The following is a 57671-nucleotide window of genomic DNA, read 5'->3' as shown; positions in this document are numbered from 1 at the left end:
TTCCCAAATGATCGATCACTTGCTCACGGTTCATTCCAATCCCGTTATCGCTGATGGTAAGCGTACCAAGAGTTTCATCGACGGAAATCCGCACACGCAATTCACCATCGCCTTCATATAAATCAGGCTGAGAAAGGGCTTTAAAACGTAATTTTTCCGCTGCATCGGAGGCATTGGAAATCAGTTCACGCAGGAAAATCTCTTTATTTGAGTAAAGAGAGTGGATCATTAACTGTAATAATTGTTTGACTTCGGACTGAAAGCCACGGGTTTCTTGATTGGTACTCATACTGTTCCTCTTAATATTACAAAAATAAGCGGGATCTCACCGCTTGTAAGCCAAGCTGATGTGGGGGAACTATTTGCATTTTCAATGCGTGCGACATTTCTTTGTCCATTTTATAACCAAATAACTAATCCTTATGTAAGTTTTGTCGTGTTCATTCGTCAAATAGACGGTTTTATATTATCAACAATAGGAAAAATGTATGAAACACTCGAAAACCCTAAAAACTGCTTTAACTATATTGATTTCACTTGGCGTGGTCGCTTGTTCATCTGGTTCATCGCAATCTGAGAATAAGACACTTAACCCAAAAGATAGCCAATCTCATAAAAAAGAGATGAAACCTTCTGAGCCGAAAACTGAGATGATGCCTTCTCAGCCAGAAATGAAACCTTCCCAGCCAAAAACTGAGATGATGCCTTCTCAGCCAGAAATGAAACCTTTCCAGCCGAAAACTGAGATGATGCCTTCTCAGCCAGAAATGAAACCTTCCCAGCCAAAAACTGAGATGATGCCTTCTCAGCCAGAAATGAAACCTTTCCAGCCGAAAACTGAGATGATGCCTTCTCAGCCAGAAATGAAACCGTCTGAACCCAAAACTGAGATGATGCCTTCTCAGCCAGAAATGAAACCTTCCCAGCCAAAAACTGAGATGATGCCTTCTCAGCCAGAAATGAAACCTTCCCAGCCGAAAACTGAGATGATGCCTTCTCAGCCAGAAATGAAACCGTCTGAGCCCAAAACTGAGATGATGCCTTCTCAGCCAGAAATGAAACCGTCTGAACCCAAAACTGAGATGATGCCTTCTCAGCCAGAAATGAAACCGTCTGAACCCAAAACTGAGATGATGCCTTCTCAGCCAGAAATGAAACCGTCTGAACCCAAAACTGAGATGATGCCTTCTCAGCCAGAAATGAAACCGTCTGAACCCAAAACTGAGATGATGCCTTCTCAGCCAGAAATGAAACCTTCCCAGCCAAAAACTGAGATGATGCCTTCTCATCCGGAGATAAAACCCTCTGAGCCTAAAAAAGAAGTTACCTTAGTTGATCACCGTAGATTTAGTGATAAAGATAAATTTGATTTCAAGGAGCTAAAAAAATTTGTTCAATTTAACGATAAAGGGCTGTTTACTATTAATCCTAAACATTCTGGAACTTATTTAACGGAAGACAAAATTGATGTCGTGCTTATTTTCGATGGTAGTAATGAAAAAATATTTGAGCTATATTCATCTCAAGCAGATAATCCATTCAATTACCAACGCTATGGGGCCTATCTTGGCAATTATAACGCAAGAACTCCATTCAGCTTTGGTGTCGTGACCGATCAAAAATCTATACCAACATCAGGTCAATACGTTTATAAAGGTTCTGCTATAACATATAGCCACAATGATACTGCACTATTCACATCAAAGTTAGACGCACTTGCCGATTTTGATACGAAAAAATTAAATATTAGTTCTTATGAAACGAAGGGATACATACTAGATGCAGATCCATCTCCAAGATCTGATTGGGATTTCATAAGTAATATTAAGCTAGAAGCTGGAAAAAGTGTTTTTGAAGGTGAAACACAGACTACTGGTAAATCCCCAGCACACGGAAAACTAAAAGGGGCATTCTATGGACCAAATGCCGAAGAAATTGGCGGTACATTTGAATTATCTCGCGGCTTATTGAACGGTGCATTTGGAGCTAAAAAAGCAAACTAAAATCCCCTATTTTGATTTAATCACACAAGGAATTAGGATTTAAACACCTAATTCCTTTTTTATAGAAAGAAAAGCAGCTCATAACAAGCCCATTTAAAATTAAATGCAAAAAATTATGCAGGGTGTCTTTCCGCAACTTCTTTTAATAAGGCTTGTAATTCCCCCTTTTGTGCCATTTCTAGCACGATGTCGCAGCCGCCGATTAACTCGCCCTCTACCCATAATTGCGGGAAAGTCGGCCAGTTGGCATATTTCGGCAACTCGGCACGAATATCCGGATTAGTCAAAATATCCACATAGCCGAAAGGCACTTGGCAGTTGATCACCGCTTCAACCGCACGGGCGGAAAAACCGCAAGACGGGAATTTCGGCGAGCCTTTCATATAAAGTAGAATCGGGTTTTCGCTGATCTGTTTTTTGATTTTCTCAATCGTTTCCATTTTTTACCTCGTTGTTAATCAAAAGGGTTAAACAAGCGGTCGGTTTTCCGTATTTTTATGCAATGCACCAACATAAATATTCAGTGGACGTTCAAGCCTGTATCTGTCATAAATGATCGCCCGCATAGCGTCTTTACCATATTTTGATAATGTCAATCTATGTAACATCACGATGCTGTTGCATATTTTGTGCCTATTCCGACCGCTTGCTACTATTTAGCGATACGTTTATATTTCATTCGGTGCGGTTGCAAGGCTTCTGCACCAAAGGTTTTCTTTTTCCACTCTTCGTAATCGGAGAAGTTGCCTTCGTAGAAAGTAACTTTGCCTTCATCGCCGTAATCTAAAATATGGGTGGCGATACGATCTAAGAACCAGCGGTCGTGGGAAATTACCAATGCACAGCCCGGAAACTCTAAAATCGCATTTTCTAATGCCCGCAGTGTTTCAACGTCTAAATCGTTAGTCGGCTCGTCCAATAACAACACGTTGCCGCCGACTTGGAGTAGCTTGGCCAGGTGTAAACGTCCCCGTTCACCGCCGGATAATTCGCCGACCCGTTTTTGTTGATCAACGCCTTTAAAGTTAAAACGCCCTACATAAGCACGGCTTGGGATTTCAAAGTTGCCGATGCGCATAATATCTAATCCGCCCGACACTTCTTCCCACACAGTTTTACTGTTATCCATTGCATCACGGAACTGATCAACCGATGCCATCACCACCGTTTCGCCCAGTGTGATCGAACCGGAATCCGGTTTTTCCTGCCCTGACAGCATACGGAACAACGTGGATTTACCCGCTCCGTTCGCCCCGATAATGCCCACAATCGCCCCTTTCGGAATCGAGAATGAGAGATCGTCAATTAAGGTGCGATCGCCATAAGATTTGGTCAGATTCTGCACTTCAATCACTTTATCGCCTAAGCGAGGGCCCGGCGGAATAAAGAGTTCGTTAGTTTCGTTACGTTTTTGATATTCGCCGGAATTAAGTTCTTCAAAGCGAGCCATACGCGCTTTGCTTTTTGCTTGGCGGCCTTTCGGATTTTGGCGTACCCATTCCAACTCTTTCTCAATGGATTTTTGGCGGGCCGATTCCGCCGCTTGCTCTTGGGCAAGGCGTTTTTCTTTCTGCTCCAACCAAGACGAGTAGTTACCTTCCCACGGAATCCCTTCGCCACGGTCAAGCTCTAAAATCCAGCCGGCAACATTATCCAAGAAATAGCGGTCGTGGGTAATGGCTACTACCGTGCCTTCGTAATCGTGGAGGAAACGCTCTAGCCACGCCACCGATTCGGCATCTAAGTGGTTGGTCGGTTCGTCCAACAACAGCATATCCGGTTTTTCCAGCAATAGGCGACAAAGTGCTACACGGCGGCGTTCCCCGCCCGATAAATGCTCGATTTTTGCCTCCCAATCCGGCAAGCGTAACGCATCAGCGGCACGTTCCAACTGATTATCTAAATTATGCCCGTCTTGCGCTTGAATAATTGCTTCCAGTTCTGCCTGCTCAGCGGCTAATTTATCGAAATCCGCATCGGGATCGGCATACAACGCATAGACTTCATCTAAACGGGTTAAGGCATTTTTCACCTCTGCCACCGCTTCTTCCACCACCTCACGCACAGTTTGTTGCGGTTCGAGCTTCGGTTCTTGCGGTAAATAGCCGATTTTAATCCCCGGCTGCGGACGGGCTTCCCCTTCGATCTCTTTATCAATCCCCGCCATAATGCGTAGCAAAGTCGATTTTCCCGCGCCGTTTAAGCCGAGAACCCCTATTTTCGCTCCCGGAAAAAAACTCAGGGAAATATCTTTCAAAATATGCCGTTTCGGCGGCACAACCTTGCCGACACGGTGCATTGTATAAACAAATTGAGTAGACATTTGGATATTCCTTCTAACAAAAATTGGAGGCTATTCTACTTGAAATTATGGGGGAAATATAGAAACAAAATCGGTACTATCACCAAAGAAATGCAAGCGGTCGGTTTGCACACTTTTTCTGCAAACCGACCGCTTGTTTAAATCTTGAGATTATAACCAAAAGAAGTACGCAAAGGTTGTAATCACAAAGATACACAATATGTTGAGCCAAAAACCCGCTTTGACCATTTCATTCTGTTTAACCTGCCCTGTGCCAAATACGATTGCATTCGGCGGGGTTGCGACCGGTAGCATAAAGGCACAAGATGCCCCTAAGCCGATGATCATTGCTAAGCCGACCGTCGGCATTCCTAACGCTTCGGCAATTGAGATGAAAATCGGCACTAACAGTGCGGCGCTGGCGGTATTTGAGGTAAACTCGGTGAGGAAGATGATGAAAGCGGCAACGATTAAACCGATTAGGTAGAAATGTCCGCCCTCAATCAGAAAGACGATACCGTCCGCCATCACTTTGCTTGCACCGGTTTTGCCGAGTACGGCACTGAGGGTTAAGCCGCCGCCAAACAGCATCAATACGCCCCATTCGGTATTTTTTTGAATTTCGTCCCAAGTTACCACTCTGGAGGCACAGAGTAAGATCGCTGCTAAAATCGCAATGATACTATCAAAACTGCCAATTTTTTTGACACCGATTAGCCCGGACAACAGCGGGTTAATATGGTTACTTGATACCCAAAGTAGCGCAATCAGTGCAAAAATGATAAGCGTAATGACACGGCTTTTGTTAAATTCGATTTTTTCAAAGTTAAATTCAAAGCGTTGACTTAAATTCGGCTTAAACACAATGTACAGCACACCGAACACTAACGGCATCAGCAGTATCATAATCGGTAAGCCGTAAGCAAACCATTCTACAAAGCTCATTCCCAAATTCGACATTACAATGCCGTTTGGCGGGCTACCGACCGGCGTTCCCATACCGCCGATACTGGCACTATAAGCGATACCTAGCAGCACAAAAACATAGGTATTATGCTCTTTTTGTTGATCTAAATTACTCAACACCCCCATTGCCAGCGGCAACATCATTGCGGCGGTTGCCGTATTGCTGATCCACATTGAGAGAGCGGCGGTTACTGCCATCAAATAAACCACCGCCAAAGACAGACGCCCGCCCGCCATTCTTAAAATGGTATTGGCAATCATTTTATCCAATTTCTGAATATGCAGGGCGGTCGCTAAGGCAAAGCCGCCGAAAAAGAGGAAAATAATCGGGTCGGAGAAAGTGGCTAACGCCTGTTTCGATTCAATCAGCCCTAAACCTACGGCTAAAATCGGCACAAGCAGTGCTGTGATCGTTACGTGAATGGCTTCCGTTAGCCATAAAACCGCCACAAATGCCAATAAAGCAAGCCCTTTATTTGCCAGCGGCTCAAACGGTAAGGTATTCAATAAGACAAAAAATAAAACCACATCAAACAGCAAAATTAAACTGCTTTTTAGGGTTTGATTATCTTTTACGGTGGATAATTGACTCGGTGTTGTCATAATCTGCTCCCACAATTTTATATCAAGAGTTGCACACTATCACAAAACCCTATTTTGCATAATAAGCAAAACCTAAAACTGTGAGAAGTATCACAGTTTTTTAACCTGAATTTGCACTTGCACGATTAATTGGCTCGTAGCCGTGCCAATTCCTGTTTGATTTGCTGCACATTGTCTGCACTAAAGAGCCGCTCAATATTTTTCCAAATCGAATGAAAGCCATAATCGCCTTCAAGCATTTCCCGCTTGGCTTCCTCAATAGACCAATTTTGGTAAATCACCCGATACATTGCGGAAATTAAGCCGGTTCTGTCCGCCCCGTGATAACAGTGAACCAACACGCCGCCCCTTTGCTGCGCTTGTTCAATCTGCCATAGTACGCCTGCTACCTCGATCGGCGTAATGTGCCACGTCAAAAGCGGCGTATTGATTAAGGTGAGATCTTGATTGCCGAAGGCGTGTTTATCATCATTGCGATCAAAAAAACGGAGGTTTATCAGGGTGCGAATCCCCTGTTGTTTGAGTAGCGGATAATCCGTTGCCTGTAATTGCTCGCTGCGAAACAAACGCTCATCAAGGCGGTATAGATTACTCGCTTTGTTGATGACCGTTGCCCAATGGGATGGGCGTTCAACGGGGTTGGATATTGGCGTCTGACAAGCTGCCAACGGCAGAAGTAACGCTAAAACAGTCAAGCTATGCCGCATTTCTACTCCTTTTAACCGCCACAAGCGGTCGATTTGTGCCGATTTTTTGCGATTGAGAGATCGCCGACGATTTTTCATCTAAAATATCGGACGCTAAATTTAGCGTCCGTCATAAAACAATATCAATCAGTCATTGAGCCTATATCGCTGACCGTAATGCCGTTTTGGCAAAAAATAGCCTTCAACCGAGCGCTTGTCTATTTTATTGTGATGTTTTGTTAAGCTGCGCTTCCCGCATTTGGGCTTTTTTGGCTTGGCGGAGCGTTTGGCGTATTTCCCGTTTGCTTTGCCAAATCAGCAAGCCTACGGCTGCAAAGCTGATGGCGTAAGATAACCAAACGTAGAAACCGTAGCCGCCCATTGCGAAAAAATCGGCGATTGAATCAAATTGGAACGTCATTATTACTCCTTAAAATGTGTGGCTAAGGCTTGTACCCACGGGCGTTTACGCTCATCGTGCAGTAAGGCGCTACGGTAACGTAAAATGCTAAACCAAATCATAAACACCATTGAGCCGAAGATGGCAAGCAGTAGCGGAATTAACATTTCCACCGCCATTGAGGGTTTATCAAATTTGGTAATCGTTGCCCCTTGGTGCAGAGTGTTCCACCACTCTACCGAAAAATGAATAATCGGCAGGTTAATCACGCCCACAATAGATAAAATACCCGCGGCTTTCGCACCAATGCTGCGGTCTTGAAACGCAGAATAAAGTGCCATTACGCCAAGATATAAAAAGAACAGCACTAACGCTGAAGTTAAGCGGGCGTCCCATACCCACCAAGTGCCCCACATCGGTTTACCCCACACCGCACCGGTAACTAACGAAATAAACGCAAACACTGCCCCAATCGGTGCCATTGAGATCATCGCCAGACTAGCTTGGCGGATCTGCCACACTAATGCCACCAACGCGGCGACAGCCATTGAGCCGTAAACGCCCATTGACCAAATCGCAGCCGGCACGTGAATAAAAATAATCCGGTAGCTATCGCCCTGTTGGTAATCCTTCGGCGCAAACGCCAAGCCCCACACAAATGCGGTTGCCAATATCAACAGGCTCAATCCGCCTAGCCAAGGTTGGATTTTGCCTAATAATCGGTATTGGGTTTCCGATTTTGCATAGGGGTGTAACCACTTCCACATAAAAAATCCTCATTATTGGTAAAATTTTGCCGATAACTCACCGCGTGTTACTGCAAGCTAATGCGTAATGCCCCCGCAATCGCAAAGGGCGAAAAAGTCAAAGCCAGCGCTAACATTGCGCCTAAAATCGCTAATTGTCCATGATAGCCTAAATTCAAGGTAGCGGCTTCCAATACGGCGGCGGCGAAAATCAATACCGGCAGGAAAAGCGGCAAAATTAACAGGCTCAATAACGTGCCGCCTTTGCGTAACCCGACCGTTAATGCCACGCCAATCGCCCCTAAGCAACTTAAAATCGGCGTACCGAGTAATAGGGTCAGCACCAATGCAAACCAGACTTTAACGTCCAACGATAATAAGATCGCGGCAATCGGCGAGAGCAAAATCAGCGGTAAGCCGGTTAAAAGCCAATGGGCGATCACCTTCGCTAATGCCACTTGGGCTAAGCCGGTCGGCAGCAACATCAGTTGTTCGAGCGAGCCGTCCGCATAATCATCTCGGAACAGCCGTTCAAACGAGAGCAAAGCGGACAGCACCGCCGCCACCCACGCTGTCCCTGCGGCAATTTTAGCTAATAATTCGGGGTTCGGACCCATTAAGAGTGGAAACATTGTGATAACGATCAAAAAAAACCACAGAGGGTTCAAAATCTCGGCAGGTTTACGGAAAGCAATGGTCAGCTCACGCTGAATAATGGTGATAAGTGTCATTGTTATACTTTAAATTGATCTAGAGATAGCGTCTGCAATTTGGCACTGTCGGCTTTTTGGTGGCTGGTGAAAATGGCTATGCCGCCCCGCTCGCAGTGCTGTTCGATATGCTCGATTAACTCGCTCACGCCCTTTTTATCAATGGCAGTGAAAGGCTCGTCCAAAATCCAAAGGGTTGCTTCGGTCAGCCATAATTTCGCCAACGCCACCCGCCGTTGCTGACCAGCGGATAAATGGGAGCAAGGCAAATCTTCCCGCCCGATGAGCGAGACTTTATTCAACGCGTGCCAAAGGTGATCATCGTTTAACGGCAAACCTTGCATTTTTTGGTAGAAACGAAGATTTTCCCAAGCGGTCAGTTCCGGCTTAATACCTGCAAAATGCCCGAGATAAAAGAGCGAGGCATAATACTGTTCCCGCTGCTTTTGGATCGGCACATCGTTCCAACGTACCTCCCCCTCTGCCGCCACCGCCAAGCCTGCCAAAATACGCAATAAACTGGTTTTGCCGATGCCGTTATGCCCTTCGATTTGCCACCATTGTCCGCTTGAAACAGTCAGATGACAGCCTTCAAATAATCGGGTTTCGCCCCGTTCACACGCAAGATTGACTAAGCAGAGTTGATTCATTTTATCGCCCTAAAATCGCTTTGACGAAAGGTAAGGTTAATTTCCGCTGCGCCTGTAACGAGGCGCGATCCAATAAGTCCAGTTGGGTGGTAAGCCGGTGTAAATCCCGCCCAATGTGCTTTAACAGGTAATTTGCCACCTCGTCAGACAGCTCCAACCCCTTATTATGCGCATTGCGTTGCAAAATCGTGCGTTTTTGCTCATCGTTCAAATCGCCCAAACGATAGACTTCGCCCCACGTCAGCCGAGAACGTAAATCCGGTAATTTGATATTCAATCGGTTAGGCGGCTGATCGGCACTGATCAACAATAGCGTTTTGCGCCCTTGATTGAATAAACTCTGCTGCTCTCGGATTTGGTTAAACAGATCGAAAATCGCCAATTCCCACGCCTCATCGCCCGCCACCAGTTGCAGATCGTCCAAACAGACCACATCAAGCTGATCAGCATTGTCCAATACCCCCGGTGAAAAATAGTGGGATTTTTCCAGCGGAATATAGCTGGCAGAGAGGGAATTGAGCAGATAGTGATTATTGACCGCCTTGAGCAAATGGCTTTTTCCGCTACTTTTGCCCCCCCAAATATAGAAAAACGGCTGATGTACATCGTTAAAATTTTGACGTAACGAATCCAACAGCAGCAAGCTATTTTCGGCATAGAAGTTATCAAAAGTGTCATCATCAATTTGATGAATCGGCAGCGGTAGTTGCAAAACGGAATAATAGGTTGAAAAAATTGTGTCAAGGATAACGGAAAACACAAAGGTTGAGAACCCTCAACCTTTGATTTATCGGTGAAAAAGCTATTTTTGCAACTTCGTCCAGTTGTAATAGCCGTAGATCGCATTGAGCAAATAGGCACTATACATCACATACATTGACGGATTTTCCGCCCATAATGCGATAGACAGAATATTCAATACAATCCACAAAATCCACTGTTCACGATAACGCAGCAACATCAAAACTTGGGCAGAAACCACAATAATGGTGGTTAAACCGTCTAAGCCGGTTGAACTGCCCCCCGCCGCATTCAGTGCCTGCACAAACAGTAGCGTGCCGATGGCGATAAATGCCACTAAGCCTAGCCAGCCTTTCACACTCAAGGATTTGGTGATGACCGCTTCACTGCTCTTATCCTGCTGCATATTTTGCTTCCACAAAAAATAGCCGATAAATTGTGCCGGAATATAGACATAAAGCGTGGTGTTCATTTCACCCAGATAATTCGCCCCAAGGGAAACGTAAAAATAGCTATACGCAAAAATCAGCCCGAAGACATAATTACTGATCTTGCCTTTACTAATAAATACGTTACAGATGATCCCCGAAATACCGGCAATCATCGCCAATAGGGAATCGGGATAGAAATAATAGACGACAATTTGTGCAGCGATAAACAGTAATAACCACACAACTTCAAAAGGTTGCCAACCGCCGAAGAGTTCTTGTCTAATCTGATGACTGACTGACGAGACTTTATGGTTAAGTGAATGGGATTGCAACTGGCTCAACACGCACCTCCGATTTATGTAGCGTATAAATATTCGATTGATGGGTATTTATACGCCACTTTATTGGAATGTCAAGAAGAGAAAGCGTTAGGCTCTCGCTTAATCTTCCCGTCCTAAAATTTGGTTAATTTCGCTTTTGTACAAGACCGCTTTTGCCCCAAAAATCGCCTGAATACCGCCGCCGACTTCTAAGACATCAATCGCGCCTAACGCTTTCAAAGCGGCTTTATCCACCGGTTTGACCGATTTCACCGCCACCCGCAAGCGGGTGATACAGGCATCAACATTTTCAATGTTCTCCGCATTGCCTAATGCCACAATGATCGCTTTTGCATTTTCGGTCAAAGATGTTACCGCTTGCGTTTGTGCGTCTTCCTGCTCCGCCGCTCTGCCCGGTGTCATCACATTGAATTTTTGGATTAGGAAACGGAAGCTGAAATAGTAGAGCAATGCCCACGGCAAGCCGATAATAATGACCCGCACCCAGTTGGTGTTATCATTGCCTTGCAAAATACCGAACAGTAAGAAATCAATAAAACCGCCCGAAAACGTATTGCCGATAGTGATGTTAAACAGATCGGCAAGGTAGAACGATACACCGTCTAACACCGCGTGGAACACATAAAGCCACGGGGCGACAAACAGGAACATAAATTCGATCGGCTCGGTAATACCGGTGATAAACGAGGTCAATGCTGCCCCTAAAAATAAGCCGCCGACCTTCGCCCGTTGTGATTTCAACGCACAGTGATACATCGCCAAACAGGCTGCCGGTAAGCCGAACATCATTGTGTCAAAACGTCCGGCAAAAAAGCGTGTCCCCTCGGTAAACAGACCTTGATGCTGCGGGTCAGCCAGTTGGGCAAAAAAGATTTTTTGTGCGCCGATAACCGTTTCACCGTTCACCACTTCCGTACCGCCTAATTCCGTAAACCAGAACAGCGGGTAGATCATATGATGTAAGCCGACTGCACCGCTTAACCGCATTAAAAAGCCGTAAAAGAATGTCCCGATTTCGCCCATTGAGGCAATCGCCTGCCCCGCAGAAAGCAGCCACTGTTGGAAGGTCGGCCAAATTAAGAAGAAAATGCCGCCAACCAAAATCGCCGCAAATGCGGTAACAATCGGCACAAAGCGTGAACCGCCAAAGAAACCTAAAATTTGTGGCAGTTGGATATTATGATAGCGGTTGTGTAATTTCACCGTGATCAGCCCCATCACCAGCGCACCGATCACGCCCGTGTCAATACCTTTGGTTTGAGGTGAAAAAATCGGAATGAGTGCGGCAATCGTACCGGTCATAATTAAGTAGCCGACTACCGCCGCCAACGCTGCTACGCCTTTATCCCGCTTTGCCAGCCCGATGCCCAAGCCGATACACAATAGCAGTGCTAAATTCGCAAATACGACACTGCCCGCCGCCGACATAATTTGAAAAATGCCTTGTATGGTCGGGTGATTGAGCAGCGGATAGGCTTGCACGGTCGCTTGGTTGGATAATGCACCGCCAATGCCCAATAATAAGCCGGCGGCAGGTAAGATAGCAATCGGCAGCATAAATGCTTTACCGACTTGTTGCAGTTGTTTGAACACAAGTTCCTCCTAAGATTTTGATAAAAAATTCTGTTTTGCACGCGGTCGTTTCCCGACTCTTTTTTGCAAATAACAAAGCCACCCACAAAGGTGGTGTGGCTTTATTTTAAATACGTTTAGTGGCGGAAATGACGCATTCCGGTCAGCACCATTGCCATACCGTGTTCGTTCGCCGCATCAATCACTTCTTGATCACGCATTGAACCGCCCGGATGAATCACGCAAGTAATCCCCACTTTTGCCGCCGCATCAATACCGTCTCGGAATGGGAAGAACGCATCGGACGCCATTACGCAACCGGCAACTTGTAATCCTTCATCTTCCGCTTTGATGCCCGCAATTTTCGCCGAATAGACACGGCTCATCTGCCCTGCGCCAATGCCGATGGTCTGTTTATTTTTCGCATACACAATCGCATTGGATTTCACATATTTCGCCACTTTCCAGCAGAACAGTAAATCCTCCATTTCCGCTTGGCTCGGTTTACGTTCTGAAACACATTGCAAACCGTCAATATCCACACTGCCTTGATCGGCATCTTGCACCAATAAACCGCCGTTTACCCGTTTAAAATCAAGGCGTGGCTGCGCCGGGCTAAATTCACCGCATTCCAGTACCCGCACATTTTTCTTCTTCGCAAGCACCGTTTTTGCGTCATCGGACACGGTTGGGGCAATAATCACTTCCACAAATTGACGATCGGCGATGGTTTGGGCGGTTGTGCCGTCTAGTTCCCGGTTAAACGCAATAATACCGCCGAATGCCGAGGTTGGGTCAGTTTGGTAGGCACGATCATACGCCTCTAAAATATCCTTACCAAGTGCCACACCGCACGGATTTGCGTGTTTTACAATCACACACGCCGGCTCGTCAAATTCTTTCACACATTCTAATGCCGCATCGGTATCTGCAATGTTGTTGTAAGACAAGGCTTTACCCTGTAATTGCACTGCAGTCGCAACCGAGGCTTCATTCAGATCATTTTCCACATAGAACGCGGCATTTTGGTGGCTGTTTTCGCCGTAACGCATTGTCTGTTTACGGGTGAAATTCAAATTGAGGGTGCGAGGGAATTGCCCGCACGGTTGGGAAAGATCCTCTTCCTCCGCCCCTTGATACGGCGGCACTTTTTGCCCGAAATAGTTGGCGATCATTGAATCGTACTGCGCCGTATGTTCAAAGGCTTTGATCGCTAAATTAAAACGGGTTGCCAATGTCAGTGAATTTTGATGCTGATCCATTTCACGCAAAATCGCATCAAAATCGCCGTTATTGACGACAATCGCCACATCTTTATGATTTTTCGCTGCCGAACGCACCATTGTCGGCCCGCCAATATCAATGTTTTCTACCGCATCTTCAAGGGTACAATTCGGTTTCGCCACAGTTTGTGCAAAAGGATAGAGATTAACCACCACCATATCAATACGCTCAATGCCGTGTTGCTGCATAATCGCATCGTCTGTGCCACGGCGACCTAAAATCCCGCCGTGTACTTTCGGGTGTAGTGTTTTCACCCGCCCGTCCATCATTTCAGGAAAACCGGTGTAATCGGACACTTCCGTTACGGCTAACCCGCTGTCTGCCAATAATTTCGCAGTACCGCCGGTGGAGAGTAATTTTACGCCTCGCTTTGCTAAGCCTTGTGCAAATTCGACAATGCCCGTTTTATCGGACACACTGAGTAACGCCTGTTGAATTGGACGGTCGGTCATTCTGTTTCCTTAGTAAGATAGATTGAAATAAACATTGCAAATTATACCGCAAACGTTTGCGTAAATTCAATGCGGGCAAGCGGGCGGTTTGACGCAAAAATCTGCAAAAAGAGGGCGGGTAATTTACAAAAATTTTACGCTTAGCACTTTGGTAAATAATCGGAAAATCAGTAAAATGAACGACCGTTCATTTAGGGGGATTTATGCAAAAACAACCTGTTTTAAATGAAGTGGCACGCCACATTCTTTCCAGTACCGAATTGCTAATGGCAAGAGACGGCTTGCAAAATTTATCGATGCACAAAATTGCTAAAGAGGCGGGCTTAGCCTCCGGCACGCTCTATCTTTATTTCAAAAATAAAGATGATCTGCTCAACCGGCTTGCCTACGATCTATACGAGCGTTTTTGTTCAACCGCTTATACCTGCTTGGATTTGACGCTACCGCTACAAGAGCAGTACGCTCAACTTTGGCAGTGTAAGTGGGCATTTTTGCAGGATAATCCCACGGTGGCGGTCAATTTGTACCAATATCGTGCGTTATCCGGTTTGCAACAAATTATCGGCGAATGTTTTAACGATCCTCAGGAAACGTGGAACTTATTCGTTAAACGTGGGCAAGATGCGGGCGTGATCGCCCAATTACCGAGCGAAGTGCTGTTTTCACTTAGTCTAGGGGTCGCTTTGGATCTCGCTCACTTACAAGCGGTCGGATTGGCGCAGTTTTCTGCCAAAACGTTGGAAGACGTGATGCACCGTACTTGGAAAGCAATGACATTTTAAACTAATTTTAGGGAGAAAATATGACAACGAAAAGCCAAAAACCCGGTGTCGGGCGGAAGATTTTCATTGTGCTTATGTTAATTATCGTCCTTGTCGTATTTGGCGGGGTGGTTTTTATGCAACAATTTATTGCAAAGAAAAAGGCAGAATTTGCCCAAAATATGCCGGAGTCCGTCAGTCAAGTAACGGCGATGAAGGTACAACCGCAGGAATGGACACCAATGCTCTCCGCCGTGGGTTCTATCCGCCCAAATCAAGGGGCAATGCTTAGCTCGCAAATCGGCGGCACAGTCAGCCGTGTGCTGGTGAAATCGGGTGAGCGTGTCGAAAAAGGGCAGCTATTAGTGGAATTAGACAGCTCGGTCGAACGCGCCAGCTTGCGGGCCACCGAAGCCCAATTACCTTCGGTGCGTGCCACTTTGCAACGCTATCGTAATTTGATTGCCAGCAAAAGTGCTTCGCAAATGGAGTTGGATAATGCACAAGCCGCCTACGATCAGTTAGTCGCCAATATTGAGTCTTTAAAAGAGTCGATTAAACGCCGTCAAATCTATGCGCCCTTTAGTGGTGTGGCGGGGATCGTCAATGTAAATGTCGGGCAATATATCAATGTCGGCACGGACATTGTGCGGGTGGAAGATCAAAGCATAATGAAAATCCGCTTTACCTTGCCGCAAACGGATTTAGAGCATATTTTTGTCGGCCAAAAAGTAACGGCGCAAGTCGATGCACTGGCAGGGCAAACCTTTCCGGCAAAAATCAGTGCGATTGAACCGGCGGTGGATCGTGCTACCGGCTTAATCAATCTAGAAGCAACTGTCGAAGAAGGGCAACAAAAGCTGCTCTCCGGTATGTTCGCCCGTTTAAATGTGGCATTAACGACCGAGAAAAATCAAATTATTGTGCCGCAAATTGCGGTTACCTACACAATGTACGGCGAAACGGTGTACGTTTTACAACCGCTATCCGATGAAGACAAAGCAATGGTAACCAAAATGGCGGAACAAGACCCAAGCCTTGATGTGAATAAAATGTTCCGAGCCAAGCAAGTAGAAGTAAAAACCCTCGATCGCAGCGGTATCTATGCGCAATTAGGCAAAGGGGTGAAAGTCGGCGATTTAATCGTTACCGGCGGTTTGCAGCGTTTAACCAATAATGCGTTAGTCAGCCTCTCCGATCAAGAGGCAGTCGGCGTTACCGCTCCGGCAAACGTGAATAAATTATAATGAGGTAAGCCGTGAAATTTACCGATATTTTTATTAAACGACCGGTGTTGGCGATTTGTATCAGCCTATTGATTACCATTTTAGGCTTACAATCGATCAACAAATTGCAGGTGCGTGAGTATCCGGAAATGACCGTATCCATTGTAACGGTCAGCGTCAATTATTCCGGTGCGGACGCCAGCCTGATGCAAGCCCTCGTTACCTCCCAACTGGAAGAAGCGGTCGCTCAAGCCAACAATATTGACTATATGACCTCTTCCAGCTCGCCGAGTACCACCACCGTTACGGCGAAGATGAAATTAAATACCGATCCGAATACAGCACTTGCCGATATTTCGGCAAAAGTGAATGCGGTACGTTCTAATTTGCCGAGCGGGATTGACGATCCGACCATCAGCGTTTCGACCGGTTCAAACGATGCGTTAATGTATATCCGCTTCGTTTCCGATGAGCTGAACGCCTCACAGGTAACCGATTATCTTAACCGTGTGGTGAAGCCGCAATTTTTCACCGTAAACGGCGTATCTAGCGTGGATATTTTCGGCGGCGCAACCTTCGGCTTACGCATTTGGCTTGACCCCGACAAAATGGCGGCGAATAACCTGTCCGGCGCCAGTGTGTTAGCAGCATTGAGTGCCAATAACTTACAAACGGCGGCGGGCAATGCCAACGGCTACTATACGGTTTACCGTAACAAAGTCCAATCGACCACGCCGTCTGTCTCCGAACTGGAAAATGTAACGCTTGCTACAACGGCAGAGGGCAATCAAATCAAGCTCAAAGACGTTGCAACAGTAGAACTGGATAAATCCAGCGATGCCGCCCGTGCGACCGCAGACGGCAAAGAAGCGGTGGTATTAGCCGTCTCTGCCGCTTCCACCGCCAACTCACTGACGGTTGCCAAAGACATTTACCCGATGTTTGCACAGGTCGTCAAAAACCTGCCCGAATCTATTGACGGGCAGATTATGTACGATAAAACCATTGCCATTAACAGCTCAATCAACGAAGTAGTCAAAACTATCGGCGAAGCGACGTTAATCGTGTTAGTGGTGATTATCCTGTTCTTAGGCTCACTACGGGCGATGATCGTACCGGTTATTACAATTCCGATTTCCTTAATCGGCGTCCTCTTTATTCTACAAATGATGGGCTTTTCGATTAACCTATTAACGTTATTAGCCCTGATTTTAGCGATCGGTTTGGTTGTGGACGATGCCATTGTGGTGCTAGAGAATGTCGAACGCCACGTTAAAGAGGGCAAAAGCCCGTTCGATGCCGCTATTATCGGCACACGGGAAATCGCCGTGCCGGTTATTTCGATGACAATCACCCTTGGGGCAGTTTACTCGCCAATGGCGTTGATGGAGGGCGTAACCGGCTCACTGTTCAAAGAATTTGCCTTAACCTTAGCCGGTGCGGTCTTTATTTCGGGGATTGCGGCTTTAACGCTCTCGCCGATGATGTCCAGCCGTGTTTTAAAAGCCCACAATGGCGATGAAGAAGGGCGTTTCGCTAAATGTATCAACGCAATGTTAGACAAAATGACAAGCTGCTACACCAATATGCTGGCAGCGGTGATGTCTGTGCGTTGGGTAATGCTCGGCTTTGCTGTGCTGATTTTTATCAGCCTACCGTTCTTATTCAAATCGCTCTCCAGCGAAGTTGCCCCAACGGAAGACCGTGGCTTCGTGGTCGGTATCGCCAATGGGCCGTCCAATACGAATTTGGATTACACCCAAGCGGCAATCAAACCATTTGAAGAAAGCGTGCAGAAAATCCCTGAAGTCGATGCAATGATGACAATCGCAGGCTTCAACGGCGGAAACAGTGCGTTATCCATTATTTCCTTAAAAGACTGGAACGAACGCAGCCGTGAACGTGCCGCTATTTCCAACGACGTTGCCGCAGCCGGTAAAAGCGTGGTCGGAATGGATATTAACGCCATTGCGTTCCCTGAAATTTCAACCGGTGAAAACGGCTTACCGTTCTCACTGGTGCTAACCAGCTCGGACAGCTACGAAAAATTAGCCGATGTCGCCAGCGACTTCCTCAAAAAAGCGCAAGCCTCCGGTCAATTTTTCTTCTCAAGCCTCGACCTCAAGTTCGATACGGCAACAATGAGTATGAAATTTGATCGTGAAAAAATGGGTAGCTACGGCATCACAATGCAGCAGGTCAGCAGCACATTAGGTGCATTCCTATCTGGTGCGATTATTACCCGTGTGGATATTGACTCCCGAGCTTATCCGATTGTCTCGCAAGCGGTGCGTAACGACCGGCTAAATCCGGAAGATTTGATGAAATATTATGTTACCACCGCCAGTGGTGCGTCCATTCCGCTCGGTTCATTCACAACGGTGGAACTGACTACCCAGCCGTCCAGCTTACCGAGAATGAACCAGCTCAACTCGGCAACGATTGCCGGAGTTGTGGCAGGCTCAATCGGCGATGCGGTAAACTGGGCAAAAGCCGAGCTTGATCGCACCCTACCGAAAGGCTATCAATACGATTTCCGTGCCGAAGCCCGCCAATATGTGCAGGAAGGTAACGCAATGGCGATGACCTTCGCACTGGCAGTTGTCATTATTTACCTAGTGTTAGCAATTCAGTTTGAATCTTGGCGTGATCCAATGGTGATTTTAGTCTCCGTACCACTTGCGGTAAGCGGTGCATTATTAGTAATGAACATTCTCGGCATCGCCAAAATCGCTGGCTCGACCTTAAATATCTACTCACAAGTCGGATTAGTTACCCTGGTCGGCTTAATCACCAAACACGGTATTTTAATGTGTGAAGTGGCGAAAGAGGAACAGCTCAATCACGGTAAATCCCGCTTTGAAGCGATTGTACACGCAGCAACCATTCGCCTACGCCCGATTATGATGACGACGGCAGCAATGATCGCAGGGCTTATCCCATTACTGTTCGCTTCAGGCGCAGGGGCAATCGCCCGTTTTAGCATCGGAATGGTGATTGTGGCAGGCTTGGGCATTGGCACGCTCTTTACCCTATTTGTATTACCGGTTATCTACACCTTCCTTGGCAGCCAACACAAACCGCTCCCGGAATTTGACGAAACCAAATACAGCCATTAACCCAACATAAAGGGTGAGTAACTCGCCCTATCCATTCAACAAGCGGTCAGTTCAGACCGCTTTTTTGCAACATTACAATATTATGTAGCAGTTGCACAAAGTTGTTTTTTGTTCGCTTGTCGGGACACACTGCGTGTGTCCGGATTTTAACCTATTGAAATAATTTGATTTTTATAAAGGACACACGCAGTGTGTCCCTACATTCTGTTAAAATCTCTATTTTTATGTATTTGCTACATAATACCGCAACATTATATCGCCGTTATGCAAAATAACTGATCGCTTATAGGTAAAGGCGTAATGTTCGCTTCCTTTTAGCAAAATCTAATAGTATGATTTTTACAGATACTAGCGTGGTATTCCTGCATTTGTACACAAATTCATTTGTAGATTTATTGCATTATCTTTGTAATGTAAGTATCAGCCATATTTTTGCAAAAATAAACTGCCAACCAAGTGCTTGCAATAAAAAAGCCACCTTTTTGCAGGTGGCTTTTTTCATTTCAAGAAATTAAATTAGGCTTTTGCTTGCGCTCGTTTCCCTAAAATCACACTGATAATAAAAGCGACCGAAGCCGAAATAATCATACCGACAATATACATTCCGAGGCTATCCGGTTTGATAGACGGGATACCCGGTAAGCCTGCCGCACCGAGTGCGATGGCTTTAACGTTGAAGAAAGCGATGAACGCACTCGCCACACCGGAGGCGATCATTGCCGCAATAAACGGGTAGCGGTAACGTAGGTTCACCCCGAACATTGCCGGCTCTGTAATGCCTAAAAGTGCCGAGATACCCGACGGTACGGCGATACCACGCACTTTCGCATCTTTCATTACAAATGCCGCACCTAAGCAGGCAGCACCTTGTGCAATATTTGACATTGCCGCAATTGGGAAGATAAATGTTCCGCCGGTGCGAGCCACTTCCGCCAATAATTGCGTTTCAACGGCAATAAAAGTTTGGTGCATACCGGTAATCACGATTGGGGCATAGAATGTCCCGAAAATTGCACCGCCGATAAAGCCTAAGCTGTCGTATAACCAAGTTAAGCCCGCACTGATTAACGAACCGGCTTCACGTCCCAATGGTCCGATAATAGTGAACGCTAAGAAACCGGCAATAAACAGTGAGAATAGCGGCGTGATGAGGTTATCTAAGAATGACGGTACGATTTTGCGGAACCCTTTTTCTAGGGTTGCCAACACCCACGCTGCGACTAAGGTCGGGATAACCGTGCCTTGATAGCCGACCCGCTCAATCTCTAAGCCAAATACAGACCAGTATTTGATATTGCCGTTTGCCAAGGTTACCGCATAATTCCAGCCGTCCGCTAAGGCAGGGTGAACCAATAACATTCCTAACGCTGCCCCTAAGAACGGGTTTCCGCCAAATTTACGGGTCGCCGAGAAGCCGAGTAGAACCGGTAGGAAAACGAAAGGTGCATTCGCAAAGGTGTTGATTAAATCAACCAAATCAGCGATGCCCGGATACATATCCACCACATTCACGCCCTCGGCAAAGAAGCCTTTTGCCGTAAGCATTGAGTGAATCCCCATTAACAAACCGCCTGCCACGATCGCCGGAATGATCGGGACGAAAATATCCGCCAATCCTTTCACTAAACGCTGGGCAATATTTTGTTTACTTGATCCGGCACTCGCTACTTCGGAGGTGGTCATATCACCAATGCCAAGCAGTTTGGTCATTTCTGCGTGCACTTTATTCACCGTGCCCGAACCAAAAATAATTTGGTATTGACCGGCAACGGAAAATTGACCTTTAACCCCTTCAATATTTTCAATGCCCTCTTTGTCGATCAAGTTTTCATCTTTTACGACCATACGCAAACGGGTTGCACAGTGGGCTGCCGCCGAAATGTTATCCTTGCCGCCAAGTTTATCAATCACTTGTTGGGCGATTTGAGGAAAATTCATAAATCCACCTTTGTTTATTGTTGAAAATTAGACCTAATTATTTTAACTAAAACGATTTAGCTTAAAAAGCACTATTTGCTAAAACGTTTTAGTTTTGTAACCTAGATCACATTTTTAGCAAATTTTAGCGGGGAATTTTAGGAAAAATACGGTTTAAAACTAAAATTTCACAGAATTTGATTTAGGTAAAAATCCCCTCTATTTTGACCGCTTGCAGATAGAGTAAAATGACCGCATTTCATTTTTATATTGAGGAACACACTATGCTCTATTTTGAATTTCTACTTTTGCTGGGGTTTCTGTATGCCGGTAGCCGTTACGGCGGTATCGGCTTAGGGGTCGTTTCGGGCATTGGGCTTGCAGTTGAAGTCTTTATTTTACGAATGCCGCTAGGCAAAGCCCCGATTGATGTGATGCTGATTATCTTGGCGGTTGTTACCTGTGCGTCAATATTGGAAGCTGCCGGTGGGTTAAAATTTATGTTGCAACTGGCTGAAAAGGTGCTGCGTAAAAACCCGAAATACATTACCTTGCTAGGCCCGTTGGTAACTTATCTGCTCACCTTTATGCTCGGCACTGGGCACGCGGTTTATTCTGTAATGCCGATTATCGCCGATATTTCGTTGAAAAATAATATCCGCCCGGAACGCCCAATGGCTGCAGCCTCCGTTGCCTCGCAATTAGCGATTACCTCAAGCCCGATTTCCGCAGCGGTTGTCTTTTATCTGAAAGAAATCACCGCTTTGCCGGGCTTTGAGCATATTACCTTGCTGCACATTGTGGCAGTAACCGTATCAGCCACCTTTGCCGGCACGGTTGCTCTGTCGCTGTATAGTTTACGCCGCAGTAAAGAGCTACAAGACGATCCGGAATATCAACGCCGTTTGCAAGATCCGATTTGGCGTGAACGTATTTTAAATACGACCAGTACCACATTAAACGAGACCCTGCCGCCAAATGCTAAGCAAGCCTTCTTTCTCTTTCTAGCCGCTCTTGCAGTAATTATTGTGATTGCCGTTTTACAGGATATTCGCACGGTCGGCACCGGTGAAAAGGTTAAACCGATTTCAATGGGATTGATTATCCAAATGATGATGCTCTGTTTTGGCGGGATTATCCTCTTGATGACGAAAACCAATCCGCAAAATGTGCCGAACGGCGTCGTTTTTAAATCAGGAATGGTGGCGACGATTGCCATTTTCGGGATTGCGTGGATGAGCGATACTTACTTCCAATATGCAATGCCACAATTTGAAGCAGGCATTACTGAAATGGTTAATCAATATCCTTGGACATTTGCTTTCGCCCTGTTTGCCGTTTCCGTAGTGATTAACAGCCAAGCGGCAACGGCGATAATGATGTTGCCGGTCGGTATCGGACTAGGTTTGCCTGCGCCGTTGCTGATCGGGCTAATGCCGGCGACTTATGCCTATTTCTTTATTCCGAATTACCCTTCCGATATTGCGACAGTCAATTTTGATGTGAGCGGCACGACCAAAATCGGCAAATACTACTTTAACCACAGCTTTATGGTACCGGGTTTAATCGGCGTAACCGTTGCTTGCTTTGTCGGCATTGCCGTTGCGAATTTGATTATTTAATGAGTAAAAAGAAAAGGGACACCGATGTGTCCCTTATTTTTTATAAATTAGTGAGTGCTGGTACTAGAGGTTGTACGACTTGCCCGCTTGCGCTCTACTTCGGTCAGCAGTTTTTTGCGGATACGCACGGAAGCCGGTGTAACTTCCACTAATTCATCGTCATCAATAAATTCCAACGCTTGCTCAAGGGTAAATTTCACAGGTGTGGTAAGAGTTAAAGCATCATCTTTACCGGATGCACGCATATTGGTCAGTTTTTTACCTTCAAGCGGGTTCACGGTTAAATCGTTTGAACGGCTATGGATACCGATAATCTGCCCTTCATAAATTTCAGCACCGTGTTCAATCATCAACTTACCTCGATCTTGCAACGCATAGAGTGAGTATGCTAATGCTTTACCCGTCCCGTTAGAAATCAGTACGCCATTAATACGCTGCCCGATCTCACCCGCTTTTACGTCATCGTAATGGCTGAAACTGGAGTAGAGCAAGCCTGTGCCTGATGTCATTGTCATAAATTCATTGCGGAAGCCAATTAAGCCGCGGCTCGGAATGATATATTCTAAACGGGTGCGACCTTTGCCGTCCGGCACCATATCACGCACTTCGCCTTTACGGATACCGAGTGCTTCCATTACCGCCCCTTGATGCTGTTCTTCAATATCAATGGTAACTTGCTCAAACGGCTCTTGTTTACGCCCGTCAATCTCTTTGAAAATGACTTTCGGACGAGAAACGGCAAGTTCATAGCCTTCACGGCGCATATTTTCGATTAAAACGGATAGGTGCAGTTCACCCCGTCCGGATACGCTGAAAATATCGGAATCGTCCGTTTCTTCCACCCGTAGTGCCACGTTATGCACGAGCTCTTTTTTCAAACGCTCTAAAATTTGGCGGGAAGTCACAAATTTCCCCTCTTGTCCGCAGAACGGCGAAGTATTAACGCAGAAGAACATTGTAACAGTCGGCTCATCAACGGTAAGTGGCGGCAGAGCCTCGACATTGTTAATATCGCAGAGTGTATCGGAAATATTCAGCTCGCCAAGACCGGTAATCGCAATAATATCTCCGGCATAGGCTTCAGTCGCTTCATAGCGTTGCAAACCTAAATGCCCAAGCACTTGCCCGACCCGACCGTTACGGGTTTTACCTTCCGCATCAATAACCGTAACCGGCTGATTTGGTTTTACCGTACCACGTTTAATCCGCCCGATACCGATAACGCCGAGATATTTGCTGTAATCCAATTGAGAAATCTGCATTTGGAACGGGGCATCCAGCTCGACATCCGGCGGGGAAACATGTTCAATAATCGCTTCAAACAGCGGATCCATATTCGGTGCGAGATCTTCGTGATCTAAACCGGCTACGCCGTTAAGAGCGGAAGCATAGATAATCGGAAAATCTAATTGTTCGTCCGTTGCACCAAGATTGACAAATAAATCAAAAACTTGGTCAACTACCCAATCGGGACGTGCGCCCGGACGATCGACTTTATTGATCACCACAATCGGTTTTAACCCGTGAGCAAAGGCTTTTTGGGTAACGAAGCGGGTTTGCGGCATTGGGCCGTCAAAAGCGTCCACCACTAATAAGACGGAATCCACCATTGATAAAACACGCTCGACTTCGCCACCAAAATCGGCGTGTCCCGGCGTATCCACAATGTTGATACGGTAGTCATTCCAGTTAATTGCCGTATTTTTTGCTAAAATGGTAATGCCACGCTCTTTTTCCAGATCGTTGGAGTCCATTACACGCTCGTCCGTATCGCCACGGGACGTATCTAATGTGCCGGATAACTTTAATAATTTATCCACGAGAGTGGTTTTGCCGTGGTCAACGTGGGCAATGATTGCGATATTTCGCATTTTATGGGTATCTAAATGTTGCATTGAAATATGTTGTTGCTCAAATGAAAGTAGGCGAACCTACGATGAAAATTAGCAGCGGGCGTGTGCCCGCCGAACGCATTCTTGGCAATGTGATTAGCTCGCCATTTGCAAAGGTGCGGGATTATACCGAGTTTTCGCTCGGTCGGCTAGAAAGCAAGCGGTCGGTTTGCCGTAAAAATTTGCAAATTTTCGGGAATGAGGCATTAAGCCACTTGTTCTAAAACCACGAAGCTGACTCGGCGGCGGTCGGCAATACGGCGTTTTAATTGGTGGAGATGTAACAGCCTGCGGGCTTTATTACTCTTTAAGCGTTTGACGTTTTGCTTTAGTTTTCGTCTTCTCACCATTTGTTGCTCCTATTTTTCTGCTGGGGAAACGGGCTGTTGGCTATTTTCGCCTAAGGTTAGTGTTTCGGCAAGCCAATCTTTTTGTTGCTGTTTTTCTTGTCGTTGGGATTCCTGCTCTTTGAGGCGTTGTTGGTTGATGATACTGTTGTAGTAACGGCGGATATTTTCCACATACTGAAAGGCTTCAAATCCCCGTGCATAGCCGTATTTGAGCTGGCTGTAATAGCGTTTTTCCGCCAGTAGCGGTAAATTCTTTTTCACGTCCAGCCAGTTATCCGGATTGCCGCCCAGTTGCTTGGTGAGGCGGCGGACATCGATCAAATGTCCCATTCCCATATTATAAGCAGCCAAACCGTACCAAATGCGATCTTCTTTGTCGATGGTTTGCGGCAGTTGGCTCATCAATAAATGCAGATATTCCGCCCCTGCCCGCACGCTCTGTTCCGGATTGAGTCTGTCGGTAACGTTCATTCGCTCCGCCGTATCTCGTGTGAGCATCATAATGCCCCGAACCCCCGTTGGAGAGGTGGCTGACGGATCCCAATGGGATTCTTGATAGGCAATCGCCGCCAGCATTTGCCAGTCTAATTCGCCACGGTATTTCTCAAATAAATGTTGATATTTCGGCAGTAGATTATCAATCGCTTTCAGGTAGCTTTGGCTGTCCACATAGTCGAAACGGGCGAGATAGTTGAAATATTTTTCTTCGATACGGGCAATCAGCCCTGTTTCGTTAGCGTGGTGCATAAATTCCAGAACCGAGGCTTGCAATTCACTGTACGGCTTATTCGGTAAGTACCATACCACCGGCTGTTCGTCCGTCAGATCAAAGCCGACCGCAATAGTCGGTTTGATATGCTGCAAGGCGGACACATCAATAGAGACGGCGACCGTATAAGGAATCGTCCCGTCTGCCACTTGGATCAACAATTCTTCTTGGGTGAATTTATCCGTGGTACGCCATTTGAGTTTAGGAAAACGGGCTTGTAGTTTTTGTAGCACCGGTAAAACGGCAGAGCCGGCCGGCACAATCAGCTCCGAACGAAGCTCATCAATGCTGTACGGGCGGGTTTCGCCTTTCTTATACACCACTTGCCAAGATGCCGAATAATAACTCGCACCAATTTGAAACTGCTCCGCTTGTTCGGCTTGCAACAATAGACCGGCGGCAGCAATGTCGATTTTATTCTGTTTTAGCGCATCAAACAGTTGCTCGCTGCTATCGAAAGGCTTTACTTCTAAATTTACCCCAATATAGTCGGCAAATTGGCGAGCTAAATCATATTCAATACCGGCAGTGCCTTCCGCTCCGAAAAAGTAGGACATCGGGTGGTTGATCATTCCCACTTTAACGATTTTTTTCTGTTGAATATGGGCGAAGCTGTTCTCTTCCGACTGCATTGCTTTTTGCCAAGGAAATACCATATCCCAAGCCCAAAGCATCAGAACCAAGCCTAGCACAAGACGAATAATTAGCCCTTTCAAATGCCTTTCTCTCTATTTCTTTCGTTTGAATAATCGCAGTTTAGCAAAGTTCTGCCGTAAAGCAAAACGGCGATTCTAACCTCTTACACTATCTTCAGTGGCGAAACTTTGTTAAAATTTTGTGTTCTTATTACTTTTTAGAGGATATTGTATGTTTGTTGAAATTTATGGTCGCTTAACTTGCCCTTACTGCCGTAATGCCAAAGCATTGGCAGAAAAAATGAAAGCGGAATTGACTGATTTTGATTTTAAATTTGTGGATATGATCGCTGAGGGGATCTCAAAAGAAGATTTAGAACCTCGTGTTGGTAAGCCGGTTGCGACTGTGCCGCAAATCTTTCTAGATAATGAACACGTTGGCGGCTATTCCGATTTTGCCCCGCTTGTCAAAGCAAAATTTGGTATTGCGCTTTAATAAAAAGACAGAAAGCGAGGGGAAATCCCCTCGTTTTTATTTTTCTTTCCAATAACCAATCCATTCTTTAAGCGCGTGTACATTACTGTGCAGTGCACCGGATGCCGGCAAAAAATGCATTATTGTTAGCCCGTAGGTTGAAGGCGTAATGCCGCCGCCTACGCTGGCGGGCAAGACCTCAAACCCTTCTCGCTCAAAAAGCAGCTTGGCACGTTGCATATGCCATTGATTTGTAACCAAAATAATCTTGCGAACCTGTGCTTTTTCTAAAATAGCACGGCTAAACTGCGCATTTTCTTTGGTTGTCTTTGCTTTTCCTTCGATCCACTCGGTTGGAATCTGAAAGAACATTTTCAGCTCGTTTGCCATTACCGCAGCTTCCGATGTACCGTTCGGGCTACTGCCGGTAATTAACAGCGGTAATTGGGTATGCTTTTGGAGGTAAGCCGCATAACGTACCCGTTCAAACGCAATTTCACTGATGGCGAGTTTTCCGAATAGCTCTTTACTGTCCCGCAAGCCTCCCCCAAGCAACACGATAGCTTGGGCAGAACGGTAATCGTCAAGGGTAAGGTTATCTTCCGTGACTAACGAATCGTGTAATTTTTGTGAGGTGTAAGGCAAGCTGAAAATATATAAAATGGCGATCCCCAAGAAAGAGGAAACGTATGCTAACTTTTTCCAGTTCAGCCGAAAGAACCAGAGCGACATCAGCCATAAAATCAATACGTTAAACGGTGGCAAAATGATCGCCGTGATAATTTTGGTAACAACAAACATTGGCAGTCAATTGTTAAGGGTAAATCAATATTGTCTATTGTCCCATTATCCGTTTGAAATTAAAATAGCAAATTTAAGATTACAAGCGGTCGGATCGAGCAAATATTTTGCAAAGATCCGGAAAAAGTATGAAAGTCATTAAAGACAGTGCCATTTATTTAATCGGTGAGCTTGCCTCTAGAGCAATGCCGTTTCTTTTACTTCCTTATCTTTCCCGAAAATTGGGGGTAGAAGGGTTCGGATTACTTGCCTACTACCAAACCTATCTAGCGCTTTTCCTGATTATTGTCGGTTTAAGCCAAGAGGGGGCGATTGCCCGCTATTTTTATCGCTACGGTAAGCGTTCGTTAGCACTCGTTATTCATTCGGGTTATGCCTACACTTTGTTTAGCGGGGCAATTATTTTGCTGGTCTGCTGGTATTTACAATCGGAAATTTTAGCCTATCTGGCATTATCCGCAATTTTCCAATCTTTCTTGAATGTACAACTCAGTGTGCGGCAGTGTCAAAAACAGCCTCTACCTTATAGCATTATTCAATTTACCTCTAGTCTCTCTTCTGTACTATTAACCGTTTTATTACTGGAACTTTATCAAACCGAATTAGTCGAAAAGCGGATTTTAGCCATTTTTGCCAGCAATATTTTTGTGTTCGGCTTGGCTTATCTACTGTATGCCAAAAAACAGAAGCATAAAAAATTTGTCTGGCGGGATTATCGCATTGCGATTTTCTATTTATTTGGTTTTGGACTTCCTTTAATTTTACACAACGCCAGTCTATTTTTAAAAGGGCAGTTGGACAGAATTTTTATTTATCACACTTTTAATGAAGTTGAATTAGGTTTATATGCAATGGGCGCTCAAATTTCCGCCATTTTAACAGTTATTTTACAAGCGATAAATAAAGCGGCTATTCCCTATTTTTTTGAGCGTTTAAAACAGCGGAAAATCGGGATTACTCAGGTGCATAAATGGGCATTATTTTCCTTATTTATTATTCCGATTCCGGCTATTGTAGTGAGTATTATACCTGAATCTGTAATTGTATGGTTATTGGGAAATCAGTTTTTAGGGACAAAATATTATATTGTGATATTCTTGTTTTCAACCGCATTGGTAATTCCTTATTTTATTTTAGTTAATTACTTATTCTTTTATGGAAAAAACAACTATATTTCATTGTGCTCAATTATCTCAACGATAATATATGTATTAGCATTAATTTTATTAGCCGGCTGGACGAATATAAAATATGTACCTTACGCAGGCATCATCGGTTCGGTAACAATTTTACCTATTCTTTATTTTATGACAAATAAGGTAAGTAAAACACAATGAATTTAATTTTATGTTATACCCCCCTGCAAGTGCTGATCGCAGAGAAAATTATTGAACGTTATCCAACGGAGAATTTTTATGGGGTAATGCTATGTTCTGTAAATAATGCTAAATTTGAGTATTATCGTGAGCGGTTAGCACAAAAATGCCAGTACTTTTTTTCTTTTATACAAAGAACAGATAGAATCGGGCTATTCAAACAAATTCTATGCCTTAAATATCAATTTCATCGGAAAAAATTTGATAAAGTATTTATTGCCAGTATCAATGATATTCAAATGCAGTTTATTTTAAGCAGTATTCGTTTTGATACGCTTTATACATTTGATGACGGCACTGCTAATATTGTACCTTCGAGCGTCTATTATCAACCTGAAGTAAATACCCCTATCCGTAGAACCATCAATAAATATCTAAGAAATAAATTTAATTCAGAAAAAATAAAAAAATACGCTCAATTACATTATACGATTTATCCCCAATTTAAAAATATTATTAAAAATACAGCTTATATTGATTTAAGTCATTCATCTTCTTTTGAAAGCAAAAAAAAAGACACGGCAATAAATATTTTATTAGGGCAGCCTGTTTATCTGGATAATGATAAAAATATTGAACTGGCAAATGGTGTAATTAAACGGTTTAATATTGACTATTATCTGCCTCACCCTAGGGAGCAGTATCAATTAGAAAATGTAACTTATATTAACACCCCGCTGATTTTTGAAGACTATATTAGTCAGCAAACAACAGATAAACAATTTCGTATTTATACTTATTTTAGCAGTGCTGTACTCAATGTGATGTCAAACCCGAATTTAGATATTTATGCACTTCGTATTAATGTGGATCAACAAGAATATTTAGAATGCTACGAGCTATTTGAGAAAGTCGGTATCAACATTATTGATATAACAGAAGATTCAAAATGAAAAAATATGTCATTTCTTTAGAAAAAGATAGCGATCGCAGAGCATTATTTTTTGCTCAAGCCGATACGCAAGATTTTACAGTATTTTCCGCTATCAATACGATGCAAGCAAGTGAAATTGAGCTAAATCGCCAATTTAATCTTACACAATTTAAACAGCATTACGGACGTTCAGTAACAAAAGGTGAAATTGGTTGTACATTAAGTCATTTAGCCGTCTATCAATTAATTGTGGAAGATCTTGATATTGCACAAGATGAATATTGCCTAATTTGTGAAGATGACGCCCTGTTTGATAAAAGTTTCCAAAAAAATATGGAACAGATTATTTGCCAACCTTATTTAGGCGATATGGTTTTATTAGGGCAATCAAAAATCCGACAATTTAATGATCTCGAATTGGAAATTAATTACCCGACAACCTTCCAATTTTTACAACGCAAGCTGCCTGATAGTAGCCTGACAATAAGTTATCCTTATAAAAATTATTTTGCAGGCACTGTCGCCTATTTAATAAAAAAATCGGCTGCTGAAAAATTTTTAAACATATTGCATACTCAAATACCTTACTGGCTTGCCGATGATTTTATCCTATTTGGTCATCAGTTCGGGCTGGATATAAAAATTGTACGCCCACTAATGGTGATTGAAAATCCAAATATCAATTCCAATTTGGAAACAAATCGTGGCTCTATCTCGCATCATTTTATCAAAAAAATAATAAAATACCCTTTAAAGAAAGTATTGGCTGTTATGAGAAATTTAGGAAAATAAAATGTCTGCGATTCTTAATTTATTTTATCTTTACGATCCTTGGCTATTCCATTTCTTGAGAATGGCATTTTTGGCAGGCGGAATCTCTCTTTTGATGCTGATTTATAAGGGTTATAAACAGCCGCTTAAACGGGAAATTTTCCTGCCGATAGACAGCTTAATCGCAATTATAGGGTTAATTATCGTAAGTGCACTCCCAATGTTACTACATCAAACCTATGATTTTTCTGTAACAATAATGTATGTTAAAACCTTATTACTCTTTTTATTAGGCATTGGTTTATTTCATTATCTATATTATCCGAATAATCAACAACTATTTTTAAGAGATCTTAAAATCGGTATCCTTATTCAGTTTTCCATTGGGCTATTAGCCTTATTTGGTGTCTCATTTATTATTGACTTCGCATTATCTACCAATGTGGTATTACCACGCTTTTACGGTTCGGAACAAGAATATCGTCTATATAATATTACTTCATCGGCATTCTTTCAGCTAAGTCTATTTTATATTTTCTTGTTTCACTTTATATTGGCATATAATGAAAAGCATAATAACATCCACTCTATTTTTATTTTTTTAATATTATGTATCGGTTTAATTTCCGGCAGAAGTTTTCTGATATTATCGCTTATAAGTATCATTCTCTATTTTAAATGGCGTTACGTTCCAATACTCTTATTATTTATAGCAATCTGTCTATTTTTAGCAACACAATTTACCGAGCATAAATATGTCGAACATGCGTTAGAACCGCTTATTAATTTAATCTACGGCAAAGGTAGTGTTAGCTCTTCTACGGATACCCTCGTACAGAAACACCTTTTTATCCCAACGATTAAACAAATATTAATTGGAGATGGCTACTATTTTGCAGTTCAAGGAGGCTATTATGGCGGTACAGATTCCGGTTTTTTACGGCAGCTATTATATGGCGGCATTGGCTATTTAATAGCTTGCGCTATGTTTACTTTTTACTTTATCTATCGCCTGGCTCAAAATTGGTTTGATGGAAGTTGGAAATTTATTCTATCCACATTTGCATTATTTACGATTTTAAATATAAAAGCCGATACTTATGCTTTCCCCGGTATTATGTTGGTATTGCTAATGTTTTTATCACTATTTGGGCGAAATGGTAAATATATCCTTCTATTTCAATCGCAAGGACATAAATAATGTTTAGTATTATTGTGCCATCTTATAATCGTAAGGAAGAAATTCCTTATTTATTAGAGAGTTTATTACATCAAACAGTCTATAATTTTGAAGTTATTATTATTGATGATTTTTCCGAAGTACCGGTAGACATTCATCATTTTTATCCTTTTCCCGTAAATATTATTCGGAATAGCGAAAATAAAGGGGCTGCAGAAAGCCGAAATATTGGTGTACGCTATGCCAAAAATGACTGGTTATTATTTTTAGATGACGATGATCGTTTTTTAGTGGACAAATGTGAATTATTAGAAAAGACTATTCAAAGCTACCCAGAGATCAATTTTATTTATCATCCCGCAGAATGTATGATGATTAATGAGCATTTTTCTTATTTCACCCGTCCATTTAAAAATGAAAAAGAGATCACGCTTGAAGGAATTTTAAAAGCAAATAAAGTCGGCGGTATGCCAATGATCGCAATTAAAAAAGTCTTTTTTGAAAAACTAAAAGGCTTATCTAGCGATTTATTATCGCTGGAAGATTATGAATTTGTATTAAAAGCTATTTCAGATGAAGAATTTAACCCCAAATATATTGATAAAGCCTTAACAAAATGTGCATTTCATACCCAACGAGCAAGTGTCTCAACTAATACAGCTAATACGGAGCGTGCCATCGAGCTTATCAGACAAAAATACGTCAAAACGGCTGAACAAGCTAAATATTTTGAATTTAATTCATTATATATGTTGGCTTATCCGCATATAATGAATTTATCTCGTCGTGCAGCCCGTTTTTATTTAAAAATGGGCTGGCAAAGTAAAAAGATAAAATATTTTATTATTGCGTTCATCACCTTTATTTCGCCGAAATTGGCTATCAATCTTAAGAGATTTATCTAATGAAATTTTCCGTGTTAATGTCCCTGTATATAAAAGAAAATCCGCAATTCTTACGGGAATGTTTTGAAAGTCTATTAGCTCAAACAGTACAAGCCGACGAAATTGTATTAGTGTTTGACGGCAAATTAACCGATGAATTAGAACACGTTGTGCAAACTTTTACCGACAAGCTACCGCTTGTTATCGTCCGTTTACCGCAAAATCAAGGGCTAGGCAAAGCGCTGAATATCGGTTTAATTCACTGCCAAAATGAGTGGGTATGCCGAATGGATACCGATGACATTTGTGTACCGACACGCTTTGAAAAGCAGGTTGCCTTTATCAAAGCCAATCCTGAAACTGTAATTTTTGGTGGACAAATTGCCGAATTTGGTCGAAATAAAGAAGATATTGTCGGTTATCGGGAAGTGCCTACATCGAACGATGAAATTATCAAATTCACCCGCAAACGTTGCCCGTTTAATCATATGACAGTTGCTTACCAAAAATCAGCAGTCCTTGAAGCCGGCGGTTATCAGGATTTGCAGGAAGATTATTATCTGTGGATAAAATTGATCGCCTCTGGTAAAAAAGCGGCAAATTTGCCGGATATTTTAGTGTATGCACGGGTCGGTAACGGTATGGTCGCACGGCGCAGCGGACTGAATCAAGCTAAAGCGGAATGGCGTCTGTTCAAACTCAAACGCCATACGGGCTTACAAGGCTTATTAGACGGCTTGGCTATTTTTTTAATGCGGGCTATTCCTCGTCTATTACCTGTCAGCCTACTAAGCCGTCTCTACCAATTAACCCGCCGATAATTTGTCCTTACTCAAAGAGCGTAACTAGGCATAGTCTTGCAGTTCAGGGTTAATCGGCGTATTGGCGATATTATTTGCATAATTGCACAGCGTAGCCAAACTCACCCCTAAAATAACATCAAGGGCATTTTGTTGCGTATAACCAGCAGCAAAGAACTCATTTAATTGGGCTTGGCTGAGCTTCGCTTTTTGCAATATCACCGCAAGGGTGAAGCGTGCTAAAGTATCCAATTTCAAATCACTCTCAATACGAGCAGTCGCCCGTAAGGCTTGCACAATATCTTGAGGTATTTGCAACTGTCTTAATGAAATTTTGGTATGCCCTGCCACACAGAAACCGCAACCATTTACCACCGCAGCGGTAATTTGTACGACTTCCCGTTCTGTCGGCGTTAAGCTATTGCGTCCGTTGATCGCCCCTACCGTCCGATAAGTCTCTAAGGCAGTCGGTGCATTTGCTAATACCCCAATTAAATTAGGAATAAAACCGTTTGTAGTTTGAACCGCTTCAAGCGCCTCTTTTGCTTCCTGTGGCGCAGTCTCTAGAGTATGAATCTGAAAATTAGACATTGTATTTACCTCTTTTGTTTAGAATGGTGCTATCATAAAAAATCTAATATTAATATCAACGATTAAAAAATCATCTTATATAACAAAAAATTATGGAGAAAAGATGGTGAATACACTTTACCTTGCTTCAAATAGCCCACGCCGTTGGGAATTACTGCAAAACCTCGGGTTAAATGTACTTCGTATTGAAAGCGAAGTGGATGAAACCCCTTTTACCAATGAAGACGCCAAAGCCTACTGTTTACGCATAGCATTAAGTAAAAATAAAGCAGCACAAGCGGTACTTTCTCAGCAAAACCTTGCAAATCACCCAATCCTAACCGCCGATACTACCGTATCTATTGACGGGAAAATATTAGGCAAACCGAAAGATCACGAAGATGCCTTTACAATGCTGAAACAGCTCTCCAGGCGTACCCATCAAGTATTTACCGCTATTTGTGTAAGCAATGGCAACCAGCTCTCTTCTTGTGTGCAGACCAGCGAAGTAACCTTTAAAACACTAAGCGATGACGATATTCACGCCTACATTGCCAGCGGAGAGCCGATGGACAAAGCCGGTGCTTACGGGATTCAAAAACTAGGAGGTATTTTTGTTCAACATCTTTCCGGTAGCTTTACCGGTGTGATGGGGCTACCGATTTATGAAACAGCCGAATTACTGCAGCAATATGGCGTGAAAGTCTGGGCAAATAGCTGATATAGGCAGATAATCTGTCTTTTTGGCAGGCAAACTACAACTAGCATGGTATTAACGTAGGAACGCTAACAGTATGCTTTCTATCATAAGTCAAATTCAAGCTCATACAAGGGCTGCCGCTCTCATAGCAAATCTCACTATTATATAACAGATTAAATGATTACTCGTAGGAAGGGGAGCAGTGCTTAATCGTTTAATAAGGCTTTAAAATTATATTATGAAGAATACTAGATACGACACCAACCAATAACATTGAAATACTATTCTTTGTGCATTTGGCTACATATGCAAAAAATGCACTAAAACCGACCGCTTGTTAATGTCGAGCCCGTTGATGTTCTTGAATTAGAGATAAAAATGCACCGCCGAACCGTTCTAATTTACGCTCGCCGACCCCGTTAATATCCAGCATTTCCGCTGCCGTTGTCGGCAAAAATTCAGCCATTTCCTGCAAGGTCGCATCGTTAAATACCACATAAGGCGGAATATTCTCTTTATCAGCAATCTGCTTACGCAGAAAACGCAGGCGGGCAAACAGATCTTTATCGTAACGTTTTGCCGATTGCTGTTTTTGCAGATAGGCAGTGCCGGACAGAGCAAGCCGTGGCTGGGCAAGTTCAAGGGCAATTTCCGAACGTAGCACGGGACGGGCTTTTTCCGTCAATTGTAAGGCGGAATAATTAACAATATTTTGGTTAATCAAGCCGAGATGAATCAGCTGACGAATCACACTGATCCAATATTCCGCCGATTTTTCTTTGCCGATACCGTAAACAGAGAGTTGATCGTGCTGTAATTCACGGATTTTTTGGTGATTTAATCCGCGTAATACCGCAACAATATGGTGTAGCCCAAACCGCTGTCCGGTGCGGTAAATCACCGACATCACTTTTTGCGCATCAATTAAGCCGTCATATTTTTTCGGCGGGTTTAAGCAAATATCGCAGTTTTCACACGGTTTTTGGCGGGATTCGCCGAAATAGTTGAGTAAAACCAAGCGTCTGCAAGTTTGAGATTCGGCAAAAGCGCCGATCGCCTGTAATTTATGTTGCTCAATTTGGCGTTGCTCCGTTTCGGGCTTTTCAAGTAAAACCTTATGCAGCCAGCCGTAATCGCTCGGATCGTAAAAAAGCACCGCCTCAGACGGTAGATCGTCCCGTCCCGCTCGCCCTGTTTCTTGATAATAGGCTTCAATACTGCGGGGTAAATCAAAATGTACCACGAAACGCACGTTCGACTTGTTGATCCCCATTCCAAAAGCTACGGTGGCAACCACAATTTGAATATTATCCCGTTGAAACGCATTTTGGACGGTCTCTCGCTGTCCAACCGTCATTCCGGCGTGATAACCCATCACGGCAAAGCGGCGTGCTGCAAGTTTTTCGCTGATCTCTTCCACTTTCTTACGGCTGTTACAATAGATAATCCCACTCTTGCCCTGTTGGCTTTGGAGAAATTTAATCAGCTGCTCTATCGGCTTAAATTTTTCCTGAATGGTGTAGCGAATGTTAGGGCGATCAAAACTGCCCAAGTAACAATGGGGATTTTGCAGCTGTAAATGCTGGATAATATCCGCCCTTGTGGTCGGATCCGCCGTAGCCGTTAGTGCCACAAGCGGTATGTTGGGAAAGGTTTTTCGCAAACCGCCCAGCAGTGTATATTCAGGGCGGAAATCGTGGCCCCATTGTGAAACGCAGTGGGCTTCATCGACCGCAATTAAACTAATATGGCAGTGAGACACCAGCTGAAAAAAGCTATGGGTCATTACTTTTTCAGGCGAGAGATAAAGCAGCTTCAACTGACCTGAAATCGCTCTCTGTTCAATCCGTTGCTGTTCTTCAAGGCTTTGGCTGGAATTGAGATAACCCGCTTCGACACCATTGGCAAGCAGTTGATCTACCTGATCTTTCATCAACGAAATCAACGGCGAAATTACCAAGGTCAGCCCCGGCAAGCAAAGTGCAGGCACTTGATAACAGAGGGATTTTCCGCCCCCTGTTGTCATAATCACCAAGCAATCTTGACCTGCTAGCACAGCATCAATCACTTCCGATTGACCTTGCCTGAAAGATTGGTAGCCAAAAACGTTTTGCAGTACCGCTTTGGGATCAAGTAATGCGGAAAACGCCATTAGCTAAAGGAAACCGTTTCCCCGTGGCGTGCCATTGCCTCTTCTAAATGTTGCCAAAAAGAGCAGTTTTCCGCCGAAAGCCATTCACCGTCCCGATAGGCAAAATGGAAACCGCCGAGTTTACTCGCCAGCCATAACTCAAGCATTGCTTCTTGCTTGTTGATCACAATTTGCGAATCATCGTCAAAGGTAAGCGTCATCACCGCCCCTTGCACTTCGCAATCGACATCACAACCCTGTCTATCCAGCTCTTCCTCAATCCGCTCCCACACACTTTCGATTGCTTGATGAAATTCTGCTACGTTCATATTTGCCCTGTTATTCCTAGTAAAAAAGAAACCGCTATTTTGGGGCTTTCTACGACGGTTTTCAATCGGGATTTGTAAAAAATAAATGATAATTGACCGCTTGCGATAAGAAATACCTATTATAGCGGCGAAATAACATTTCAAGCAGTCATTTTAGAGTGCTTTCTGACAAATTAAAAATCGCTTTCAGGACTACATCCAAGCGTTACTACGGATCACACCTACTGCAATGCCTTCAATCTCAATAAAAGAGACTTCCGGATCGACAACAATGGGGCTAAGTTCGTCATTTTCAGGGTGTAGATAGACCAAGCCGCCTTTTTTCTCTAACCGTTTGACCGTTACTTCATCATCTACACGAGCCACGACCACTTGTCCATTACGGGCGACGTTAGTTTTATGCACTGCGAGCAAATCGCCGTCTAAAATGCCGATATTTTCCATTGAATTGCCGTTTACTCTCAGTAAATAATCGGCAGCCGGATTAAACATTTCCCCTTTAACCGGATAGTGATCTTCAATATGCTCTATCGCCTCAATCGGCGTACCGGCGGCAACTCTACCGATTAACGGCAAGCCTTCGTCATCATTAGCGGCATCGGTATCGACTAAAATCCGTATGCCTCGAGAAGTGCCGGAAAGCATTTCAATATAGCCTTTGCGAGCAAGTGCCTTGAGGTGTTCCTCGGCGGCATTCGGGGATTTAAAACCGATTTCACGCGCAATTTCAACCCGTGTCGGCGGCATTCCGGTCGTTTCAATATGATGTTTGACAAGATCGAAAATCTCTTGCTGACGTGCTGTCAGGTGCTGACGAGCCATAATTACCTCACTGTCTTTATATACAGAAATTTTTGGTATTATATACAGTAAAAACGGATTTGTAACTAACAAATTGGGATTTATTCCATAAATTTATGCTAAAATCGACAAATTCAACCATAATTATTCAAAAAGGATTTCTAAAATGTCCACCTTGTTGAATATCTACCGTAAAGCGTTAAATTTACCGCTTTCGTTGTTAGTCAAATCACGGGCGATCCCAACTGATCCGATTACGGAATTGGGGCTAAAACGGGAGCAGCCGATAGTCTATGTACTGCCCTATACCTCGCAGACGGATTTACTCATTCTGCAAAAAAATTGCTTAGCACAGGGTTTACCCGATCCCCTTGAACATAATGAAATTCAGGGGCAAAGCCTGCCACGTTTTGTCTTTTTGGACGAAGGTCGCCGTTTTTTTAAATCTAAAGGGGTAAAAAGCGAAACGGAATTGATTTTTTACCGTTATCTCGATCTTAACCGCCTTGATGACCAGTTGGATATTCAAGTTGTGCCGGTGTCGGTGCTATGGGGTAGAGCGCCGGGGAAAGAGAAAGGGCTACCGGTGTTACGTTTGTTAGGGCTGTTTCAACGTGTCATCACAATGATTTGGTTCGGACGGGATAACTTCGTCCGCTTCTCACAAGCGGTCTCTTTACGCTATATGGTTGCAAAATACGGTGCGGATAAAGGTATCGCCCAAAAATTAGCCCGTGTGGCAAAAATGCACTTTGCCAAGCAGCGTTATTCTGCAACAGGCCCTCGTCTGCCGGATCGTCAAGCAATGTTCAATAAATTATTACAATCACCGGCGATTTTAGCTGCAATTGAGGACGAGGCACAAAAACCAAAAAGCTCACCGGAAAAAGCCCGCAAAGCCGCAGAAAAAATCCTAGATGAAATTGCCGCTAATGTCCGCCACGAGAGCTTGCGTACCGCCGACCGAGTGCTGAGCTGGCTCTGGAATAAGCTCTATCAGGGCATCAATGTACAATATGCCGAACGGGTGCGTAAATTAGCGCTGGAAGGACACGAGCTGGTCTATGTGCCGTGCCACCGTAGCCATATGGACTACTTGTTATTGTCTTACATTTTATACCATCAAGGCTTAGTGCCACCACACATTGCGGCAGGCATTAACCTGAATTTCTGGCCTGCCGGCCCGATTTTTAGAAGTTGGGGCGCGTTTTTCCTACGCCGAACCTTTAAGGGCAATCGCTTATACTCCACCATTTTCCGTGAATATTTGGCGGAATTGTTTTACCGTGGCTATTCGGTGGAATATTTTATTGAGGGCGGACGTTCACGCACCGGCCGTTTGCTCGAACCGAAAACCGGGATGATGTCGATGACCCTCCAAGCCTTGCAGCGTGGGCTGAAACGCCCGATTAGCATTGTGCCGGTCTATATCGGCTATGAACACGTTTTAGAGGTGGACACCTACGCCAAAGAGCTACGGGGGGCGGAAAAAGAGAAAGAGAATGCCGGCTTAGTGTTGCGGGTGATTAAAAAATTGCGTAACTTAGGGCAAGGCTATGTGAATTTCGGTGAACCGATTTCGCTTAACCACTACCTCAATCAGCATTTTCCGGAATGGAAAGAGGCGGAAAGTGATAATGCCCGTCCAAAATGGTTGAACGGTGCAGTTGAATCCGTTGCCAAACAGGTAATGATCCATATCAATAATGCAGCGGCGGTAAATGCGAAAAATCTTATCGGCTCGGTGCTACTGGCTTCCCGCCAGCGCTCGCTGACACGAGAGCAGTTGTTAGAACAGGTGGAAAGCTATCTTCAACTCTTTCGGAATGTGCCTTATACGGCGGATATTACGCTGCCGAACGACAGTGCCGAAGCAATGCTGGATCACGTTATTCAACTTCCACGTTCCGGCGTGATCTCGGAAAAAGATAACTTCGGCGAGATTATTCGATTGGAACGCCAGTCGGCAGTGTTGATGACTTACTATCGCAATAATATTCAGCACCTCTTTGTCTTGCCGTCTTTGGTGGCAAATATTGTGCTGCATCACGAAGCAGTGTCAAAAGATTTGATCTTACAAAGCGTACAACGCATTTACCCGTTCTTGAAAGCCGAGCTATTTATCCATTTTGAAGCCGAACAAGTGCGTACGCATATTGAGGCAATTTTAGTCGAGTTCTGCCGTCAAAATCTGATTAAAAACAAGAGCGGAATGTTCGTCATCAATCGCCAACGGATCAGAACATTACAACTTCACGCCGCCAGTGTGAAAGAGCTGTTGCAACGCTACTATATCAGCTTGAGTATCTTAATGGAGCAACCGCAGATTGAGCGCAACGCTCTGGAAAAAGAGAGCCGTTCTATCGCTCAACGCCTTTCCGTATTACACGGCATTAACGCCCCTGAATTTTTCGATAAGGCACTCTTTTCGACGTTCAGTACCAGCTTAAAAGCACAGGGTTATTTTGATGAGCAGGGCAATACTGTTGTGGAAAAAATTCAAGCAACTGAGGAGCTGTTGCGTGGGCTGATTTCCCTTGATGTTCAGCATACTATTCAGGGTGCAATGGCAAAATTGGACGAAAATGAAAAAGCGGAAGACGAAAAGCCCGATACCGCTGACGACAAGCGGTCGGATTAGCGGGATTTTTTGTTAATTATCGCGGGCGGTGAGTTTTCAACGCCCGCATTTTTTAATTTTTGAGCAACTGTTTGACTAGCTCAATAACCTGCTTGGTTTGATCGGCAGACAGTTTCCCCTCGGCAACAAATTGCACCTTGCCTTGCTTATCCAATACGGCGATAAAACTCTCTTTCGCCTTGAGCTGCCACGCCTTTTTTACTTGGCTACTTTGGTCGAGAATGACTTGCGAATGCGGATTTTGGCGTTTACCGTCTTCCGCACTGTTTTTCACAAATAAACCGGTAGCGATAACCGCATCGTCAGCATTGATAATGGTGGTGGTTTGATAGTGATTTCGGTTAAAACCCGCAGCTTTAATTGCCGCCATCAAAGGCTGGTTTTTCTCTTTCACACTGCTTCTGCCGGCAAGATGATGCACCACCCGCACTTTACCTCTCAATTGAACGGACGACCACGGTTTATAGATAATTTCTTTATCTTCAATCATCAATTCACCGTCTTTGATTACCTTTGCACTCGGTAAGGGCGCATTGAGTTGCACATTGTGGGCAAACACGCTGTTTGCAAAAAAGAGACCGAAAAGCACCGCTTGTACGGAAAATTTTTTCATTTTTTATCCCTTATGGTTGAATTTAAGTATAAACGTAACAATATGTGTCATTCTATATGCAAAATGCTTGCCGAACAGAGCGGATCTGTGATTGTTATCAATTTCTGCTCGTTAAACGAGGGATTTTGTGCTATTTTATTGCTCGTTTTTCTGTTTAGAAACGGTAATTTTATTTGATGTTATCCTTTGTAGGATAATGTTAAAAAAATGTAATAACTTATTGATTTTAGGAGCTTTATATGCAACAAGGCAGCGGAATGGAAATGATCTTTATTTTGGTTGTTTTCGGTTTGATTTTCTATTTTATGATCTATCGCCCGCAGGCAAAACGCCAAAAACAACAACGTGAGTTACTTGCCAGCCTCTCAAAAGGTGATGAAGTACTGACAAGCGGTGGTTTAATCGGCAAAATTAGCAAAGTCGCCGCAGACAATGACAATATCGTTATTGCGTTAAACGATACGACCGAAGTAACAATCAAACGTGATTTCGTTGTGGCAGTGTTACCAAAAGGTTCACTCAAATCTCTTTAATTCTTTCCGTTAAGACAGGGGACTTATTGTGTTAAACCGTTTCCCGCTTTGGAAGAACCTAATGGTGATCTTCGTGATCGCCATTGGTGCTTTATACGCCCTTCCAAATTTATATGGTGAAGATCCTTCCGTGCAAATTTCAGGCACACGAGGACAACAAGCGTCCGCAGACACGCTCACCCAAGTTCAATCTGCACTCAAGGCGTTAAATATTACGCCGAAAGCCGCCAGCCTTGAAAACGGCTCGATTTTAGTTCGCTTGGAAAAAGACGAGCAGCAACTACCGGCAAAAGAAAAAATTGCCGAAGTATTAGGCGACGGCTATTCCGTAGCACTCAATCTTGCGCCGGCAACACCGCAATGGCTGACCTCAATCGGCGGCGAGCCGATGAAACGAGGCTTGGACTTGCGAGGTGGGGTTCGCTTCCTAATGGAAGTGGATATGAACACCGCAATGCAAAAGCAACAAGAACAGCTACAAGATACGTTACGCAACAATTTCCGCAAAGAGAAGTTGCAATATAAAGCGATCCGTAAAGGCGAAAATCACAGCACGGAAATTGAATTTGCCGATGCGCAAACCGCCGAAAAAGCGGTGCGTTACGTTCGCCGCAATCATACCACCCTAGAAGCCGCCTTTATTGAGCCGGCCTTAGTACGCTTCTCACCGTCTGCACAAGGCTTATCGGAATCCCGTGATATTGCGATTGAACAAAACTTATCCATTTTGCGTAAGCGTGTTGAAGAATTAGGCGTTTCCGAACCGATTATTCAACGCCAAGGGGCAGATCGGATCGTGGTCGAACTACCGGGGGTGCAAGATACCGCCCGTGCGAAAGAAATTCTCGGCGCAACAGCAACCTTAGAATTCCGTTTAGTCAATACCAATGCGAATGCCGAGCAGGCAAGTCGGGGGATTGTGCCGGCAGATTCCGAGTTAAAATCGGATCGTAGCGGCTATCCGGTTGTACTCTTCCGTAAGGCAGTATTGGGCGGCGAACATATTATCAATGCCACCTCCGGTACGGACGAGCGGGGATTACCGCAAGTCAGCATCACCCTTGACGCTGCCGGCGGCGATTTAATGGCAAATGCGACTAAAAGTGCAGTCGGCAAACCAATGGCAACCTTATACAGCGAGTTTAAAGATTCCGGTCGCCGAGATGCCAACGGCAAAGTTATTCTCGAAAAACACGAAGAAGTAATCAATGTGGCGACGATCAACTCCCGTTTGGGTAGCCATTTCCAAATCACCGGCATTAACAGCCCGGCGGAAGCGCAAAACCTCGCCGTGTTACTCCGCTCCGGTGCGTTGATTGCGCCTATCGTCATCGTGGAAGAACGTACTATCGGCGCATCATTAGGTGCAGATAATATTACACAGGGAATGGAAGCCGGCTTACTCGGCTTAGGTTTAACTATTCTCTTCTGCTTGGTCTATTATCGTGTATTCGGTCTATTCGCCAGCACTGCCCTGATTGCGAACCTGATTTTAACCGTTGGGTTGATGTCCTTAACTGGTGCAACGCTCACAATGCCGGGGATTGCCGGTATCGTATTAGCGGTGGGAATGTCGATTGATGCCAACGTACTGATCTACGAACGGATTAAGGAAGAATTACGCAACGGGCGTTCAATCCAACAGGCGATTCACGAAGGTTATAACGGCGCATTTTCCAGTATTTTCGACTCGAACCTCACGACCGTATTGGTCTCCTTGATTTTATACGCCGTCGGGACAGGGCCGGTAAAAGGCTTTGCCATTACCCTTGCGTTAGGGGTTATCGTCTCAATGTTCACTGCCATTACCGGCACACGTATGCTAGTAAACTGGGTCTATGGCGGTAAGCGCGTGAAAAAACTTTGGATTTAAGGACAATCAAATGGATACAAAAACCCAAAAAGATGTGGAGATCAAACTCCCTTACCGTTTGCTGCCTTTTATGCGCTATCGCAAATTTGGTTATATTTTCTCCATTTTAATCACAATTTTTTGTCTGTTTACCATTTTCACCAAAGGCTTTAACTGGGGATTGGATTTTACCGGCGGAACGGTAATCGAAACTAACTTCTCCCAGCCTGCCGATTTGGGCAAAGTGCGTGAATTATTGGAAGAAAACGGCTACCCAAGTGCAACGGTGCAAACCTTTGGCAGTCAAAAAGACGTAATGATTCGCCTGCCGGCTTCCGCAGGGGATATGAATGTCGGTACAACGGTAATGAACCTGATTCACCAAAAATTGGACGCCAACACCAATATACAAAGTATTGAATTTGTCGGCCCAAATGTTGGGGAAGAACTGACTCAAGGGGCGATTTATGCCACGTTAGCCACGTTAGCAATGTTGCTAGTCTATGTCGGATTGCGTTTTGAATGGCGTTTGGCAGCAGGGGCAATCATTGCGTTATTCCACGATGTGATTGTAACTATCGGGGTCTTTTCATTGCTGCAAATTGAAATTGACCTCACTTTCGTGGCAGCCATTCTTTCGGTGGTTGGCTACTCACTGAATGACAGTATCGTGGTGTTTGACCGTGTGCGTGAAAACTTCCCGAAAGTTCGTCGTGCCGAGTCTGCTGAGATTGTGGACATTTCATTAAGCCAAACCCTCGCCCGAACCTTGATGACCTCAATCACAACATTAGTGGTTGTGATTGCGCTCTATGTGTTAGGCGGCCCGACCCTGCACAGCTTCTCACTGGCATTGTTGATCGGAATCGGCTTCGGTACTTACTCCACCATCTACATTGCGGTCGGGATTGCGTTAGACCTTGGTTTGAAACGTGAACATATGATTCAACCGGTTGTCGAAAAAGAAGGCGCAGATCAACAATCGTTAGTTGATTACTAAGCTCTCCAATAACAAGCGGTCGGCTTTGCAAAAAATCTTGCAAAGATGACCGCTTTTAGCTTTATTATGTTCTTTCAACCCTTGTTTTTTCCTTAATAAAATCCAAGAATGCTTGCTTAAGTGCCGATTGATGACGATGTTTAACATACAACAGATGTACGGTAAATTCACTTATCGTACTATCGGCTAAAATCTCAACCAAGTTGTGTTCATTTATTAAATGATTGGCAAGCTGCTCGGATAACAGCCCTATACCACGCCCGTTTTTAATCGCATTAGCAATAGCATAGACATCATTAGATGAAAAAATATAAGGCAAATTTAGCACTTTTTTACCCATCGGAATCTGTAAATATTTATGATCGGGCTTTGCCCAGCCCACAATCGGAAAATTCACTAAATCGTCTAAACCGTCAGGTGTACCATATTTTTCCAAAACCTGTTTGTGAGCCAACCATTTAGTCCGAATAGTCATTACAGGTCGAGCAACTACATTATCAGCCTGTAAGTCCCCAACCCGAAATGCAAAATCTATACCGTCTTCCACTAAATCCAACACTCGGTCGGTTACTTGCAAATGCACACTAACGTTTGAATGTCGTTCACAAAATTCATCAATCCACGCCCAAATTTCTTCCGAATCGGTATAAGTCGAAATACGCAGTTTTCCGCTAATTTCACACGAATCGCCACTAAATGATTGGGTAACTTGCGATAAATTATCTAGACTTTGATAGATCTGCTCATAGAGTTGTTGTCCTGCCATTGTAGGTTTAACCCCTGTTTTCTGGCGATCAAACAGTTGAATATTAAACGATTTTTCCAGCTCGGTCATTTGGCGACTCAGGGTGGCAATCGGCACGGACAGACGATGGGCGGCTTTGGATAAACTGCCGTCCTGTACAACCGCAACAAACAGACGGAGAGCATTGAGGTTCATAAGTTTTCATTTTTGGAAAATAGCTTTCCATTTTACGTTATTCTTTTTTGATTTCAACAAATTAAAATACACCCATAGCACTAACCTTATCTTTATAAGGTGACACTTTTATTAAGGATATGATGATGAGCAAACACATTCAATTTACCCAAACAGGTTCGCCCAATGTATTGAAAATTATTGATATACAAACGCCCACACCTAAAGGCAATGAGGTTCAAATTCAAATGCACGCTTTAGGATTAAATCGAGCTGAAATGATGTATCGTGAAGGGAAATATGTGATTGAACCTATCTTTCCTGCAACAATGGGCTATGAAGGTGCAGGTATCGTCATTGCTGTTGGCAAAGCTGTCAGTGATGTCAAAATCGGCGATAAAGTGAGCGTCATTCCGTCTTTTATGTTTACCGAATACGGCACTTATGGCGAGATTGTCAATTTACCTGCTCACGCAGTCGTCAAGCATCCGGAGAATTTGACAATGGAGCAAGCGGCTGCCAGTTGGATGGCATTTATTACCGCTTATGGTGGATTGATTGAATTTGGCAATATTCAGGATGGGGATTTTGTCGTGCTAGGCGGCGCGACTAGCTCGGTGGGCTTGGCAAGCATTCAAATTGCGAAAATGCAAGGTGCAACGGTGATTGCTTTATCTCGCACCCATAAAAAAGGGGATATTTTATTGGAAAAAGGCGCGGATTTTGTCATTACAACCACCGAAGACGATGTAACGACAACATTGCTCGAAATCACTGATGGAAAGGGCGTGAATTTAGTCTTCGATCCCGTAGGGGGAAAAGAGGCTGCCAACATTTTTCACGCAATGGCACAAAACGGACGATATATCATTTACGGTGCATTGAGCCACGACGATATTGCCGTGCCGGTATTCCCCATTCTCGCTAAACACTTAAATTTACGAGGGTATGAATTATTTGAAATCACGACAATACCGGAAAAAGTTGCCCAAGCGAAAAAATTTGTATTTGACGGTTTAGCAAGCGGGCGGTTATCGCCGGAAATTGACAAAATATTTGCTTTTGAGGATATGGTGCAAGCCCACGAATATATGGCGAGCAATGCTCAAATGGGCAAAATTATCGTGAAATTCTAAGTGATGAGGCACAGAAAAATGAACAGAATTACCCAAATTTTAAATATCAAGCACCCGATTGTCCAAGCGCCAATGTCGTGGCTGACAGATGCCCGTTTGGTCGCTTCCGTTGCCGATGCAGGCGGATTAGGTTTCTTAGCACCGCACGCAGGGCAGACGACCAATCCCACTTCCAATCAAGAGGTGATAGACCGTATGCGTAATGAAATTCGCAAGGTTAAAGCATTAACAGACAAGCCCTTTGGCGTGCCGTTTATCTTATCTTACGATCTTTCGCTGATTGATCTGATGGTCGAGCTGTTGATTGATGAGCGTGTGCCGGTGGTACTAGACAACGGGTTACTTGACGAAAAGATTTACCAAAAATTTAAAGCTGTCGGCACAAAAATGATTTGCCGCTTGCCTAACCCTAATTTAGCTGATGCACTTAAAGCCCAACAAATCGGTGCAGATATTTTGGTGCTGACCGGATTTGACGAAGGCGGTACTCTACCAATGAAAGAGATAGGCAGTTTTTCGGTATTGGCAGAATTTGTCGGTAAAGTCGATTTGCCGATAATGCTCGCAGGAGGGATTGCCGACAAAAAATCCGTGCAGGCAAGTTTGGCATTAGGGGCGGAAGGCGTGTGGGTTGGCACGGCGTTTATCGCCACAAAAGAGTGTCACAGTCATCAGCACGTTAAAGAGTGGATTGTAAATGCCACTGCTAATGACTTGTTGCTGTTTCGTACCGAACCGCATTATTACCGTTCATTACCGACCGAACTTGCGAAAAAATGCTTTGAAATGAGCGAAAAAGGGGCAAGTCGTTCGGATATTGCCAAAGTAATGAATGCCGGCACCGGTATGCGTTTAGGAATGTTGGAAGGCGATTTTACCAACGGTTATGTATCGGTCGGTAACGGCATTTCCCAAATTGATAACATCAAAAGCGTACAAGCGTTGATTGATGAATTGATGGGGTAATCGGCATTTTCCGGCATTACACACAAACAAGCGGTCATTTAGCTTAAATTATTTGAAAAATACCATACTGCCGAGTACGCCCTTTCAAATCAACCTTAAAGGGCGTACACATTATAGTTCAATCGCTATTTTGAAATGCCGTGCGACAAACTATCATTGCAAAATTGCAAAGAAATCTCACCGCTTGCTAGAGCTTGGATTTCATCGCTTTCCAAATATAGTAACCGTTTACAACTGCCACAAACGTATTTAGCCCCATTACCGGATACGAGCCGATTAACCCACCGTAAATCACAAAACAAACTGCCCCAGCCACATTCACCAAACGCAGCTTTATCACATCTTTGAGTAAAAACGAGCAAGCCACTATTACCATTGCAATATAGCCTAGTATTTCTGTACCGTTCATCCTAACACCTTATACTATCAATAAAATGCTATTTTACCTGCTTTCACCCAACTTGTCGGCAGGCTTTTACAACGCAAAGGTTTGCGTTAAGTTTTAAAGAGGATATAGTGGTTTTATCTGGGAGTTACTGAAGAAATGGTTGGGGTAAGAACGGCGTCCCACATTTATATGGAAATGGCTGTTTTGTGCCAATGCTCACCATTCTGCAAGAAATTTTGATAAACCAACCGCTTGCAAGCGGTCGGATTTGGAGGAAAATTTACAAACCGGCTTTGAGGCTGGCCTCGATAAAGCGATCCAAATCGCCATCAAGAACTGCTTGCGTATTGCGGTTTTCCACGCCGGTGCGTAAATCTTTGATGCGGGAGTCGTCCAGCACATAGGAACGAATTTGGCTACCCCAGCCGATGTCAGATTTACTGTCTTCCATTGCCTGCTTATCGGCGTTTTTCTTCATCATTTCCATTTCGTACAGCTTGGCTTTAAGCTGCTTCATACACTGATCTTTGTTCTTATGTTGGGAGCGGTCGTTTTGACACTGCACCACGATTCCGCTTGGAATATGGGTAATCCGCACCGCCGATTCGGTTTTATTGACGTGCTGACCGCCGGCACCGGAGGCTCGGTAAACGTCGATACGCAGATCCGCCGGGTTGATCTCAATATCAATATCGTCATCAATTTCCGGATAGACAAATGCCGCACTGAACGAGGTATGGCGGCGGTTGTTGGAATCAAACGGGCTTTTACGCACCAAGCGGTGAATGCCTGTTTCGGTACGCAACCAGCCGAACGCATACTCGCCCGAAATACGGATAGTCGCCGATTTAATCCCCGCCACATCGCCGTCCGATACTTCCATTAACTCGGTCTTAAAGCCTTTGCTTTCCGCCCAACGTAGATACATTCGTAGCAGCATTTCCGTCCAATCCTGTGCTTCCGTACCGCCTGAGCCGGCTTGTAGATCAACATAGCAGTCGGCGGCATCGTGCTGACCGCTAAACATTCGGCGAAATTCCAGTTGAGCCAATTTTTCTTCTAATTGTTCGGCTTCTTGCACGGCTTCGTGAAAGGTTTGTTCGTCCTCTGCTTCCACCGCCAGATCAATTAAACCTTCTACATCTTCAATACCTTGCTCGAGGGCGTGAATGGTATTGACCACCGTTTCTAGAGCAACACGCTCTTTGCCTAACGCTTGGGCTTTTTCCGGCTCGTTCCAAACGTCCGGCTGTTCCAATTCCGCATTGACTTCTTCTAAACGCTCGACTTTTACCTCAAAGTCAAAGATACCCCCTGAGCGTTGCGGTACGGGCGGCTAAATCGGCAAGCTGGGTTTTAATCGGGTTAATTTCAAACATAATCTATCCTCACTAAAAAGGCGGAATTATAGCCTAGATTCACCAAAGGGCAAATACGCTCGGTTGTAGCGCATATTTGCAATGATGATATAAACGCACAAAACGGCAATTCAAAAGGAAACGTAGGATTATCACACTTTGAAAGAATTTGACGTTTTTTGGCTTTGCAGCGCTACGATGAAAATCCGTGCCACTGCAATGTAAAATCGGCATTTTGTTAAAAATTCGGTTGAACTGACCGCTTGTTAGATAAAAATCGTCTAAAATTAAAGCTTAATATGCCGAAATACAAATATCGCTATACCTTGTTTTCTGCTATCTTGCTTTTTTGATCGTTTTCCAAAAGGAGACATAAAATGCAGGTTACAGCGCTTAATCTTTATCCAATAAAATCAACCCGTGCCTATCAAGTCGCCCAAGCCTTTGTACAGCCTCAAGGGCTAAATTTCGACCGTGAATTTATGATTACAGAGCAAGACGGCACATTTATCACAGCACGCAAAGAGGCGGCACTGTATCGCCTGTCGGCATTGCCCATTTCGACAGGTATCGTTATCACATTAGATAATGGCGAACAATGTGTGGCGTTGTATCAAGATTTTATCCGCCAACAAAGCGGTGAAGTATGGGGGACGCATTTTCCTTCTTGGGTGGCAAGCGAGCAAGTCAATCAATGGCTGAGTCCCCTTTTCGGGCGAGCTGTACAATTACGCTGGTTGGGGGCGCAGAGCGAGCGCCAAGTCAGACATTTTGAACCTCACCCAATGAGCTTTGCCGACAGTAACCCGCTGTTACTCACCAATGAGAAATCACTCTGTCAGCTACAAAGTTGGTCGCCCGTCCCCGTTACAATGGAACAGTTTCGCCCGAATATTGTCATAGACGGCGTTGAAGCGTTTGAAGAAGAACAGTGGCAGCACATTCAAATCGGGGGCGTCTCATTTACCGTCGCACAATGTTGCACCCGTTGCATTATGATCACCCGCCACCTGCACACCCTAGCACTTGATCCTAAGGTTGAGCCTTTTAGAACCCTCAAACAGTACCATACCAACGAACACGGCAAGCCTATTTTTGGGGTTCACCTTGTGCCGAAAAACAGCGGCGTGATTCGAGTGGGTGATCATTTAACCCTTTTAACGTAGGTTTGCACTATGCAAAGACAACATCGCTCCTCCCCTTTATTCCCTATCCTTTATTTTATCGGGTTAAACCTGATTGTGCTAAGCCTCTCCCGCTTAGGATTAGCCCTGTGGCAAGCAGAGCGGATAACCGCCGTAAACGGTTGGGCTACGCTCTTTTTGCAGGGCATTCGCATTGATATTGTTTCGATCTGCTACCTTTTCGGCGTACCCGCTTTACTGACGATTCTACTTTGGCACAATAACACTTTGGGCAAAATTTGGTTTGTCATTTTACGCCTGTGGCTGACCGCTTGTAGTGTGTTTATTCTGTTTATGGAAGTTGCCACACCGGCATTCATTGAAACCTACGATTTCCGTCCGAACCGTCTATTTATTGAATACCTGCTCTACCCCAAAGAAGTGTTCACTATGCTGACAAACGGGCATTTAACCGCCGTGTTACTGTCGCTTATCAGTGTTGTGGTGGCAACGGTGATCTATTGGCGGCTTGCGAAGCGTGTAACGCAAAATATCACAGAAATGAGCTGGAAATGGCGGCCTCTGCTGGCGTTAGCGGTGATTGCGCTTTCTATTTTAGGAGCAAGATCAAGTTTCGCACATCGCGGGATCAATCCGGCGATGGTGGCATTTTCCGGCGATCCGCTGGTTAATTCCTTAGTGCTGAACTCCGGCTATTCCGTGCTGTATGCAGTGCAGCAATTAAAAGATGAAGAAAAATCTTCCGAGCAATACGGCAAAATGGCGGAAGCGGAGATGTTGGCGATCGTGAAAAAAAGCCGTAACCGACCGGAGTCCGATTATATTTCAGCGGACATTCCCACCTTAATCCGCAACCAAGCCGGCTATCAAGGCAAGCGGCGTAATATTGTGATTATTTTGCAAGAGAGTCTTGGTGCACAATTTATCGGCACACTCGGCGGCAAACCGCTCTCACCGAATTTTGATCGGCTGGCAAAAGAGGGCTGGCTATTTGAAAATATCTATGCGACCGGCACTCGCTCGGTGCGGGGCATTGAAGCGATAACGGCAGGCTTCACGCCGACACCAGCACGCTCAACGGTAAAACTCACCAAAAGCCAAACCGGCTTTTTCACTATTGCCGAATTACTGCGCCGTCAAGGCTATCAAACCTCATTTATCTACGGTGGCGAAAAACATTTCGACAATATGGCAAGCTATTTTTACGGTAACGGCTTTGAAACGATCATTGACGAAAAAGCGTATAAACAACCGAAATTTAAGGGTACTTGGGGAATGAGCGATGAAGATCTGTTTGATAAAGCCCACGAAACCTTTAATACGCTTGCCAAAACGGATAAACCGTTTTTCAGCTTGGTATTTACCTCCAGCAACCACGACCCTTTTGAGTTTCCGGACGGCAAAATTGCCCTTTACGATAAGGAAAAGCAAACCCGCAATAATGCCGCTAAATACGCCGATTATGCGCTGGGCTATTTTTTCGATCTCGCCAAGCAATCGGATTATTGGCAGGACACGCTATTTTTGGTGGTTGCCGACCACGATTCACGGGTCAGCGGGGCGGATTTAGTCCCGATTTATAACTTCCATATTCCTGCGCTGATCTTGGGCGAGGGAATTGAGCCAAAACGGGATAATCGCTTAGTCAGCCAAATTGATATGCCGCCAACCTTGCTTTCCTTAGCCGGTGTATCCGGCGATTACCCAATGATTGGGTTTGACCTCACTCAAAACGTCAACCCTAATCGAGCCTTTATGCAGTACGATCAAACCCAAGCGATGCTAAAAGGGCAAGATGTGATTATCTTGCAGCCCAATACCGAACCAAAGGGCTATCAATACGATTTTGTTAGCAAACAGTTTCAGCCGAAAGCACAATCGGCGGAAATGAAAAAAGAGGCTCTGGCACACGCACTACTCGGCAGCTATCTCTATAAAAATCAACTGTATATACTGCCGCAGGCATCGGACGTGAAAAAGTAAATTTTGAGGACAAATTCAATATTATATAGCAGTTGCACAAAGTTGTTTTTTTATCCGCTTGTAGGGACACACTGCGTGTGTCCTTTATAAAAATCAAATTATGTCAATAGGTTAAAATCCAGACACACGCAGTGTGTCCCTACATTCTGTTAAAATTTCTATTTTTGTGCATTTGCTACATAATACCGGACAAATTTCTCAAATCCCCCTTCCGAGAAAAACGCGGTTGATTCAAGGGTTAGGCTTAATACCCGCTATTATGGGAAATTGCTACGCCGTTGAATCCACATAAATATTTGGAGAACACGCCTGATATATCATAAGGATAGCTGCCCAATGTGGGGCTATTTGCGGCATAATTTGCAAAAAATCGGGCTGAACCGCCCGCTTGCTCTGTTATTTTATCCAGTTTTCCGCTATGCTAGGCATTTTTAACAGGGATAATCTGCGAAATGATTGGACGATTACAGGGCAAAATTATTGAAAAATCGCCACCGGAAATGATGTTGGACGTTCAGGGGATCGGCTACGAATTACTATTGCCGATGACCAGTTTTTACGACTTACCGCAGGTGGGCGAACAAACCACCGTATTTACCCATTTAGTCGTCAGGGAAGATGCACACTTGTTGTTCGGCTTTGCTCAAAAACAAGATCGCACTCTATTTCGAGAGCTGATCAAAACCAACGGGGTCGGTCCGAAACTCGCCTTAGCCATTTTATCGGCAATGTCCGTATCGCAATTTGCCAATGCGGTCGAACAGGAAGAATTGGCGAAACTGACCAAAATTCCGGGGGTCGGGCGTAAAACTGCAGAACGGTTATTGGTCGAGCTAAAAGGCAAATTTAAGGGGCTTACCCAAAGCGATTTCTTTGCCGAAACGCCGTCTAACACGATTATTGCCAGCGGGCAACCCGAGCCGGCAGACGAGGCCCGTGATGCACTTATCGCCTTAGGCTATAAGCCGGCAGATGCGGAAAAAATGGTGAAAAAAGTCAGCCACACCGACAAAACCAGTGAACAGATTATCCGAGATGCGTTAAAAAACGCCCTATAAGCTATTTCTATGATTGAAGCCGATAGAATTATCAGTGCCGCCGCCCGCCAAGATGACGAAGCGATCGACCGAGCCATTCGCCCGAAATTACTGACCGATTATGTCGGGCAGCCCTCCGTTTGCGAACAAATGGACATTTTTATCAAAGCCGCCAAACTGCGTAATGATGCCCTCGATCACCTGCTGATTTTCGGTCCTCCGGGGCTAGGGAAAACAACCCTTGCCAATATTGTGGCAAATGAAATGGGGGTAAATATCCGCACAACCTCTGGGCCAGTATTGGAGAAAGCCGGTGATCTTGCCGCAATGCTGACTAACCTTGAACCTTACGATGTCCTGTTTATCGACGAAATCCATCGTCTTTCGCCTGCGATTGAGGAAGTGCTTTATCCAGCAATGGAGGATTATCAACTCGATATTATGATCGGCGAAGGGCCGGCGGCACGCTCGATCAAACTGGATCTGCCGCCCTTTACGCTAGTGGGTGCAACCACCCGTGCCGGCTCACTTACCTCACCGTTACGGGATCGTTTCGGCATCGTACAACGCCTTGAATTTTATGCGGTCGCAGATTTAACCGCTATTGTTTCCCGCAGTGCAAACTGTTTAAACCTTAATCTCTCGCCTGAAGGGGCATACGAAATCGCCCGCCGCTCGCGAGGGACACCTCGTATTGCCAATCGCCTGCTACGCCGTGTGCGTGATTTTGCCGATGTACGCAATAACGGGGTAATTTCGGTTGAAATCGCCCAACAAGCCCTCGCAATGCTTGATGTGGACGCACAAGGGTTTGATTTTATGGATAGAAAACTGCTTTCGGCAGTGATTGAACGCTTTGACGGCGGGCCGGTCGGTCTCGACAACCTTGCCGCAGCCATCGGCGAAGAACGTGAAACAATCGAAGATGTCCTTGAACCTTACCTGATCCAACAGGGCTTTTTGCAACGCACCCCACGAGGTCGAATCGCTACCTCAAGAACCTATCAGCATTTTGGCCTAGCTAAATGCTAACATAAGCGGTCTAAACTGACCGCTTGTCTTTCTTTTCCCTTTATTTCAATACGCTTATCATACTATTTACGCACAAAAAACCACCACTCAATTTATAAAAATAAAAACTGGTAATTTGTACAAATGCCTTGTGTTTATCGGTGAATAACATTTCAACACAGGATAAAACACTAATAAAAAGGATTATATAAACTATAAATCACTATTTGAAAAGCTAAAAAATAAAAAGCAAACGTTTGCGTAAAGTGGAAAATGCTATTGACAATATTTTGGATAGATTTAAGATAGGCATCAACAACGAATAACAATGCAAACATAAACACACAACAATGGTAAAACTCTTTTCTCTCCTAACCTTATGTCTGGCACAGTTTCTGTGCGGGTAAAGCTCGGATAGAAAAAAGTTCACTATCCACTTTAGCTCGCACTTTTAAGGCGAGCTTTTTTTTCATTCAAATAACCACTTATCACAGCGAGGATTTCTATGAACGACCAAATTATTATTTTCGATACGACGTTAAGAGATGGGGAACAAGCCTTAAAAGCCAGTTTAACGGTAAAAGAAAAATTACAGATTGCACTCGCCTTAGAGCGTTTAGGGGTTGATGTAATGGAAGTCGGTTTCCCCGTTTCTTCCTCGGGTGATTTTGAGTCAGTACAAACGATTGCCCGCCATATCAAAAATAGCCGTGTATGCGCCTTATCCCGAGCTGTCGATAAAGATATTGATGTTGCCGCCGACGCATTGAAAGTCGCGGAGGCTTTCCGTATCCATACCTTTATTGCTACCTCTGCGTTACACGTGGAAGCCAAACTGCGCCGCAGCTTTGACGACGTGTTGGAAATGGCGGTGAATGCGGTGAAACGGGCAAGACGCTACACGGACGATGTGGAATTTTCCTGCGAAGATGCAGGCAGAACCGGCATAGATAACATTTGCCGTGTGGTAGAAGCCGCCATCAATGCTGGTGCAACCACGGTCAATATTCCGGATACGGTCGGCTACTGCTTACCAATGGAATACGGCGATATTATCCATAATGTGATGAACCGAGTGCCGAACATTGATAAAGCCGTTATTTCCGTGCATTGCCATAATGATTTGGGAATGGCAACCGCCAACTCTCTCACCGCCGTTCAAAACGGAGCTCGCCAAATCGAGTGTACCATTAACGGCATCGGCGAGCGGGCAGGCAATACCGCTTTAGAAGAAGTGGTAATGGCGATTAAAACCCGCCAAGCGCAATTTAATGCCGATACCCGTATTAACACGCAAGAAATCCACCGTGTCAGCCAATTAGTCAGCCAACTTTGCAATATGCCGATTCAACCGAATAAAGCGATTGTCGGCTCTAACGCCTTTGCGCACTCCTCCGGTATTCACCAAGACGGTATGGTGAAAAATAAAAATACCTATGAAATTATGTCGCCGGAAACCATCGGCTTGAAAAAAGAGAAGCTGAACTTAACCGCCCGCTCCGGACGTGCTGCGGTGAAAAATCATATGGAAGAAATGGGCTACCAAGAGAGCGACTATGATTTGGACAAACTCTACGCCGCTTTCTTAAAATTAGCCGATAAAAAAGGGCAAGTTTTCGATTACGATTTGGAAGCCCTTGCGTTCATTGATATGCAGCAGGGCGATGAAGATCGCTTAGTGCTTGATGTGATTACCTCACAACTCATTAGCGGTTTGCCTGCCTCAGCGTTCGTACAGGTCGAGCTGGACGGTCAACGCCTCAGTGAAGTTTCACAAGGTGGAAACGGCCCAGTCGATGCCGTGTTTAACGCCATTCTCAATATTACCAAAATGGAGATCAAAATGTTGCACTATAACCTCACGGCGAAGGGCGAAGGTGCAGAAGCGCTAGGGCAAGTGGATATTGTGGTGGAATATCAAGGTCGCCGTTTCCACGGGGTCGGTTTAGCCACAGACATTGTCGAATCCTCCGCCAGAGCGTTAATCCACGCCATCAATGCGATTTACCGTTCCCAAAAAGTCGCCGATTTAAAAGCGAAAAAATAGGCGTACTTTGCTCAATAGAAGCGGGTCGATATGTCAGAAAATCCGGTATTATGTAGCAGTTGCACAAAGATTTTCCTTTTTGTTTCTGCTACATTTTTCTTATCTGTTATAACTTAAAGGTAAGGAAAACGCAATGAAACACTCTCAGGCTATTTTGTCAAAAGCCTTGACAGCAGCGATTGCTGAATGTGAACAAGAGGGTGAAGAGCTTGAAAAGAAAATCGCTTTACTTGAACAGCAGTTGAAAGATATTTACCAAAAACTCGCTGATTATCGTACCGCCCTTAACCATACCAAAAATACGCCATTTTCCACTGGTAAGCAAGCGAGAAATGCTCGTTTTATTACTTCCCCACAAAAATTAGTTGCCAATATACTGAAATCACAGCCTGATAAATGGCTCAAAACGAATGAGATTACCCGTCAAGCAATGAAATTAGACGGTCAAAAGATAGGACATACCTTGCCAAATCCACAAACCCAAACGGTTTATACGGTATTGCAGTATTTAATGAAGAAAGGGCTGGTTGAGAAAGGTTGGATTGAGGGAAAATACCATTGGCGGTTAAAAGCAAAATAGCGACAAAATGTCGCTATTCTTGTTTCAGTTTCCAACGTACTTCTACCACATTCTTTTCAAAGCGTTCTACAACGCCTTTATCCAACCAATGCTTTAACGCCCCACGCATTGATACGGTATGTTGAGCTGTGATAGGAGTATTTACTTGACCGTCCTTAATTAGCACTAAGCTAATCAATTCGCTCACGGTAAAATAGCGGTTTGGTTCTTGCCTTAATACTTCGATTAACATCTTCCGCAGCTTGCCTTTGAAATGGCGTTGATGTAGTTTATAGGTAAAATGAGCGGTATTATATTCTTCGGCGGAATGGCGATACTCTAGCACCTCAAGAGCGTGACGGAGCTTTTGTAGCTTATCGCCCACTAAGGCTAAGTGTTTCACTACTTGCTCACGTTCACGCTCGAATAAGCGGATTTTGCGTTCAATTTGATTGATACAGACCGATTTAGCCATTATTGCCACAAGACTGTTAATGATCATGCAAAAATGCGCCAGGCTGATGCAGTAAGATCATCGAAAAGTGATCCACTGCATCTTTTGATAAACTCCTTGTTATTTAAACAGGGAATAACCTGGTATGCTTTGCATGGA

Annotated in this window: 53 protein-coding genes (1 of these 53 running past the window's edge); 26 read left to right on the top strand and 27 right to left on the bottom strand. The window is 44.4% G+C overall.

Annotation, left to right across the window (positions count from 1 at the left end; all coding sequences use genetic code 11):
• Positions 1-289 carry the 5' end (the start) of a molecular chaperone HtpG gene (gene htpG / locus E4T80_RS07650; protein WP_135056880.1) on the bottom strand. It extends 1589 nt beyond the left edge of the window, so 289 of the gene's 1878 nt are visible here — the first part of the coding sequence; its start codon is at positions 287-289; the stop codon falls past the left edge of the window.
• Between the two features lie 199 nt (positions 290-488).
• On the opposite strand from htpG, the gene E4T80_RS07640 reads away from it, so the two are divergent.
• Positions 489-2003 (top strand): transferrin-binding protein-like solute binding protein, encoded by a 1515-nt coding sequence (locus tag E4T80_RS07640; protein WP_135056875.1) that lies wholly within the window; start codon positions 489-491, stop codon positions 2001-2003.
• A 113-nt stretch (positions 2004-2116) separates the two neighbouring features.
• Here the strand turns inward: E4T80_RS07640 and grxD are convergent, their stop codons facing one another.
• From grxD to purH, 12 genes are all read right to left on the bottom strand, one after another.
• Positions 2117-2443, bottom strand: a complete 327-nt coding sequence (gene grxD / locus E4T80_RS07635) for a Grx4 family monothiol glutaredoxin (protein WP_047977053.1) — start codon at positions 2441-2443, stop codon at positions 2117-2119.
• Between the two features lie 212 nt (positions 2444-2655).
• Positions 2656-4326: an energy-dependent translational throttle protein EttA gene (ettA, locus tag E4T80_RS07630; RefSeq protein WP_135056872.1), complete on the bottom strand. Its 1671-nt coding sequence runs from the start codon at positions 4324-4326 to the stop codon at positions 2656-2658.
• Between the two features lie 150 nt (positions 4327-4476).
• On the bottom strand, positions 4477-5874 hold the full coding sequence (locus E4T80_RS07625) for a DASS family sodium-coupled anion symporter (RefSeq protein WP_135056869.1): 1398 nt from the start codon (positions 5872-5874) through the stop codon (positions 4477-4479).
• Positions 5875-5999: 125 nt separating this feature from the next.
• Positions 6000-6659: a protein-tyrosine phosphatase family protein gene (locus E4T80_RS07620; protein ID WP_228064763.1), complete on the bottom strand. Its 660-nt coding sequence runs from the start codon at positions 6657-6659 to the stop codon at positions 6000-6002.
• Positions 6660-6783: 124 nt separating this feature from the next.
• The gene (gene ccmD, locus E4T80_RS07615) at positions 6784-6981 is read right to left on the bottom strand and encodes a heme exporter protein CcmD (protein ID WP_135056866.1); all 198 of its coding nucleotides are present in this window, start codon (positions 6979-6981) and stop codon (positions 6784-6786) included.
• Between the two features lie 2 nt (positions 6982-6983).
• Positions 6984-7727 carry a heme ABC transporter permease gene (locus tag E4T80_RS07610; RefSeq protein ID WP_135056863.1) on the bottom strand — a complete coding sequence of 248 codons (744 nt, stop codon included), beginning with the start codon at positions 7725-7727 and terminating at the stop codon, positions 6984-6986.
• A 47-nt stretch (positions 7728-7774) separates the two neighbouring features.
• Positions 7775-8437 (bottom strand): heme exporter protein CcmB, encoded by a 663-nt coding sequence (gene ccmB / locus E4T80_RS07605; RefSeq protein WP_135056860.1) that lies wholly within the window; start codon positions 8435-8437, stop codon positions 7775-7777.
• 2 nt (positions 8438-8439) lie between these two features.
• Positions 8440-9066: a cytochrome c biogenesis heme-transporting ATPase CcmA gene (ccmA, locus tag E4T80_RS07600; protein WP_135056857.1), complete on the bottom strand. Its 627-nt coding sequence runs from the start codon at positions 9064-9066 to the stop codon at positions 8440-8442.
• A gap of 1 nt (position 9067) precedes the next feature.
• A complete protein-coding gene (gene hda, locus E4T80_RS07595) occupies positions 9068-9778 on the bottom strand; it encodes a DnaA regulatory inactivator Hda (RefSeq protein ID WP_047977073.1) in 711 nt (236 codons plus the stop codon).
• Positions 9779-9868: 90 nt separating this feature from the next.
• A complete protein-coding gene (gene pnuC / locus E4T80_RS07590; protein ID WP_135056914.1) occupies positions 9869-10570 on the bottom strand; it encodes a nicotinamide riboside transporter PnuC in 702 nt (233 codons plus the stop codon).
• 108 nt (positions 10571-10678) lie between these two features.
• The gene (locus E4T80_RS07585; protein WP_135056854.1) at positions 10679-12172 is read right to left on the bottom strand and encodes a PTS transporter subunit EIIC; all 1494 of its coding nucleotides are present in this window, start codon (positions 12170-12172) and stop codon (positions 10679-10681) included.
• Between the two features lie 116 nt (positions 12173-12288).
• Entirely contained in the window at positions 12289-13887 is a 1599-nt protein-coding gene (gene purH, locus E4T80_RS07575; protein ID WP_135056851.1) for a bifunctional phosphoribosylaminoimidazolecarboxamide formyltransferase/IMP cyclohydrolase, read from the bottom strand.
• A gap of 203 nt (positions 13888-14090) precedes the next feature.
• Here purH and E4T80_RS07570 point away from each other — a divergent pair, with 203 nt between their 5' ends.
• From E4T80_RS07570 to E4T80_RS07560, 3 genes are read left to right on the top strand one after another with little or no spacing between them, the layout of a single operon-like run.
• Positions 14091-14669, top strand: coding sequence for a TetR/AcrR family transcriptional regulator (locus E4T80_RS07570; protein ID WP_135056848.1), 579 nt, complete (start codon positions 14091-14093; stop codon positions 14667-14669).
• Positions 14670-14689: 20 nt separating this feature from the next.
• The gene (locus E4T80_RS07565) at positions 14690-15895 is read left to right on the top strand and encodes an efflux RND transporter periplasmic adaptor subunit (protein WP_135056845.1); all 1206 of its coding nucleotides are present in this window, start codon (positions 14690-14692) and stop codon (positions 15893-15895) included.
• Between the two features lie 11 nt (positions 15896-15906).
• A complete protein-coding gene (locus E4T80_RS07560; protein WP_135056842.1) occupies positions 15907-18993 on the top strand; it encodes an efflux RND transporter permease subunit in 3087 nt (1028 codons plus the stop codon).
• Between the two features lie 516 nt (positions 18994-19509).
• Here the strand turns inward: E4T80_RS07560 and E4T80_RS07555 are convergent.
• Entirely contained in the window at positions 19510-20931 is a 1422-nt protein-coding gene (locus E4T80_RS07555; protein WP_047977556.1) for a sucrose-specific PTS transporter subunit IIBC, read from the bottom strand.
• A gap of 263 nt (positions 20932-21194) precedes the next feature.
• Between E4T80_RS07555 and E4T80_RS07550 the strand changes: the two genes are divergently transcribed.
• Complete coding sequence (locus E4T80_RS07550; RefSeq protein ID WP_135056839.1) at positions 21195-22532, top strand: anaerobic C4-dicarboxylate transporter; 1338 nt, start codon at positions 21195-21197, stop codon at positions 22530-22532.
• Between the two features lie 47 nt (positions 22533-22579).
• Here E4T80_RS07550 and typA read toward each other — a convergent pair whose 3' ends face one another.
• A complete protein-coding gene (gene typA, locus E4T80_RS07545) occupies positions 22580-24427 on the bottom strand; it encodes a translational GTPase TypA (protein WP_047977558.1) in 1848 nt (615 codons plus the stop codon).
• Between the two features lie 41 nt (positions 24428-24468).
• Here typA and E4T80_RS07540 point away from each other — a divergent pair, with 41 nt between their 5' ends.
• A complete protein-coding gene (locus E4T80_RS07540; protein ID WP_047977559.1) occupies positions 24469-24648 on the top strand; it encodes a hypothetical protein in 180 nt (59 codons plus the stop codon).
• Here the strand turns inward: E4T80_RS07540 and E4T80_RS12790 are convergent.
• Entirely contained in the window at positions 24631-24774 is a 144-nt protein-coding gene (locus E4T80_RS12790) for a hypothetical protein (RefSeq protein ID WP_167740704.1), read from the bottom strand. The two genes, E4T80_RS07540 and E4T80_RS12790, sit on opposite strands and share 18 nt — an antisense overlap.
• Before the next feature lie 9 nt (positions 24775-24783).
• Positions 24784-26259: a membrane-bound lytic murein transglycosylase MltF gene (mltF, locus tag E4T80_RS07535; protein ID WP_135056836.1), complete on the bottom strand. Its 1476-nt coding sequence runs from the start codon at positions 26257-26259 to the stop codon at positions 24784-24786.
• A 151-nt stretch (positions 26260-26410) separates the two neighbouring features.
• On the opposite strand from mltF, the gene E4T80_RS07530 reads away from it, so the two are divergent.
• Positions 26411-26674 carry a GrxA family glutaredoxin gene (locus tag E4T80_RS07530; RefSeq protein WP_047977561.1) on the top strand — a complete coding sequence of 88 codons (264 nt, stop codon included), beginning with the start codon at positions 26411-26413 and terminating at the stop codon, positions 26672-26674.
• A gap of 36 nt (positions 26675-26710) precedes the next feature.
• On the opposite strand, the gene E4T80_RS07525 is transcribed toward E4T80_RS07530, so the two are convergent.
• Positions 26711-27454, bottom strand: coding sequence for a YdcF family protein (locus E4T80_RS07525; RefSeq protein ID WP_135056833.1), 744 nt, complete (start codon positions 27452-27454; stop codon positions 26711-26713).
• 128 nt (positions 27455-27582) lie between these two features.
• Here E4T80_RS07525 and E4T80_RS07520 point away from each other — a divergent pair, with 128 nt between their 5' ends.
• The 6 genes from E4T80_RS07520 to E4T80_RS07495 are packed head-to-tail and all read left to right on the top strand — an operon-like array spanning position 27583 to position 33360.
• A complete protein-coding gene (locus E4T80_RS07520; RefSeq protein WP_135056830.1) occupies positions 27583-28791 on the top strand; it encodes an oligosaccharide flippase family protein in 1209 nt (402 codons plus the stop codon).
• Positions 28788-29723 carry a glycosyltransferase family 52 gene (locus E4T80_RS07515; protein ID WP_135056827.1) on the top strand — a complete coding sequence of 312 codons (936 nt, stop codon included), beginning with the start codon at positions 28788-28790 and terminating at the stop codon, positions 29721-29723. The genes E4T80_RS07520 and E4T80_RS07515 overlap by 4 nt, the downstream gene beginning before the upstream one ends.
• Positions 29720-30496, top strand: coding sequence for a glycosyltransferase family 25 protein (locus E4T80_RS07510; protein WP_135056824.1), 777 nt, complete (start codon positions 29720-29722; stop codon positions 30494-30496). Before E4T80_RS07515 ends, E4T80_RS07510 begins: the two co-directional genes overlap by 4 nt.
• 1 nt (position 30497) lies before the next feature.
• Entirely contained in the window at positions 30498-31676 is a 1179-nt protein-coding gene (locus E4T80_RS07505) for a hypothetical protein (protein WP_135056821.1), read from the top strand.
• The gene (locus E4T80_RS07500; protein WP_135056818.1) at positions 31676-32560 is read left to right on the top strand and encodes a glycosyltransferase family 2 protein; all 885 of its coding nucleotides are present in this window, start codon (positions 31676-31678) and stop codon (positions 32558-32560) included. The genes E4T80_RS07505 and E4T80_RS07500 overlap by 1 nt, the downstream gene beginning before the upstream one ends.
• Positions 32560-33360 carry a glycosyltransferase family 2 protein gene (locus E4T80_RS07495; RefSeq protein ID WP_167740705.1) on the top strand — a complete coding sequence of 267 codons (801 nt, stop codon included), beginning with the start codon at positions 32560-32562 and terminating at the stop codon, positions 33358-33360. The genes E4T80_RS07500 and E4T80_RS07495 overlap by 1 nt, the downstream gene beginning before the upstream one ends.
• Before the next feature lie 24 nt (positions 33361-33384).
• On the opposite strand, the gene E4T80_RS07490 is transcribed toward E4T80_RS07495, so the two are convergent.
• Positions 33385-33930 (bottom strand): carboxymuconolactone decarboxylase family protein, encoded by a 546-nt coding sequence (locus E4T80_RS07490; protein WP_135056816.1) that lies wholly within the window; start codon positions 33928-33930, stop codon positions 33385-33387.
• A gap of 103 nt (positions 33931-34033) precedes the next feature.
• Here E4T80_RS07490 and E4T80_RS07485 point away from each other — a divergent pair, with 103 nt between their 5' ends.
• Positions 34034-34630, top strand: a complete 597-nt coding sequence (locus E4T80_RS07485) for a Maf family protein (protein ID WP_135056813.1) — start codon at positions 34034-34036, stop codon at positions 34628-34630.
• A 316-nt stretch (positions 34631-34946) separates the two neighbouring features.
• Here the strand turns inward: E4T80_RS07485 and recQ are convergent, their stop codons facing one another.
• The 3 genes from recQ to lexA all read right to left on the bottom strand — a co-directional run bounded on the left by recQ (position 34947) and on the right by lexA (position 37891).
• Positions 34947-36761, bottom strand: a complete 1815-nt coding sequence (gene recQ, locus E4T80_RS07480) for an ATP-dependent DNA helicase RecQ (protein WP_135056810.1) — start codon at positions 36759-36761, stop codon at positions 34947-34949.
• Entirely contained in the window at positions 36761-37069 is a 309-nt protein-coding gene (gene cyaY, locus E4T80_RS07475; protein WP_135056808.1) for an iron donor protein CyaY, read from the bottom strand. Before cyaY ends, recQ begins: the two co-directional genes overlap by 1 nt.
• 192 nt (positions 37070-37261) lie before the next feature.
• A complete protein-coding gene (lexA, locus tag E4T80_RS07470; RefSeq protein ID WP_135056805.1) occupies positions 37262-37891 on the bottom strand; it encodes a transcriptional repressor LexA in 630 nt (209 codons plus the stop codon).
• A 145-nt stretch (positions 37892-38036) separates the two neighbouring features.
• Between lexA and plsB the strand changes: the two genes are divergently transcribed.
• Entirely contained in the window at positions 38037-40511 is a 2475-nt protein-coding gene (gene plsB / locus E4T80_RS07465; RefSeq protein WP_135056803.1) for a glycerol-3-phosphate 1-O-acyltransferase PlsB, read from the top strand.
• Positions 40512-40563: 52 nt separating this feature from the next.
• Here the strand turns inward: plsB and E4T80_RS07460 are convergent, their stop codons facing one another.
• The gene (locus E4T80_RS07460) at positions 40564-41124 is read right to left on the bottom strand and encodes a YtfJ family protein (protein ID WP_135056800.1); all 561 of its coding nucleotides are present in this window, start codon (positions 41122-41124) and stop codon (positions 40564-40566) included.
• Positions 41125-41363: 239 nt separating this feature from the next.
• On the opposite strand from E4T80_RS07460, the gene yajC reads away from it, so the two are divergent.
• Genes yajC through secF form a run of 3 tightly spaced genes read left to right on the top strand, consistent with a single transcriptional unit; the run spans position 41364 to position 44509 of the window.
• On the top strand, positions 41364-41657 hold the full coding sequence (yajC, locus tag E4T80_RS07455) for a preprotein translocase subunit YajC (RefSeq protein ID WP_047977059.1): 294 nt from the start codon (positions 41364-41366) through the stop codon (positions 41655-41657).
• Between the two features lie 28 nt (positions 41658-41685).
• Positions 41686-43530, top strand: a complete 1845-nt coding sequence (secD, locus tag E4T80_RS07450) for a protein translocase subunit SecD (protein WP_135056798.1) — start codon at positions 41686-41688, stop codon at positions 43528-43530.
• Between the two features lie 10 nt (positions 43531-43540).
• Positions 43541-44509, top strand: a complete 969-nt coding sequence (gene secF / locus E4T80_RS07445) for a protein translocase subunit SecF (protein WP_135056795.1) — start codon at positions 43541-43543, stop codon at positions 44507-44509.
• A 64-nt stretch (positions 44510-44573) separates the two neighbouring features.
• Here the strand turns inward: secF and E4T80_RS07440 are convergent, their stop codons facing one another.
• Positions 44574-45449: a LysR family transcriptional regulator gene (locus E4T80_RS07440; protein WP_135056793.1), complete on the bottom strand. Its 876-nt coding sequence runs from the start codon at positions 45447-45449 to the stop codon at positions 44574-44576.
• A gap of 125 nt (positions 45450-45574) precedes the next feature.
• On the opposite strand from E4T80_RS07440, the gene E4T80_RS07435 reads away from it, so the two are divergent.
• Both E4T80_RS07435 and E4T80_RS07430 read left to right on the top strand, forming a co-directional pair.
• Positions 45575-46564 carry a zinc-dependent alcohol dehydrogenase family protein gene (locus tag E4T80_RS07435; RefSeq protein WP_135056791.1) on the top strand — a complete coding sequence of 330 codons (990 nt, stop codon included), beginning with the start codon at positions 45575-45577 and terminating at the stop codon, positions 46562-46564.
• An 18-nt stretch (positions 46565-46582) separates the two neighbouring features.
• On the top strand, positions 46583-47530 hold the full coding sequence (locus tag E4T80_RS07430) for an NAD(P)H-dependent flavin oxidoreductase (RefSeq protein WP_135056788.1): 948 nt from the start codon (positions 46583-46585) through the stop codon (positions 47528-47530).
• Between the two features lie 187 nt (positions 47531-47717).
• On the opposite strand, the gene E4T80_RS07425 is transcribed toward E4T80_RS07430, so the two are convergent.
• Both E4T80_RS07425 and prfB read right to left on the bottom strand, forming a co-directional pair.
• Entirely contained in the window at positions 47718-47939 is a 222-nt protein-coding gene (locus E4T80_RS07425) for a YgjV family protein (RefSeq protein ID WP_135056785.1), read from the bottom strand.
• A gap of 259 nt (positions 47940-48198) precedes the next feature.
• A protein-coding gene (prfB, locus tag E4T80_RS07420) for a peptide chain release factor 2 (protein ID WP_135056782.1) occupies positions 48199-49297 on the bottom strand; the annotation gives its coding sequence in 2 pieces (ribosomal slippage) (positions 48199-49221 and positions 49223-49297; 1098 coding nt in all).
• A gap of 356 nt (positions 49298-49653) precedes the next feature.
• Here prfB and E4T80_RS07415 point away from each other — a divergent pair.
• The 6 genes from E4T80_RS07415 to E4T80_RS12995 all read left to right on the top strand — a co-directional run bounded on the left by E4T80_RS07415 (position 49654) and on the right by E4T80_RS12995 (position 57079).
• Positions 49654-50442 (top strand): MOSC domain-containing protein, encoded by a 789-nt coding sequence (locus E4T80_RS07415; protein ID WP_135056779.1) that lies wholly within the window; start codon positions 49654-49656, stop codon positions 50440-50442.
• Positions 50443-50451: 9 nt separating this feature from the next.
• Positions 50452-52404, top strand: a complete 1953-nt coding sequence (locus tag E4T80_RS07410; RefSeq protein WP_135056776.1) for an LTA synthase family protein — start codon at positions 50452-50454, stop codon at positions 52402-52404.
• A gap of 452 nt (positions 52405-52856) precedes the next feature.
• A complete protein-coding gene (gene ruvA / locus E4T80_RS07405; RefSeq protein WP_135056773.1) occupies positions 52857-53462 on the top strand; it encodes a Holliday junction branch migration protein RuvA in 606 nt (201 codons plus the stop codon).
• Between the two features lie 9 nt (positions 53463-53471).
• Positions 53472-54473: a Holliday junction branch migration DNA helicase RuvB gene (ruvB, locus tag E4T80_RS07400; protein WP_135056770.1), complete on the top strand. Its 1002-nt coding sequence runs from the start codon at positions 53472-53474 to the stop codon at positions 54471-54473.
• A gap of 484 nt (positions 54474-54957) precedes the next feature.
• Positions 54958-56499, top strand: a complete 1542-nt coding sequence (gene leuA / locus E4T80_RS07395) for a 2-isopropylmalate synthase (RefSeq protein ID WP_135056767.1) — start codon at positions 54958-54960, stop codon at positions 56497-56499.
• 133 nt (positions 56500-56632) lie between these two features.
• Entirely contained in the window at positions 56633-57079 is a 447-nt protein-coding gene (locus E4T80_RS12995) for a hypothetical protein (protein WP_135056764.1), read from the top strand.
• Between the two features lie 13 nt (positions 57080-57092).
• Here the strand turns inward: E4T80_RS12995 and E4T80_RS07385 are convergent, their stop codons facing one another.
• The gene (locus E4T80_RS07385) at positions 57093-57533 is read right to left on the bottom strand and encodes a DNA repair protein (RefSeq protein ID WP_135056904.1); all 441 of its coding nucleotides are present in this window, start codon (positions 57531-57533) and stop codon (positions 57093-57095) included.
• Between the last annotated feature and the right edge of the window lie 138 nt (positions 57534-57671).

Origin of the sequence: Muribacter muris (assembly GCF_004569585.1) — a bacterium.
Taxonomy (GTDB): Bacteria; Pseudomonadota; Gammaproteobacteria; order Enterobacterales; family Pasteurellaceae; genus Muribacter; species Muribacter muris.
The sequence above is the reverse complement of the archived record's forward strand: the minus strand, read 5'-3'. Positions and strand labels throughout refer to the sequence as shown.

Excerpts from the sequence above, each read along its gene's own strand:
- E4T80_RS07640 (WP_135056875.1), top strand. The coding sequence starts at position 489 with ATGAAACACTCGAAAACCCTAAAAACTGCTTTAACTATATTGATTTCA.
- grxD (WP_047977053.1), bottom strand. The coding sequence starts at position 2,443 with ATGGAAACGATTGAGAAAATCAAAAAACAGATCAGCGAAAACCCGATT.
- ettA (WP_135056872.1), bottom strand. The coding sequence starts at position 4,326 with ATGTCTACTCAATTTGTTTATACAATGCACCGTGTCGGCAAGGTTGTG.
- E4T80_RS07625 (WP_135056869.1), bottom strand. The coding sequence starts at position 5,874 with ATGACAACACCGAGTCAATTATCCACCGTAAAAGATAATCAAACCCTA.
- E4T80_RS07620 (WP_228064763.1), bottom strand. The coding sequence starts at position 6,659 with ATGAAAAATCGTCGGCGATCTCTCAATCGCAAAAAATCGGCACAAATC.
- ccmD (WP_135056866.1), bottom strand. The coding sequence starts at position 6,981 with ATGACGTTCCAATTTGATTCAATCGCCGATTTTTTCGCAATGGGCGGC.
- E4T80_RS07610 (WP_135056863.1), bottom strand. The coding sequence starts at position 7,727 with ATGTGGAAGTGGTTACACCCCTATGCAAAATCGGAAACCCAATACCGA.
- ccmB (WP_135056860.1), bottom strand. The coding sequence starts at position 8,437 with ATGACACTTATCACCATTATTCAGCGTGAGCTGACCATTGCTTTCCGT.
- ccmA (WP_135056857.1), bottom strand. The coding sequence starts at position 9,066 with ATGAATCAACTCTGCTTAGTCAATCTTGCGTGTGAACGGGGCGAAACC.
- purH (WP_135056851.1), bottom strand. The coding sequence starts at position 13,887 with ATGACCGACCGTCCAATTCAACAGGCGTTACTCAGTGTGTCCGATAAA.
- E4T80_RS07570 (WP_135056848.1), top strand. The coding sequence starts at position 14,091 with ATGCAAAAACAACCTGTTTTAAATGAAGTGGCACGCCACATTCTTTCC.
- E4T80_RS07565 (WP_135056845.1), top strand. The coding sequence starts at position 14,690 with ATGACAACGAAAAGCCAAAAACCCGGTGTCGGGCGGAAGATTTTCATT.
- E4T80_RS07555 (WP_047977556.1), bottom strand. The coding sequence starts at position 20,931 with ATGAATTTTCCTCAAATCGCCCAACAAGTGATTGATAAACTTGGCGGC.
- E4T80_RS07550 (WP_135056839.1), top strand. The coding sequence starts at position 21,195 with ATGCTCTATTTTGAATTTCTACTTTTGCTGGGGTTTCTGTATGCCGGT.
- typA (WP_047977558.1), bottom strand. The coding sequence starts at position 24,427 with ATGCAACATTTAGATACCCATAAAATGCGAAATATCGCAATCATTGCC.
- E4T80_RS07540 (WP_047977559.1), top strand. The coding sequence starts at position 24,469 with ATGAAAATTAGCAGCGGGCGTGTGCCCGCCGAACGCATTCTTGGCAAT.
- E4T80_RS12790 (WP_167740704.1), bottom strand. The coding sequence starts at position 24,774 with ATGGTGAGAAGACGAAAACTAAAGCAAAACGTCAAACGCTTAAAGAGT.
- E4T80_RS07530 (WP_047977561.1), top strand. The coding sequence starts at position 26,411 with ATGTTTGTTGAAATTTATGGTCGCTTAACTTGCCCTTACTGCCGTAAT.
- E4T80_RS07525 (WP_135056833.1), bottom strand. The coding sequence starts at position 27,454 with ATGTTTGTTGTTACCAAAATTATCACGGCGATCATTTTGCCACCGTTT.
- E4T80_RS07520 (WP_135056830.1), top strand. The coding sequence starts at position 27,583 with ATGAAAGTCATTAAAGACAGTGCCATTTATTTAATCGGTGAGCTTGCC.
- E4T80_RS07515 (WP_135056827.1), top strand. The coding sequence starts at position 28,788 with ATGAATTTAATTTTATGTTATACCCCCCTGCAAGTGCTGATCGCAGAG.
- E4T80_RS07510 (WP_135056824.1), top strand. The coding sequence starts at position 29,720 with ATGAAAAAATATGTCATTTCTTTAGAAAAAGATAGCGATCGCAGAGCA.
- E4T80_RS07505 (WP_135056821.1), top strand. The coding sequence starts at position 30,498 with ATGTCTGCGATTCTTAATTTATTTTATCTTTACGATCCTTGGCTATTC.
- E4T80_RS07500 (WP_135056818.1), top strand. The coding sequence starts at position 31,676 with ATGTTTAGTATTATTGTGCCATCTTATAATCGTAAGGAAGAAATTCCT.
- E4T80_RS07495 (WP_167740705.1), top strand. The coding sequence starts at position 32,560 with ATGAAATTTTCCGTGTTAATGTCCCTGTATATAAAAGAAAATCCGCAA.
- E4T80_RS07490 (WP_135056816.1), bottom strand. The coding sequence starts at position 33,930 with ATGTCTAATTTTCAGATTCATACTCTAGAGACTGCGCCACAGGAAGCA.
- E4T80_RS07485 (WP_135056813.1), top strand. The coding sequence starts at position 34,034 with ATGGTGAATACACTTTACCTTGCTTCAAATAGCCCACGCCGTTGGGAA.
- recQ (WP_135056810.1), bottom strand. The coding sequence starts at position 36,761 with ATGGCGTTTTCCGCATTACTTGATCCCAAAGCGGTACTGCAAAACGTT.
- cyaY (WP_135056808.1), bottom strand. The coding sequence starts at position 37,069 with ATGAACGTAGCAGAATTTCATCAAGCAATCGAAAGTGTGTGGGAGCGG.
- lexA (WP_135056805.1), bottom strand. The coding sequence starts at position 37,891 with ATGGCTCGTCAGCACCTGACAGCACGTCAGCAAGAGATTTTCGATCTT.
- plsB (WP_135056803.1), top strand. The coding sequence starts at position 38,037 with ATGTCCACCTTGTTGAATATCTACCGTAAAGCGTTAAATTTACCGCTT.
- E4T80_RS07460 (WP_135056800.1), bottom strand. The coding sequence starts at position 41,124 with ATGAAAAAATTTTCCGTACAAGCGGTGCTTTTCGGTCTCTTTTTTGCA.
- yajC (WP_047977059.1), top strand. The coding sequence starts at position 41,364 with ATGCAACAAGGCAGCGGAATGGAAATGATCTTTATTTTGGTTGTTTTC.
- secF (WP_135056795.1), top strand. The coding sequence starts at position 43,541 with ATGGATACAAAAACCCAAAAAGATGTGGAGATCAAACTCCCTTACCGT.
- E4T80_RS07440 (WP_135056793.1), bottom strand. The coding sequence starts at position 45,449 with ATGAACCTCAATGCTCTCCGTCTGTTTGTTGCGGTTGTACAGGACGGC.
- E4T80_RS07435 (WP_135056791.1), top strand. The coding sequence starts at position 45,575 with ATGAGCAAACACATTCAATTTACCCAAACAGGTTCGCCCAATGTATTG.
- E4T80_RS07430 (WP_135056788.1), top strand. The coding sequence starts at position 46,583 with ATGAACAGAATTACCCAAATTTTAAATATCAAGCACCCGATTGTCCAA.
- E4T80_RS07425 (WP_135056785.1), bottom strand. The coding sequence starts at position 47,939 with ATGAACGGTACAGAAATACTAGGCTATATTGCAATGGTAATAGTGGCT.
- E4T80_RS07415 (WP_135056779.1), top strand. The coding sequence starts at position 49,654 with ATGCAGGTTACAGCGCTTAATCTTTATCCAATAAAATCAACCCGTGCC.
- E4T80_RS07410 (WP_135056776.1), top strand. The coding sequence starts at position 50,452 with ATGCAAAGACAACATCGCTCCTCCCCTTTATTCCCTATCCTTTATTTT.
- ruvA (WP_135056773.1), top strand. The coding sequence starts at position 52,857 with ATGATTGGACGATTACAGGGCAAAATTATTGAAAAATCGCCACCGGAA.
- ruvB (WP_135056770.1), top strand. The coding sequence starts at position 53,472 with ATGATTGAAGCCGATAGAATTATCAGTGCCGCCGCCCGCCAAGATGAC.
- leuA (WP_135056767.1), top strand. The coding sequence starts at position 54,958 with ATGAACGACCAAATTATTATTTTCGATACGACGTTAAGAGATGGGGAA.
- E4T80_RS12995 (WP_135056764.1), top strand. The coding sequence starts at position 56,633 with ATGAAACACTCTCAGGCTATTTTGTCAAAAGCCTTGACAGCAGCGATT.
- E4T80_RS07385 (WP_135056904.1), bottom strand. The coding sequence starts at position 57,533 with ATGGCTAAATCGGTCTGTATCAATCAAATTGAACGCAAAATCCGCTTA.